General features: G+C 70.4%; 60 protein-coding genes and 2 tRNA genes (1 of these 62 running past the window's edge). 36 read left to right on the plus strand and 26 right to left on the minus strand.

Annotation, left to right across the window (positions count from 1 at the left end):
• From lysS to glsA, 5 genes are all read left to right on the plus strand, one after another.
• Positions 1-607, plus strand: the 3' end of a protein-coding gene (gene lysS, locus ACK4HH_RS05905; protein WP_409649424.1) for a lysine--tRNA ligase. Its footprint begins 905 nt before the window's first position; 607 of the gene's 1,512 nt are visible here — the last part of the coding sequence; its start codon lies off the left edge, out of view; the stop codon is at positions 605-607.
• A gap of 9 nt (positions 608-616) precedes the next feature.
• Complete coding sequence (locus ACK4HH_RS05910; protein ID WP_409649427.1) at positions 617-772, plus strand: hypothetical protein; 156 nt, start codon at positions 617-619, stop codon at positions 770-772.
• A gap of 130 nt (positions 773-902) precedes the next feature.
• Positions 903-1,499, plus strand: a complete 597-nt coding sequence (locus ACK4HH_RS05915) for a hypothetical protein (RefSeq protein ID WP_409649430.1) — start codon at positions 903-905, stop codon at positions 1,497-1,499.
• A gap of 60 nt (positions 1,500-1,559) precedes the next feature.
• The gene (locus tag ACK4HH_RS05920; protein WP_255160427.1) at positions 1,560-1,742 is read left to right on the plus strand and encodes a hypothetical protein; all 183 of its coding nucleotides are present in this window, start codon (positions 1,560-1,562) and stop codon (positions 1,740-1,742) included.
• A 24-nt stretch (positions 1,743-1,766) separates the two neighbouring features.
• Positions 1,767-2,738 (plus strand): glutaminase A, encoded by a 972-nt coding sequence (gene glsA / locus ACK4HH_RS05925; protein ID WP_409649434.1) that lies wholly within the window; start codon positions 1,767-1,769, stop codon positions 2,736-2,738.
• Positions 2,739-2,762: 24 nt separating this feature from the next.
• Here glsA and ACK4HH_RS05930 read toward each other — a convergent pair whose 3' ends face one another.
• The 5 genes from ACK4HH_RS05930 to ACK4HH_RS05950 form a co-directional block, all read right to left on the minus strand.
• A complete protein-coding gene (locus tag ACK4HH_RS05930; RefSeq protein WP_409649436.1) occupies positions 2,763-3,731 on the minus strand; it encodes a pirin family protein in 969 nt (322 codons plus the stop codon).
• A gap of 125 nt (positions 3,732-3,856) precedes the next feature.
• Positions 3,857-4,093 (minus strand): helix-turn-helix domain-containing protein, encoded by a 237-nt coding sequence (locus ACK4HH_RS05935; protein WP_409649439.1) that lies wholly within the window; start codon positions 4,091-4,093, stop codon positions 3,857-3,859.
• Positions 4,093-4,854 (minus strand): hypothetical protein, encoded by a 762-nt coding sequence (locus ACK4HH_RS05940; RefSeq protein WP_409649442.1) that lies wholly within the window; start codon positions 4,852-4,854, stop codon positions 4,093-4,095. The genes ACK4HH_RS05935 and ACK4HH_RS05940 overlap by 1 nt, the downstream gene beginning before the upstream one ends.
• Positions 4,854-5,567 (minus strand): hypothetical protein, encoded by a 714-nt coding sequence (locus tag ACK4HH_RS05945; RefSeq protein ID WP_409649445.1) that lies wholly within the window; start codon positions 5,565-5,567, stop codon positions 4,854-4,856. Before ACK4HH_RS05945 ends, ACK4HH_RS05940 begins: the two co-directional genes overlap by 1 nt.
• Entirely contained in the window at positions 5,567-6,160 is a 594-nt protein-coding gene (locus ACK4HH_RS05950) for a hypothetical protein (RefSeq protein WP_409649448.1), read from the minus strand. Before ACK4HH_RS05950 ends, ACK4HH_RS05945 begins: the two co-directional genes overlap by 1 nt.
• Before the next feature lie 175 nt (positions 6,161-6,335).
• Between ACK4HH_RS05950 and ACK4HH_RS05955 the strand changes: the two genes are divergently transcribed.
• The 5 genes from ACK4HH_RS05955 to ACK4HH_RS05975 all read left to right on the plus strand — a co-directional run bounded on the left by ACK4HH_RS05955 (position 6,336) and on the right by ACK4HH_RS05975 (position 11,520).
• Positions 6,336-8,846, plus strand: coding sequence for an ATP-dependent Clp protease ATP-binding subunit (locus tag ACK4HH_RS05955; protein WP_409649451.1), 2,511 nt, complete (start codon positions 6,336-6,338; stop codon positions 8,844-8,846).
• Positions 8,847-8,950: 104 nt separating this feature from the next.
• Entirely contained in the window at positions 8,951-9,808 is an 858-nt protein-coding gene (locus tag ACK4HH_RS05960) for a hypothetical protein (protein WP_409649454.1), read from the plus strand.
• A 26-nt stretch (positions 9,809-9,834) separates the two neighbouring features.
• A complete protein-coding gene (locus tag ACK4HH_RS05965) occupies positions 9,835-10,350 on the plus strand; it encodes an amino-acid N-acetyltransferase (RefSeq protein ID WP_409649457.1) in 516 nt (171 codons plus the stop codon).
• Between the two features lie 74 nt (positions 10,351-10,424).
• Entirely contained in the window at positions 10,425-11,039 is a 615-nt protein-coding gene (locus ACK4HH_RS05970; RefSeq protein ID WP_409649459.1) for a DUF4232 domain-containing protein, read from the plus strand.
• Between the two features lie 19 nt (positions 11,040-11,058).
• On the plus strand, positions 11,059-11,520 hold the full coding sequence (locus ACK4HH_RS05975) for an SseB family protein (RefSeq protein ID WP_409649462.1): 462 nt from the start codon (positions 11,059-11,061) through the stop codon (positions 11,518-11,520).
• A gap of 67 nt (positions 11,521-11,587) precedes the next feature.
• On the opposite strand, the gene radA is transcribed toward ACK4HH_RS05975, so the two are convergent.
• Complete coding sequence (gene radA, locus ACK4HH_RS05980) at positions 11,588-12,934, minus strand: DNA repair protein RadA (RefSeq protein ID WP_409649465.1); 1,347 nt, start codon at positions 12,932-12,934, stop codon at positions 11,588-11,590.
• Positions 12,935-12,946: 12 nt separating this feature from the next.
• Entirely contained in the window at positions 12,947-13,597 is a 651-nt protein-coding gene (locus ACK4HH_RS05985; RefSeq protein WP_409649468.1) for an SGNH/GDSL hydrolase family protein, read from the minus strand.
• Positions 13,598-13,683: 86 nt separating this feature from the next.
• Between ACK4HH_RS05985 and ACK4HH_RS05990 the strand changes: the two genes are divergently transcribed.
• Positions 13,684-13,774 (plus strand) — tRNA-Ser (locus tag ACK4HH_RS05990).
• 262 nt (positions 13,775-14,036) lie between these two features.
• Positions 14,037-15,026 (plus strand): TerC family protein, encoded by a 990-nt coding sequence (locus ACK4HH_RS05995; RefSeq protein ID WP_409649470.1) that lies wholly within the window; start codon positions 14,037-14,039, stop codon positions 15,024-15,026.
• Here ACK4HH_RS05995 and ACK4HH_RS06000 read toward each other — a convergent pair.
• The gene (locus ACK4HH_RS06000; protein WP_409649473.1) at positions 15,023-15,367 is read right to left on the minus strand and encodes a hypothetical protein; all 345 of its coding nucleotides are present in this window, start codon (positions 15,365-15,367) and stop codon (positions 15,023-15,025) included. The genes ACK4HH_RS05995 and ACK4HH_RS06000 overlap by 4 nt on opposite strands.
• 98 nt (positions 15,368-15,465) lie before the next feature.
• Here ACK4HH_RS06000 and ACK4HH_RS06005 point away from each other — a divergent pair, with 98 nt between their 5' ends.
• Together ACK4HH_RS06005 and ACK4HH_RS06010 are read left to right on the plus strand one after the other, a co-directional pair.
• Positions 15,466-17,547, plus strand: a complete 2,082-nt coding sequence (locus tag ACK4HH_RS06005; protein WP_409649476.1) for a heavy metal translocating P-type ATPase — start codon at positions 15,466-15,468, stop codon at positions 17,545-17,547.
• Between the two features lie 66 nt (positions 17,548-17,613).
• Positions 17,614-18,108 carry a glutathione peroxidase gene (locus tag ACK4HH_RS06010; protein ID WP_409649479.1) on the plus strand — a complete coding sequence of 165 codons (495 nt, stop codon included), beginning with the start codon at positions 17,614-17,616 and terminating at the stop codon, positions 18,106-18,108.
• A gap of 9 nt (positions 18,109-18,117) precedes the next feature.
• On the opposite strand, the gene ACK4HH_RS06015 is transcribed toward ACK4HH_RS06010, so the two are convergent.
• The 3 genes from ACK4HH_RS06015 to ACK4HH_RS06025 are packed head-to-tail and all read right to left on the minus strand — an operon-like array spanning position 18,118 to position 20,465.
• Entirely contained in the window at positions 18,118-18,801 is a 684-nt protein-coding gene (locus ACK4HH_RS06015) for an RraA family protein (protein ID WP_409649482.1), read from the minus strand.
• Positions 18,802-18,855: 54 nt separating this feature from the next.
• Positions 18,856-19,500 carry an alpha/beta hydrolase gene (locus ACK4HH_RS06020; RefSeq protein ID WP_409649485.1) on the minus strand — a complete coding sequence of 215 codons (645 nt, stop codon included), beginning with the start codon at positions 19,498-19,500 and terminating at the stop codon, positions 18,856-18,858.
• Positions 19,497-20,465, minus strand: a complete 969-nt coding sequence (locus ACK4HH_RS06025; RefSeq protein WP_409649487.1) for a ring-cleaving dioxygenase — start codon at positions 20,463-20,465, stop codon at positions 19,497-19,499. Before ACK4HH_RS06025 ends, ACK4HH_RS06020 begins: the two co-directional genes overlap by 4 nt.
• 108 nt (positions 20,466-20,573) lie before the next feature.
• Between ACK4HH_RS06025 and ACK4HH_RS06030 the strand changes: the two genes are divergently transcribed.
• Both ACK4HH_RS06030 and ACK4HH_RS06035 read left to right on the plus strand, forming a co-directional pair.
• Positions 20,574-20,930, plus strand: a complete 357-nt coding sequence (locus tag ACK4HH_RS06030; protein WP_409649490.1) for a hypothetical protein — start codon at positions 20,574-20,576, stop codon at positions 20,928-20,930.
• Positions 20,931-21,052: 122 nt separating this feature from the next.
• The gene (locus ACK4HH_RS06035) at positions 21,053-21,232 is read left to right on the plus strand and encodes a YegP family protein (protein WP_409649493.1); all 180 of its coding nucleotides are present in this window, start codon (positions 21,053-21,055) and stop codon (positions 21,230-21,232) included.
• Positions 21,233-21,239: 7 nt separating this feature from the next.
• On the opposite strand, the gene aspS is transcribed toward ACK4HH_RS06035, so the two are convergent.
• Positions 21,240-22,580, minus strand: a complete 1,341-nt coding sequence (gene aspS, locus ACK4HH_RS06040; RefSeq protein ID WP_409649496.1) for an aspartate--tRNA(Asn) ligase — start codon at positions 22,578-22,580, stop codon at positions 21,240-21,242.
• 82 nt (positions 22,581-22,662) lie between these two features.
• On the opposite strand from aspS, the gene ACK4HH_RS06045 reads away from it, so the two are divergent.
• From ACK4HH_RS06045 to ACK4HH_RS06060, 4 genes are read left to right on the plus strand one after another with little or no spacing between them, the layout of a single operon-like run.
• Entirely contained in the window at positions 22,663-23,295 is a 633-nt protein-coding gene (locus tag ACK4HH_RS06045; protein ID WP_409649498.1) for a histidine phosphatase family protein, read from the plus strand.
• Positions 23,292-23,897 (plus strand): TlpA family protein disulfide reductase, encoded by a 606-nt coding sequence (locus tag ACK4HH_RS06050; RefSeq protein WP_409649501.1) that lies wholly within the window; start codon positions 23,292-23,294, stop codon positions 23,895-23,897. Before ACK4HH_RS06045 ends, ACK4HH_RS06050 begins: the two co-directional genes overlap by 4 nt.
• Positions 23,898-23,899: 2 nt before the next feature.
• Positions 23,900-24,670 (plus strand): cytochrome c biogenesis CcdA family protein, encoded by a 771-nt coding sequence (locus ACK4HH_RS06055; RefSeq protein WP_409649504.1) that lies wholly within the window; start codon positions 23,900-23,902, stop codon positions 24,668-24,670.
• Positions 24,648-26,249, plus strand: coding sequence for a cytochrome c biogenesis protein ResB (locus tag ACK4HH_RS06060; RefSeq protein ID WP_409649506.1), 1,602 nt, complete (start codon positions 24,648-24,650; stop codon positions 26,247-26,249). The genes ACK4HH_RS06055 and ACK4HH_RS06060 overlap by 23 nt, the downstream gene beginning before the upstream one ends.
• A 27-nt stretch (positions 26,250-26,276) precedes the next feature.
• Here the strand turns inward: ACK4HH_RS06060 and ACK4HH_RS06065 are convergent, their stop codons facing one another.
• The gene (locus tag ACK4HH_RS06065) at positions 26,277-27,008 is read right to left on the minus strand and encodes a DsbA family protein (RefSeq protein ID WP_409649509.1); all 732 of its coding nucleotides are present in this window, start codon (positions 27,006-27,008) and stop codon (positions 26,277-26,279) included.
• 118 nt (positions 27,009-27,126) lie between these two features.
• On the opposite strand from ACK4HH_RS06065, the gene ccsB reads away from it, so the two are divergent.
• Positions 27,127-28,080 carry a c-type cytochrome biogenesis protein CcsB gene (gene ccsB, locus ACK4HH_RS06070; RefSeq protein ID WP_409649512.1) on the plus strand — a complete coding sequence of 318 codons (954 nt, stop codon included), beginning with the start codon at positions 27,127-27,129 and terminating at the stop codon, positions 28,078-28,080.
• Positions 28,081-28,171: 91 nt separating this feature from the next.
• Positions 28,172-28,624 carry a peptidoglycan-binding domain-containing protein gene (locus ACK4HH_RS06075; protein WP_409649515.1) on the plus strand — a complete coding sequence of 151 codons (453 nt, stop codon included), beginning with the start codon at positions 28,172-28,174 and terminating at the stop codon, positions 28,622-28,624.
• Positions 28,625-28,663: 39 nt separating this feature from the next.
• Here the strand turns inward: ACK4HH_RS06075 and ACK4HH_RS06080 are convergent, their stop codons facing one another.
• Together ACK4HH_RS06080 and ACK4HH_RS06085 are read right to left on the minus strand one after the other, a co-directional pair.
• Positions 28,664-29,260: a hypothetical protein gene (locus ACK4HH_RS06080; protein WP_409649518.1), complete on the minus strand. Its 597-nt coding sequence runs from the start codon at positions 29,258-29,260 to the stop codon at positions 28,664-28,666.
• 75 nt (positions 29,261-29,335) lie between these two features.
• Complete coding sequence (locus ACK4HH_RS06085) at positions 29,336-30,325, minus strand: o-succinylbenzoate synthase (protein ID WP_409649521.1); 990 nt, start codon at positions 30,323-30,325, stop codon at positions 29,336-29,338.
• A 122-nt stretch (positions 30,326-30,447) separates the two neighbouring features.
• On the opposite strand from ACK4HH_RS06085, the gene ACK4HH_RS06090 reads away from it, so the two are divergent.
• Positions 30,448-31,362 carry a 1,4-dihydroxy-2-naphthoyl-CoA synthase gene (locus tag ACK4HH_RS06090; protein ID WP_409649524.1) on the plus strand — a complete coding sequence of 305 codons (915 nt, stop codon included), beginning with the start codon at positions 30,448-30,450 and terminating at the stop codon, positions 31,360-31,362.
• An 83-nt stretch (positions 31,363-31,445) separates the two neighbouring features.
• On the opposite strand, the gene ACK4HH_RS06095 is transcribed toward ACK4HH_RS06090, so the two are convergent.
• A complete protein-coding gene (locus ACK4HH_RS06095; protein ID WP_409649526.1) occupies positions 31,446-32,030 on the minus strand; it encodes a TetR/AcrR family transcriptional regulator in 585 nt (194 codons plus the stop codon).
• An 80-nt stretch (positions 32,031-32,110) separates the two neighbouring features.
• On the opposite strand from ACK4HH_RS06095, the gene ACK4HH_RS06100 reads away from it, so the two are divergent.
• The 3 genes from ACK4HH_RS06100 to ACK4HH_RS06110 all read left to right on the plus strand — a co-directional run bounded on the left by ACK4HH_RS06100 (position 32,111) and on the right by ACK4HH_RS06110 (position 35,396).
• Positions 32,111-33,154, plus strand: a complete 1,044-nt coding sequence (locus ACK4HH_RS06100; RefSeq protein WP_409649529.1) for a serine hydrolase domain-containing protein — start codon at positions 32,111-32,113, stop codon at positions 33,152-33,154.
• Between the two features lie 117 nt (positions 33,155-33,271).
• On the plus strand, positions 33,272-34,408 hold the full coding sequence (locus tag ACK4HH_RS06105; RefSeq protein ID WP_409649531.1) for an AMP-binding protein: 1,137 nt from the start codon (positions 33,272-33,274) through the stop codon (positions 34,406-34,408).
• A gap of 10 nt (positions 34,409-34,418) precedes the next feature.
• Complete coding sequence (locus ACK4HH_RS06110; protein ID WP_409649534.1) at positions 34,419-35,396, plus strand: 1,4-dihydroxy-2-naphthoate polyprenyltransferase; 978 nt, start codon at positions 34,419-34,421, stop codon at positions 35,394-35,396.
• On the opposite strand, the gene ACK4HH_RS06115 is transcribed toward ACK4HH_RS06110, so the two are convergent.
• The 5 genes from ACK4HH_RS06115 to ACK4HH_RS06135 form a co-directional block, all read right to left on the minus strand.
• Positions 35,393-36,517: a sensor histidine kinase gene (locus tag ACK4HH_RS06115; RefSeq protein WP_409649537.1), complete on the minus strand. Its 1,125-nt coding sequence runs from the start codon at positions 36,515-36,517 to the stop codon at positions 35,393-35,395. The two genes, ACK4HH_RS06110 and ACK4HH_RS06115, sit on opposite strands and share 4 nt — an antisense overlap.
• Positions 36,514-37,254 carry a response regulator transcription factor gene (locus tag ACK4HH_RS06120; protein WP_409649540.1) on the minus strand — a complete coding sequence of 247 codons (741 nt, stop codon included), beginning with the start codon at positions 37,252-37,254 and terminating at the stop codon, positions 36,514-36,516. Before ACK4HH_RS06120 ends, ACK4HH_RS06115 begins: the two co-directional genes overlap by 4 nt.
• Positions 37,247-37,990 (minus strand): cytochrome c biogenesis CcdA family protein, encoded by a 744-nt coding sequence (locus tag ACK4HH_RS06125; protein WP_409649543.1) that lies wholly within the window; start codon positions 37,988-37,990, stop codon positions 37,247-37,249. Before ACK4HH_RS06125 ends, ACK4HH_RS06120 begins: the two co-directional genes overlap by 8 nt.
• A gap of 9 nt (positions 37,991-37,999) precedes the next feature.
• Positions 38,000-38,497: a thioredoxin domain-containing protein gene (locus ACK4HH_RS06130; RefSeq protein WP_409649545.1), complete on the minus strand. Its 498-nt coding sequence runs from the start codon at positions 38,495-38,497 to the stop codon at positions 38,000-38,002.
• A 92-nt stretch (positions 38,498-38,589) separates the two neighbouring features.
• The gene (locus ACK4HH_RS06135) at positions 38,590-38,856 is read right to left on the minus strand and encodes a DUF4229 domain-containing protein (protein WP_409649548.1); all 267 of its coding nucleotides are present in this window, start codon (positions 38,854-38,856) and stop codon (positions 38,590-38,592) included.
• Between the two features lie 62 nt (positions 38,857-38,918).
• Here ACK4HH_RS06135 and ACK4HH_RS06140 point away from each other — a divergent pair, with 62 nt between their 5' ends.
• From ACK4HH_RS06140 to ACK4HH_RS06155, 4 genes are all read left to right on the plus strand, one after another.
• The gene (locus tag ACK4HH_RS06140) at positions 38,919-39,275 is read left to right on the plus strand and encodes a PLD nuclease N-terminal domain-containing protein (RefSeq protein WP_409649550.1); all 357 of its coding nucleotides are present in this window, start codon (positions 38,919-38,921) and stop codon (positions 39,273-39,275) included.
• A complete protein-coding gene (gene menD / locus ACK4HH_RS06145) occupies positions 39,247-40,956 on the plus strand; it encodes a 2-succinyl-5-enolpyruvyl-6-hydroxy-3-cyclohexene-1-carboxylic-acid synthase (protein ID WP_409649553.1) in 1,710 nt (569 codons plus the stop codon). The genes ACK4HH_RS06140 and menD overlap by 29 nt, the downstream gene beginning before the upstream one ends.
• A gap of 32 nt (positions 40,957-40,988) precedes the next feature.
• A complete protein-coding gene (locus ACK4HH_RS06150) occupies positions 40,989-41,813 on the plus strand; it encodes a PPK2 family polyphosphate kinase (protein ID WP_409649558.1) in 825 nt (274 codons plus the stop codon).
• 610 nt (positions 41,814-42,423) lie between these two features.
• On the plus strand, positions 42,424-42,807 hold the full coding sequence (locus tag ACK4HH_RS06155; RefSeq protein WP_409649561.1) for a hypothetical protein: 384 nt from the start codon (positions 42,424-42,426) through the stop codon (positions 42,805-42,807).
• A gap of 11 nt (positions 42,808-42,818) precedes the next feature.
• Here ACK4HH_RS06155 and ACK4HH_RS06160 read toward each other — a convergent pair whose 3' ends face one another.
• A complete protein-coding gene (locus ACK4HH_RS06160; protein WP_409649593.1) occupies positions 42,819-44,063 on the minus strand; it encodes an isochorismate synthase MenF in 1,245 nt (414 codons plus the stop codon).
• Positions 44,064-44,146: 83 nt separating this feature from the next.
• On the opposite strand from ACK4HH_RS06160, the gene ACK4HH_RS06165 reads away from it, so the two are divergent.
• The 3 genes from ACK4HH_RS06165 to ACK4HH_RS06175 are packed head-to-tail and all read left to right on the plus strand — an operon-like array spanning position 44,147 to position 47,391.
• On the plus strand, positions 44,147-44,857 hold the full coding sequence (locus tag ACK4HH_RS06165) for a class I SAM-dependent methyltransferase (protein WP_409649564.1): 711 nt from the start codon (positions 44,147-44,149) through the stop codon (positions 44,855-44,857).
• Positions 44,858-44,891: 34 nt separating this feature from the next.
• On the plus strand, positions 44,892-45,983 hold the full coding sequence (locus ACK4HH_RS06170) for a polyprenyl synthetase family protein (protein ID WP_409649567.1): 1,092 nt from the start codon (positions 44,892-44,894) through the stop codon (positions 45,981-45,983).
• 55 nt (positions 45,984-46,038) lie between these two features.
• Positions 46,039-47,391 (plus strand): FAD-dependent oxidoreductase, encoded by a 1,353-nt coding sequence (locus ACK4HH_RS06175; RefSeq protein WP_409649570.1) that lies wholly within the window; start codon positions 46,039-46,041, stop codon positions 47,389-47,391.
• A 3-nt stretch (positions 47,392-47,394) separates the two neighbouring features.
• On the opposite strand, the gene ACK4HH_RS06180 is transcribed toward ACK4HH_RS06175, so the two are convergent.
• The 4 genes from ACK4HH_RS06180 to ACK4HH_RS06195 all read right to left on the minus strand — a co-directional run bounded on the left by ACK4HH_RS06180 (position 47,395) and on the right by ACK4HH_RS06195 (position 50,528).
• Positions 47,395-47,877 (minus strand): hypothetical protein, encoded by a 483-nt coding sequence (locus ACK4HH_RS06180; RefSeq protein WP_409649572.1) that lies wholly within the window; start codon positions 47,875-47,877, stop codon positions 47,395-47,397.
• 199 nt (positions 47,878-48,076) lie between these two features.
• A complete protein-coding gene (locus tag ACK4HH_RS06185) occupies positions 48,077-48,496 on the minus strand; it encodes a DUF1801 domain-containing protein (protein ID WP_409649575.1) in 420 nt (139 codons plus the stop codon).
• A 45-nt stretch (positions 48,497-48,541) separates the two neighbouring features.
• Positions 48,542-50,032, minus strand: coding sequence for a cardiolipin synthase (cls, locus tag ACK4HH_RS06190; protein WP_409649578.1), 1,491 nt, complete (start codon positions 50,030-50,032; stop codon positions 48,542-48,544).
• 7 nt (positions 50,033-50,039) lie between these two features.
• Entirely contained in the window at positions 50,040-50,528 is a 489-nt protein-coding gene (locus tag ACK4HH_RS06195) for a YajQ family cyclic di-GMP-binding protein (RefSeq protein WP_409649581.1), read from the minus strand.
• Between the two features lie 61 nt (positions 50,529-50,589).
• Here ACK4HH_RS06195 and ACK4HH_RS06200 point away from each other — a divergent pair, with 61 nt between their 5' ends.
• The 3 genes from ACK4HH_RS06200 (at position 50,590) to ACK4HH_RS06210 (ending at position 52,410) form a co-directional block, all read left to right on the plus strand.
• Positions 50,590-51,366 (plus strand): lytic transglycosylase domain-containing protein, encoded by a 777-nt coding sequence (locus ACK4HH_RS06200; RefSeq protein WP_409649584.1) that lies wholly within the window; start codon positions 50,590-50,592, stop codon positions 51,364-51,366.
• Positions 51,367-51,480: 114 nt separating this feature from the next.
• Positions 51,481-51,565, plus strand: a tRNA-Tyr gene (locus tag ACK4HH_RS06205).
• Entirely contained in the window at positions 51,565-52,410 is an 846-nt protein-coding gene (locus tag ACK4HH_RS06210) for an inositol monophosphatase family protein (protein WP_409649587.1), read from the plus strand. Before ACK4HH_RS06205 ends, ACK4HH_RS06210 begins: the two co-directional genes overlap by 1 nt.
• The last annotated feature ends 525 nt before the right edge of the window (positions 52,411-52,935 follow it).

Consider the following 52,935-nt stretch of genomic DNA (forward strand, 5'->3'; position numbering starts at 1 on the left):
GAACGCGGCCACCGCGGTCTCAGGCTCGCACGTCGTCACGTGGGCAGACGGCACCGAGTACGACCTCGGCGGCGAGTGGGACCGCCTGAGCATGTACGAGTCGCTCAGCGCGGCCGCGGGCGTCGAGATCACGCCGCAGACCCCCATGGCAGAACTGAAGAAGCTCGCCGATGCGGTCGACATCGAGATCGATCACCCGCTGCCCGGCAAGTACGTCGAAGAGCTGTGGGAGCACTTCGTCAAGGGCTCGCTCACGCGGCCGACCTTTGTCATGGACTTTCCCGTCGACACCAGCCCGCTTGTGCGCGAGCACCGGTCGATCCCGGGCGTCGTCGAGAAGTGGGATCTGTACGTGCGCGGCTTCGAGCTCGCCACCGCCTATTCAGAACTCGTCGACCCCGTCGTGCAGCGCGAGCGGTTCGTCGCGCAGGCAGCGCTCGCCGCGGGCGGCGACCTCGAGGCCATGCAGCTCGACGAGGCCTTCCTCACCGCGCTCGAGCACGGCATGCCGCCGAGCGGCGGCATGGGCATGGGCATCGACCGCCTGCTCATGGCGCTGACCGGTCTCGGTATCCGCGAGACCATCCTCTTCCCCCTCGTGAAGTAGGGTCGCGTCATGGTGTTCGACCCTAAGGATCCGCTGCAGCTGCCCGGCGACGACAAGAAGAAGCCGGCGGTCAGCATGAACCGGCTGGCCCTCTGGCTCGTCGTCGGCGCGGTCGGCGCCTACCTGCTGATCTCGGGACTCATCGGCATCATCGCCAAGGGCTGAGCCCCCTCGCCCCCCGGACGGGGGACTGCGCCCGCCGTGCGCCCGGCTTAGCCTGAGTGCACCCAATACCCGAATTCGCGTGGATGCTCCCCGGCGCCCGCGCGCATCGCCCGACCCGAACGGCGATCCCATGCTCTCTCACCGTCTCCGCGCTGTCGTCGCCGGCATCCCGATCGCCGTGCTCACGACCGTTCTCATGGCCAGCCCCGGCTTCGCCGCGGAATCGCTACGCATCGACACCCCGCTCGCGGGCACCGCCGTGGGCGGCGAGCTCGCCGTCGAGGGCACGGTCGTCGGCGCCTCGGCCGTCGACCTCGTGCTCGGTCTCGCCCCGCAGTCGCTCGGCGACTGCGGCTCGCCCCTGCTCGAGCAGCGCCTCGAGCTCGCCGAGCCGCAGTTCTCGGCCACCTTCTCGACGACGGCTGTTCCCGACGGCGCCTACTGCCTCACGGCGATTGCCGACGGCGGCCGCCTCTCGACCGTCGTGGGCGACATCACCGTCAACAACGCGGTCACCGCGGGCGAATCGACCGATGGGTTCCAGCTGCCCACCGAGTCGCTCGGCGGCAGCGGTGCTGCCGACGCCACGCTGACCGACGTGCTCGCGTCGACCCCCCTCGGTGCCGACATCGGGTTGCTCGGCCCCGCCGTGCTCGCGGCCACGGCGATCATCGCCCTCGTCGTGCTCGGCTTCGGCCTGTGGGCGCGCCGCCGCCTCGTGCGCTGACCGCTCGCCCCGCTGACCGCGCGGTGCTGCGCCCAGCCGCACCGACGTATCCTTGATGCCATGCCGGAAGACTTCTGGGGCAACGCGATCTTCTCGGTGACCCCGACGATCGTGATCGGGCTCATCTTCTGGTTCGCCATGCGCGCGATCATCCGCGCCGACCGCTCTGAGCGCGAGACCTACTCTGAGATCGAGGCCGAAGAGCGCGCTCGCCTCGCCGCGCGGCCCGACCCCCACGAATAGCGCGAGCCTGGCAGGCTGACGGTCATGACCGAGCTCGACCCCGTCGCAGCCACGCTGCACGATGTGCACCAACAGCTCGCGGCGCTCGACGACGGCGAGCTCGCGAACTACATCCCCCCGCTGCTGCTCGCCGACCCGAGCCGCTTCGGCCTGGCGGTGTGCAGCCCCGACGGCCGGCTGTGGTCGGCGGGCGACCATGCCGAGCCCTTCACGATCCAGTCGATCTCGAAGGTCTTCGCCTTCGCCCTCGCGCTCGCCGATCGCGGGCTCGACGCCGTGCTCGAGCGCGTCGGCTGCGAGCCGAGCGGCGAGAGCTTCAACGCCATCTCGCTCGAGGCCGAGACCGGCCGGCCCGACAACCCCATGATCAACGCCGGCGCGATCGTCACCTGCTCGCTCGTCGCGGGTGACTCGGCCGAGGAGCGCTTCGGGCGCATCCTGAGCCTCATGGGCGCGTGCGCGGGGCGCGAGCTGACCGTCGACGAGGGCGTCTTCGCCGCCGAGCTCGAGACCGCCGACATGAACCGCGCCCTCGGCTACCTCATGCGCAGCGCCGGCTCGCTCACGGCCGATGTCGACGAGACGCTGTGGGTGTACCTGCGCCAGTGCGCCGTGCTCGTCACCGCCGACGACCTGGCCGTCATGGCCGCGACGCTCGCCGGCGGGGGCGTCAACCCCGTCACGGGTGTGCGCACCATGAGCAGCGAGGTGGCGAGGCACGTGCTGACCGTCATGGCGACGTGCGGCATGTACGACTATTCGGGCGAGTGGATGCTGCGCGTCGGCAGCCCGGCCAAGAGCGGTGTGGCGGGCGGGGTCATCACCGCGAGCCCGGCGACGTTCGGGCTCGGCCTCTACAGCCCGCTACTGGATGCGCAGGGCAACAGCCTGCGCTCCGTTCGCGCGTGCGAACTGCTCGCCGAGCGGTTCTCGTGGCACGCGCTCGCCGTGCCGGGCGAGACGCTGCCGCCCGTGCAGCTGCCGCGCGGGCGGTAGCGGGGCTCGGTTTCTCGCGCGCGCTCAGTCGCGCGGCCGCAGCCGCACGTCGGGCATGACCGGCGCGGGCAGCGCGTGATCCCAGCCCGCGACGGTTCCGAACCGGCCCGCCGGGTCGCCGCCGTCGATCACCTCGCCCTGCCACTGCGCGCGCAGCGTCACGATCTCGTCGTGGTCGCGCGCGATGAAGTTCCACCACATGACGATCGGCTCGCCGAGGGGCTCGCCGCCCAGCAGCAGCGCCCGCACGGGGGAGTCGCCGGCCGCGATCCGCACCGACGAGCGACCGGGGGCCGCGTAGCCGAGGTGGGCGGTGGGGATCTGGGTGCCGTCGAGGTGGGCGGTGCCCGCATCCACCAGCAGGCCATGCTCGAAACGGGGGTCGACGGGCAGGTCGACGCTCGCGCCGGCCGGCAGGTCGAGCTGCGCGCCGACGAGGGCGGTGAACGTGCGCACGGGGCTGGTGGTTCCGGCGAGCTCGCCGATGAAGACCCGCAGCGTCGCGGCGCCGACCGTGATGGGCGCGGGCTCGGCGTGCTCGAAGAACGGGGCGGTGTGCCGGTCGCGGTCGGGCAGAGCGACCCACAGCTGCGCACCGTGCAGGCGCGTCGTCGCGGGGGTCGAAACCTCGGAGTGCTGGATGCCGCGTCCCGCCGTCATGAGGTTGACCTCGCCGGGGCGCACCATCGCGTGCGCGTCGGTGGAGTCGCGGTGCTCGACCTCGCCCTCGAACAGCCAGCTCACCGTCTGCAGCCCCGTGTGCGGATGCGGCGGCACCGTCATGCCGCCCGTCTCGGCCACGTCGTCGGGGCCGTAGTGGTCGACGAAGCACCAGGCGCCGATGAGGCTGCGCTCGCGCTGCGGCAGCGTGCGGCGCACGGTCATCGCGCGGGGGCCGCCGAGCGGCACCTCGCGCGGTTCGAGCACCTGGATGCCCGCCGCGGGCCCGTCGTGGCTGACGAGCTCGGCCGGCTCGGTCTCGAGGTTGCTCACCCGCTCACCCTACGTCGGCCTGCCTGGTGGGGGTTGTGATCGTAACTCATGCTGAAGCGGCCGATGTGCAGCGGTACTGCCGCACATTCGGCACCACAGCCTGAGTTACGAACCGGCCCGCCGCGTCAGGAGGGGTCGAGCACGAGCAGCTCGCCGACCTCGCAGTCGAGCGCCTCGCAGATCGCCCGCAACGTCGAGAACCTGATCGCCCGAGCGCGGTCGTTCTTGAGTACCGAGAGGTTGACGATGCTCACGCCGACGAGCTCGCTCAACCGCGTGAGTGTCAAGCCCCGTTGCTCGAGCAGCTCGTCGAGCCGGCAGTGGATGCCCGTCTCCTCCTCATCCGAGACCGCCGGGCTCATCAGACCAGCCCGCGGGTGTCGCGCTCGAGCTGCACGCCGCGACGCAGCAGCACTGCCACGAGCAGCACCCCGACTCCGGCCGCGACATGCGTCAAGTCGATGGGGCCGGGGCCGATCCAGCCGCCGAGGTCGGAGCCGCCGAGCAGTTCGTACCGCGCGAGGCTCGTGCCGTACACCTGCATGGCCTGCGAGAGCGATCCGATCACGATGAGCGAGACCCCGACGACGACGGCGGACTTCGCGAGCTGCGGGGCGAATCCCTCGTTGCGCTCGATGCGTGTGGCGAGCGACGAGATACCGAACGCCACGATCGCGTGCAGTAGCGGAGTGAGGAACAGCGGCGCGAAGTAGAGCAGCGCGGTGCCCGGGCTCAGGGCTGGGCCGGGAATCGAGATCTCGCTGAACGATGCGATCGCGAACGATTGCGCACCGAAATCGACGGGAGGAAGAACCGACGCCGGAATCTCCGTGGCGGGCGACAGCGGAACGGGCAGTCTGACGGGGTTGGGGTTTGCGCTTCCCTGCTGGGCGGTCGTCGAGATAATCGCGACGGCCGACATGAAGGTCGCAAATGCCGCGGCGAGTCCGTACACGAATGCGAGGATCGCGACGACGCGGGCGACATCGCCCATGCGCGAGAGCTTCTCGCCCTCGGGGGCCGCCCGATGGCGGCGGGCGATGACGAACAGCACGACGCCGACGATGCCGATCGCGATGATCGGGAGGGCGGCAAAAAGCACATTCCACAACAGGATGCTCATCAGACGAGGCCTTTCGTGTCGCGCTGCAGCCGCTCGCCACCTCTGATCAGACGCGCCAGCACGATAAGCACGAGGCCGACACCGATGGGCCAAACCTCGATCACCCACGTCGGGGGAGCGTTCACGACGCCATCGATCGCGTCGGTGCGGAGAAAGAAGAGCTGTTCGTGTGCTCGCGCGCCGGCGAGCAAGCCGGCGAACTGGGACGCCATCACGCCGAGGGTGAAGGCGATGCCGCTCACCGCGAGGAACGAGCTCGCTTTCGGGGAGAAGGGTGTCTCTGACAACGACTGCTTCGCGAGTCGGGCGACCATCAGGAGCACGGTGATGATGACGGCCGTCGTCAGCGCCGTCTGCAGCGCTACGAGCGTGAGGGTGAGCGGGTCGAGCCCCGAGAGGCTCAGCGGCACGGATACCTGTTGCGCGCTGCCGCCCACGATGCTCACACCGGGGGTCGCGCGCAGAGCATCCGGAACAGTCTCGATGAAGGGGATGATCGGCACGGCCAGAGTCACGCGATCGCCGATGAACGTCATCACGATGGCGACGACCCCGACGACGCCGGCGAGCAGTGCTCCTACGAGGGCGCCGCCGGCGACGAGGCGCGGCAGCACCGGCGGGGCATCAGTGGGCGCGCCGCGCCGCCCGATGCCGGCGACGAGCAGCACGGCGAAGCCGAGCATGAGCAGCAGCACCATCGTGAACGGGTCCATCACACAAGCCCTTCGGTCGCGCGCTGTAATTCGGTGCCTCGCGCGAACACGACGGCGATGAAGACGATCGTGAGGCCGGCGGCGATGGGGAGCAACGACACGGTGAGGATGCCGAGCGACACATCGAGCGGCCCGTCGGGTGCACTCACTCCGGCGATTTGATCGAGCAGCGTTCGGTCGCGGCGGGCGGCCACCGACGAGAAGACGGCGCTGATCGATCCACCGATCGCGACGGCGAATCCCGCGACGGCGACAGCGCGGGGCGTGCGACGGCCGAACGGACGGTCGCGCACGAGCGCGACCGCGATCGATGAGACGACCCCGATCACGATGAGGATCGTGACGTCGCCGACGAGAGCTGCGATGACGGCTTCGACCGAGACGTCGCCGGGGTTGAGCATGGACGTCACCATCACCCCTCCGTCGACGATCTCGACAGAAGCGGTGCCGACGCGGCCCTGCGCGATGGTCCACACCGTCTGTGCGAGGTGGGCCACGGTGACGAGAGCGGCGAGCCCGCCCGCAATGAGGGCGGTCGTGCCGGCCGCGCGGTTGAGCGCGCGAGTGCGGGGTTGGTCTGCGGCGATGATCACGAGCATCCTATCGATCAACGATAATAACGATAATCGATACGGTAGCGACAGGATGCGCCCGCGGCAACCCCCGTCACGCCTACGGCGAACACGGGCAGTTCTGCAGGGGTGCGCTGGTTACCCTCGATACAGCGGCTCCGCATCCTGCGTCGGAATCGCGTGAGGAGAGTGCGAGATGTTCGAACGGTTCACTGACCGGGCCCGTCGTGTGGTGGTGCTGGCGCAAGAAGAAGCCAAGATGCTCAACCACAACTACATCGGTACCGAGCACATTCTTCTCGGCCTCATCCACGAGGGCGAGGGTGTCGCCGCCAAGGCGCTCGAGTCGCTGAGCATCTCGCTCGACGCCGTGCGCGAGCAGGTGCAAGACATCATCGGCCAGGGGCAGCAGCAGCCGACCGGGCACATCCCGTTCACGCCGCGCGCCAAGAAGGTGCTCGAGCTGAGCCTGCGCGAGGCGCTGCAGCTCGGCCACAACTACATCGGCACCGAGCACATTCTGCTCGGCCTCATCCGCGAGGGCGAGGGCGTGGCCGCGCAGGTGCTCGTCAAGCTCGGCGCCGACCTCAACCGCGTGCGCCAGCAGGTCATCCAGCTGCTCTCGGGCTACCAGGGCAAAGAGGCGGTCGCCGTCGGCGGAGACAGCCCCAGCCCCGACAAGGGATCGCAAGTGCTCGACCAGTTCGGCCGCAACCTCACGGCGGCCGCGCGCGAGGGCAAGCTCGACCCCGTCATCGGGCGCGAGAAGGAGGCCGAGCGGGTCATGCAGATTCTCTCGCGCCGCTCGAAGAACAACCCCGTGCTGATCGGCGAGCCCGGCGTCGGCAAGACCGCCGTCGTCGAGGGCCTCGCCCAGGCGATCGTCAAGGGCGAGGTTCCCGAGACGCTCAAAGACAAGCAGCTGTACTCGCTCGACCTCGGCTCGCTCATCGCCGGCAGCCGCTACCGCGGTGACTTCGAGGAGCGCCTGAAGAAGGTCACGAAGGAGATCCGCACGCGCGGAGACATCATCGTCTTCATCGACGAGATCCACACCCTCGTGGGTGCGGGTGCCGCCGAGGGCGCGATCGATGCGGCGAGCATCCTGAAGCCCTTGCTGGCCCGCGGCGAGCTGCAGACGATCGGTGCGACCACCCTCGACGAGTACCGCAAGCACTTCGAGAAGGATGCCGCGCTCGAGCGCCGCTTCCAGCCCGTGCAGGTCAACGAGCCCTCGCTGCCGCACGCCATCAACATCCTCAAGGGGCTGCGCGACAAGTACGAGGCGTTCCACAAGGTCTCGATCACCGACGGCGCGATCGTCGCCGCGGTGAACCTCGCCGACCGCTACGTGCAAGACCGCTTCCTGCCCGACAAGGCCATCGACCTGATCGACGAGGCCGGCGCGCGCCTGCGCCTGTCGATCCTCTCGGCCCCGCCCGAGCTGCGCGAGTTCGACGAGAAGATCGCGGCCGTGCGCACCGAGAAGGAACTGGCGATCGAGAACCAGGACTTCGAGAAGGCCGCGAGCCTGCGCGACGACGAGAAGAAGCTGCTCGGTGAGCGGCTGCGCCTCGAGAAGCAGTGGCGCGCGGGCGAGGTGGCCGCGAGCGGCACCGTCGATGAGGGCGTCATCGCCGAGGTGCTCGCGCAGGCCACGGGAATCCCCGTCTTCAAGCTCACCGAGGAAGAGAGCTCTCGCCTCATCTTCATGGAGAAGGCCCTGCACCAGCGGGTCATCGGCCAGGAGGAGGCGATCTCGGTGCTCGCCAAGACGATCCGCCGCACGCGCGCGGGTCTGAAAGACCCGAAGCGCCCCTCGGGCTCGTTCATCTTCGCCGGCCCCACGGGCGTCGGAAAGACCGAGCTCGCCAAGGCGCTCGCCGAGTTCCTGTTCGACGACGAGGGCGCGCTCATCGCGCTCGACATGTCGGAGTACGGCGAGAAGCACACCGTCTCGCGCCTGTTCGGAGCCCCTCCCGGCTTCGTCGGCTTCGAGGAGGGCGGCCAGCTCACCGAGAAGGTGCGCCGCAAGCCGTTCAGCGTCGTGCTCTTCGACGAGATCGAGAAGGCGCACCCCGACATCTTCAACTCGCTGTTGCAGGTGCTCGAAGAGGGTCGCCTGACCGACGGTCAGGGCCGGGTGGTCGACTTCAAGAACACGGTCATCATCATGACGACCAACCTCGGCACGAAAGACATCACGGGTGGCCCGGTGGGCTTCACGCTCGAGGGCAACGCCGCGGCGTCGTACTCGGCCATGCGCGCGAAGGTCGTGGAGGAGCTCAAGAAGCACTTCAAGCCCGAGTTCCTCAACCGCGTCGACGAGACGATCGTGTTCCCGCAGCTGAACCAGGACGAGCTACTGCAGATCGTGGATCTCTTCGTGAAGCGCCTGCGCGAGCGCCTGCTCGACCGCGACATGACGATCGAGGTGAGCGACGCCGCCAAGGCGCAGCTCATCAAGGTCGGCTGGGATCCGACGCTCGGCGCCCGCCCGCTACGGCGCGCGGTGCAGCACGAGATCGAAGACGCGCTGAGCGAGCGCATCCTGCACGGCGAGCTGAACGCGGGCGACCACGTCGCAGTCGACTTCGTCGACGGGGCGTTCACCTTCGCGACCACGCGCAAAGAGCTCGCCGCGGTCGAGGCCGGCTCGGGAGCGTCGGCGTCGATCGGAGCGGACGAGCTGCCGCCCGTCGAGTAGCTCGCGCCCCGCATCCGATCACCGGATGCCCGCACCCCGTCAGCGCCCCGTCCGGTCACCCCGGGCGGGGCGCGTCGGCGGCGCCCTGGCCGTAGGCTGACGAAGTGACGCGATCGCCCAGCCATCCTGACCCGATCGTCGTGCAGTATCGACCGCCGGAGGGTCTCTCGGTTGTCGAAGCGGCTGAGTTGCTGCAGCAAAACTCGCGCGCCGTGGTGGCGCAATTGATCGACTTTGCCGCTCGCCGCGTTGTCGTGATGGTGCCGGGTTCGAAACGGCGCAGCTTCCGAGCAGTGCGGACCTCTCGAGCAGTGACGTCGGCGGCTGAAGACGCCATTCTCGCAGCAGTGTTTGGCGAAAACTCGATGACGGGGGCCTCGGTCACCCTGACGCGACATCGGAACGAGGGATTGAGTCGGCGGTTGGCAGAGGCTCATCGCGGCATCGTCGCATCGCTCATCGCGCGAGGTCTCGTCGCTGAGCGCTCGCTCGCTTCTCGGGTTGTGCGGTTCTGGGATCCCCGGCCGGTCGCCCCGACGGTCGAGGCTGCTCCTGTGCTCGCCCACCTCGAAGGGTTGCGCCAGTACATCGCGCTCGCCGAAGCCGATCGCATGCGAGTGCTTCTCGGCCCCGACTCGTCGATCGAGCGGCGTGACGAGAGTGGCGAGTCGACACTCGTCATCCACGAAAAGCTGCTCGGCTATGCCGTGCTCTTCGGGCTCGAGAAGAAGTGGGCGGCCCGCATCGCTGCTGACTACGCCGCCGAGCGAACCGCCAGAGAGCCCATGACCACCGACGACCTCGCCTGGGTTGACGCTGCTCTGTGGACGGTTGTCATGACCAGTGCTGATCTGCCGATTGAGGGTCTCGACCTTTCCGAGCTTCCTGAAGTCGACCTCGATCTCGCCGCCGGAGCGGCCGACGTTCTGGACGGCCTCGGCGCGTTCTTCGGCGGTTTGTGACGGTGCGGCGGCCGTAGGCTGGCACCGTGACGAGTACCGGGTTCAGCGTGCGACGCGCGCGCACGAGCGATGTGCGCGCCATCAAGCAGCTCGTCGAACCGCTCGTGCGGCAGCGGATTCTGCTCGGTAAAGAACTTGTGGTGTTCTTCGAGTCGCTGCAAGAGTTTCGCGTGGCCGTCGACGACGCGACGGGCGAGGTCATCGGGTGCGGCGCCGTGCACGTCATCTGGGAAGACCTGGGCGAGATCCGCACGCTCGCCGCGAGCGACGCGTGGCGTGGCCGCGGCGTCGGCCACGCGCTACTCGAGAGCCTTGAAGACGACGCGCGCGACCTCGGCCTGCAGCGCCTGTTCTGCCTGACCTTCGAGGTCGAGTTCTTCGCGCGGCACGGCTTCGCGCCCATCGACGAGCAGCTGCTCGTCGACCCCGAGGTCTACGCCGAGCTCGTGCGGTCTCCTGACGAGGGCGTCGCCGAATTTCTCGACCTCTCGCGCGTCAAGCCGAACACCCTCGGCAACACGCGCATGCTCAAGGTGCTGTAAGAGACCCCTGAGCGTTCGGGCACACGCCGAGCGAGCATCCCGCCGTCGCCGCGAACCGGGCCTACCCTGGCGGCATGTCGACGATCCGCAACCCTGTCGGGCCGCTGCCGCCGGAGGTCTACTGGCGCCGCCGCATCGTCGTGGGCATTGTCGCGCTCGCGGTCATCCTGATCATCGTGCTCATCATCGTGCGACCCGGCACCGGCGCGCCCGCCGAGCAGCCGACCCCCGAGCCGACGACGAGCGAGACAGCGGCGGCGGGCGACCCGCTCACCGCTGGCGAGGTCACCGCGTGCACGCCCGAGCAGGTGACCGTGACCCCCGTCACCGACGCCGCCTCGTACCCCGCGGGCGAGCAGCCTCTGCTCTCGCTGACGCTGCTCAACACGGGTACCGCCCCCTGCACCATGCAGGCCGGCAGCGACGTGCAGTCGTACGTCATCACCTCGGGCAGCGACCGCATCTGGGCCTCGGCCGACTGCCAGCAGCCGGGCGTGCCCGCCGAGGTGACCCTCGAGCCCGGCGAGCCGCTGTCGAGCTCGCCCTTCGCCTGGAGCCGCACGCGCTCGAGCGCCGACGACTGCGACGCCGAGCGCGACCCGGTCGTCGCCGGCGGCGCCACCTACCGTCTGAGCGTGAGCGTCGGCGAGTTCGAGGGCGACGGCGACCGCCCGTTCATCCTCAACTAGCCCCCGTAGGCTGTTCAGGGTGCCCAAGAAGAAGCCCGCGAAACGCCCCGGCTCATCGCAGCCGCGCCGCACCGCCTCCGGTCACCTGGCCCCGTTGCCGCCCTCGTTGCTGCCGCCCGAGCAGCGACTGGATGCCGCCCTCGAGAAGCAGGATGCCGCGGCCGTGGCGTTCGCCCTGCGCAATGATCGCGTCATCGTGCCGCTGCTCATCACCGAGGGTCCGGCTCAAGTGCGGGTGTTCCGCCGCGGCGAGTCCGACAAGTACATGCTGCTGCTCTTCTCGAGCCCGCAGACCTACATCGCGATGGTGCCCGATGAGCCCGAGCACCGCGTGCTGCCGTACGACGGCGAGACGCTGCGCGAGTTTCTCGAGCAGAACATCGGCGTGCTCGAGGCCGTCTGGTTCGACGTCGCCGGTCCGCACGCGATGCAGGCCGAGCCGCACGACGTGCTCGACGCGCTGCAGCTGCCGCGAGAGTGACGGTTCGTGGCGAGAGTGACGACATTCGCCGCAACTCTCGCCACGGACGGTAACTCTCGTTGAAGGGCTAGAACTCGGGTACGTCGAGCTTCTCGTCGTGCGCGCTCGCGAACGCGAGCCGCACGGCCTCGCGCAGGTGCAGCGCTGAGGCGTCGATCACCGTGGTGTAGCCGAGGCGCGCGCCCTCGGCGGCACGCTGGGTGGCGCCCGACACCGCGCGGATCTCGCCGGCGAGACTGATCTCGCCGATCGCCGCGAGGTGGGCATCCAGCGCCTTCTCGCGTCGGGCGCTCGCGACGGCCAGGGCGATCGCGAGGTCGGCCGCGGGCTCGGTCAGGCGGATTCCTCCGACGGTCGACACGTACACGTCGAACCCGCTGAGGGGCATGCCGCAGCGGCGCTCGAGCACGGCGAGCAGCATGGCGACGCGCGACGAGTCGACGCTGTTGACGACGCGCCTCGGCTGGGGGGCGTTCGAGGCGACGATGAGCGCCTGCACCTCGACGGGCAGGGCGCGGCGGCCCTCCATGGCGATGGCGACGCACGTGCCGCTCACGGGCGTGGTCGACCCAGAGCGAAAGAGGATGGACGGGTCGGCGACCTCGGCGATGCCGTCGCCCGTCATCTCGAAGCAGCCCACCTCGTCGGTGGGCCCGAAGCGGTTCTTGAGCGCGCGCACGAAGCGCAGCGCCGTCTGGCGGTCGCCCTCGAACTGGCACACGACGTCGACGAGGTGCTCGAGCAGTCGGGGGCCCGCGATCGTGCCGTCTTTCGTGACGTGGCCGACGAGCACGACGGGGATGTCGCGGTCCTTCGCGACTCGGATGAGCGTGGCCGCGACCTCGCGCACCTGGCTGACCCCGCCCGCGAGGCCGTCGACGAGCGAGGAGGCGACGGTCTGCACCGAGTCGACGATGACGAGGGCGGGCTGCACCTCGTCGATCTGGCCGAGGATCGTGGCGAGGTCGGTCTCGCTCGCGAGGTAGAGCTCGGGTGTCAGCGCACCCGTGCGCCCCGCGCGCAGCCGCACCTGCGCCACCGACTCTTCGGCGCTGACATAGAGCACGCGCTGGCCGAGCTTCGCGGCGCGAGCGGCGACCTCGAGCAGCAGTGTCGACTTGCCGACGCCCGGCTCGCCCGAGAGCAGGATGGCGGCGCCAGGCACGATGCCGCCGCCGAGCACGCGATCGAACTCGGCGATGCCCGTCGGCGTGTGGCTGCGCTCGCGCGGCTCGATCTCGGTGATGGGGCGGGCGGCCCGGCCCTCGGCAACCCGGGCAGGCGTGGTGTGCCGCGTCGGCGCATCTTTCTCGATGACGGTGCCCCACTGCTGGCACTCGCCGCAGCGCCCGGCCCACTTCAGGGTCGTCCAGCCGCACTCGGTGCAGACGAAGTTCGCGGTGGGCTTGGCCATGGTGGCTTCAGACTACGACGCACCACCGACCGCGTGGGCTCGCCGGTCCACGGCGCCCGCGAAGGCCGACTCCCACACGCGGTACCCGATCGCCGAGGGGTGAAACTGGTCCCACGCGAACTCCGGCCACGAGCCCCAGCCGCGACGCTTCTCGGTCACGCGGTGCAGCGGCGCGAAGGCGAGGCCGCGGGCGCGCACGAGGTCGGCGATCACGCGCGAGGCGCGCACAGCATCCCATTCGCGGTCGCCGAAGTGAAAGCACGGCAGGTCGGCGACGATCGCATGCGGCGGCAGTGCCGAGAGCAGTCGGCCGAACTCGTCAGAGAATCGCTCGGTGTCGAACGCGACCATGTCGTTGGCGCCGATCGCGACCGTCACGAGGTCGGGCTGCAGCTCGGCCAGCGCGGGCAGCTGCCGTGCGAGGGCGTCGTCGAGGCGGGCACCGTAGCGCGAGAGGTTGACGACGCGCACGGTGCGACCCGTGAGCCGCTGCAGCCGCGCGGCGAGCAGGCCGACGTAGCTCGCGTCGAGGTCGCGCGCCCCCACGCCCTGCGCCGCCGAGTCGCCGATCGCCACGTAGAGCAGCTCGCCGGGCTCGAGCGCTCGGCGCTGCCAGGCCCGCTGCCGGGCCGCGGTGAACGGCGTAGGCAGCGACCAGGTCATGCCCGAATCGTAGCGATCACCGTGGATGCTCACCGCCCGCCGCCCCCGGTTCGACCCGCCCGCCCGCCTGTACTAAACTCTTCCCCGGTGACGTGTCCGAGCGGCCGAAGGTGCAACTCTCGAAAAGTTGTGTGGGTGTTGAGCCCACCGTGGGTTCAAATCCCACCGTCACCGCCACTGCCCTTCTGAAGGGCCGAGCGCCGAGCGCTCAGCGACAACCCCCGACCCACTCGGTTCGGGGGTTTCGTGCATTCTGCGGTCGCGTCGCCCGTGTCAGGTTCTGCGCCCCTGCAGCAGGTACACTCGGCGGGTCAAGGGGAGTACTCCCTCGAAGTCGACTCGTCACTACGGGCACGCGATCGTGCTCCGGGCGGCTTGTCCCGGTCAGCCGGGGCGGAAGAGACCTTGGTCACTCATCGACTGACCAAGGAGCACCCCTATGGGCGTCACGCCCCTCATCTGGATCATCACCATCGCGGTCACGATCGCCTTCTTCATCTGGGAGTTCTACGCACATGTGCGTACCCCACACGAGCCCACGATCGCCGAAGCGGCCAAGTGGTCGGTGTTCTACATCACGCTGGCCCTGATCTTCGGTGTGGGCATCGGAATGGTCTCGGGGTGGCAGTTCGGCGGTGAGTACTTCGCCGGGTACCTGACCGAGAAGGCGCTGTCGGTCGACAACGTCTTCGTCTTTTTGCTCATCATGACCGCATTCGCGGTGCCCAAGATGTATCAGCAGAAGGTGCTCCTGATCGGCATCGCGATCGCCCTCATCATGCGGGGAATCTTCATTGCCGTCGGCGCGACGCTCATCTCCAACTTCTCGTGGATCTTCTACATCTTCGGCGCCCTGCTGCTCGTGCTCGCGTATCGCCAGGCATTCGCCTCACACGAGACTGACCCGCAGAACATCGGCATCGTCAAGTTCGCCCGTCGGCACTTGCCGTTCGTCGATCAGTATCACGGGGACAAGCTCTCGGTGAAGATCGACGGCAAGCGGTTCTTCACCCCCATGCTGCTCGTGATCGTGGCGATCGGCTTCGTCGACCTGATCTTCGCGGTCGACTCGATCCCGGCGATCTACGGTCTGACCGAAGAGGCCTACATCGTCTTCACCGCGAACGCCTTCGCGCTGATGGGTCTGCGCCAGCTCTACTTCTTGATCGGCGGACTGCTCGAACGACTCATCTACCTCGCTCAGGGGCTCGCCGTCATTCTCGCGTTCATCGGCCTCAAGCTCATCTCGCACGCCCTCAAGATCAATGAGCTGCCCTTCATCAACGGCGGCGAGCCGGTGAAGTGGATCCCCGAGATCCCCATCTGGTTCTCGCTCGGGTTCATCGCGACGACGATCCTGGTCGCGACCGTGCTGAGCCTGCTCAAGACGCGCACGACGAACAAGGCGACCCAGGAGGTCTCGCCCTAGCTGTTTCGCCGGCACGCCTCCTCGGGGCAGCCGTTCCAACGGTTGCAAAAGTCCTTGACGATCGCCAGCCCGACCGGCAGGGGGTAGTCGTCGGCGCACACACCGTTGACCCGCTCGGCCGCATCTTCGACCTGCATGGTGAAGAACCGGCAGACCCAGGTGTAGTGGAAGAACGTGCGCGCGATAGCGACGACCTGGGGATGCGTGAGGCGGTCAGGCTCGCGCTGCCCGATCACTCGAAAGACGGCGTCGAGGGCCTGATCGAGCGACGGCCGGCGAGGATCGGCCCACACGTCGGGGGCGATCGACGGGGCGAGCGGGGACTCGACAGACGTTGACACAACGTCAGTATGCGGCATCGGACGCTGGCGCGCACGGGGGAACGGCGGCGGGCTCCACCCCTTGACTTAATACCCAGGGGGGGTATACCGTGGCGCCCATGAACGAGACGCACGCACACCACGATCACGACCACGCCACCGCCACGGCGTCTGCGGCGCCCGATGCGCACGCCGGCCACGATGCGCACGCCGGCCATGGCGGCCACGCCGGCCACGGCGATCACGTCGCGCAGTTCCGCCGCCTCTTCTGGTGGAACCTGCTCCTCGCCGTCCCCGTCGTCGGGTTCAGCGCGATGTTCGCGATGATCCTGGGCTACGAGCTGCCGGGCATCCCGGGCATCGAATGGGTTTCGCCCGCCCTCGGCACCGTCATCTTCGTGTGGGGTGGCCGCCCGTTCCTCACGGGCGCCGTCGACGAGCTGCGCGCGCGCCGCCCTGGCATGATGCTGCTCATCGGCCTCGCCATCACGACCGCCTTCTTTTCGAGCATGGGGGCGAGCCTCGGCCTGCTGTCGCACGAGCTCGACTTCTGGTGGGAGCTCGCCCTGCTCGTCGTCATCATGCTGCTCGGCCACTGGATCGAGATGCGCTCGCTCGCCCAGACCACGAGCGCGCTCGACTCGCTCGCCGCGCTGCTGCCCGATGAGACCGAGCGCGTGACGGCCGACGGCGTCGAGACGGTGAACCCCGCCGAACTGGGCGTGGGCGACCTCGTCATCGTGCGACCCGGTGCGCGTGTGCCGGCGGACGGCACGATCGCCGAGGGCTCGGCCGCCTTCGACGAGTCGATGATCACGGGCGAATCGCGCACCGTGCGCCGCGAGCCCGGCGACACCGTCGTGGCCGGCACGGTCGCGACCGACTCGGGTGTGCGCGTGAGCGTCACAGCGGTGGGCGACGATACGGCCCTCGCGGGCATCCGCCGCCTCGTCGCCGAGGCGCAGGCCTCGTCGTCGCGCGCGCAGCGCCTCGCCGACATCGCCGCCGCGTGGCTGTTCTGGTTCGCGCTCGGAGCGGCCGCGATCACCGCGATCGTCTGGTTCTCGCTCGGGATGCCCGGCGACGCGATCATCCGCACGATCACCGTGCTCGTCATCGCGTGCCCCCACGCGCTCGGCCTCGCGATCCCGCTCGTGGTGTCGATCGCCACCGAGCGCGCGGCCCGCGGCGGCGTGCTCGTGAAAGACCGCCTCGCCCTCGAGCGCATGCGCACCGTGAGCGCCGTGCTCTTCGACAAGACCGGCACGCTCACGAAGGGCGCTCCGACGGTGACCGCGGTCGAGACCGCGGGCACCCACACCGACGACGAGCTGCTCGCGCTCGCCGCCGCCGCCGAGACCGACAGCGAGCACCCGCTCGCGAAGGCCATCGTGCGGGCGGCGGGCGAGCGCGGGGTGAGCATCCCCGTCGCCACCGAGTTCACCTCGAGCCCCGCGCTCGGCGTCACCGCCCAGGTCGACGGCCGCACCGTGAGCGTCGGGGGCCCCGGCATGCTCGAGCGGCACGGCGCCGGCGAGCTCGCGGTCGCCGACACCTGGCGCGAGCAGGGCGCGATCATCCTGCACGTGCTCGTCGATGACGAGGTCGTCGGCGCGCTCGCGCTCGCCGACGAGATCCGCGCCGAATCGCGGCTGGCGGTGAATGCCCTGCAGACCAAAGGCATCACCGTCGTCATGATCACCGGCGACGCGCAGGCTGTGGCCCAGTCGGTGGCCGCCGAGCTCGGTATCGACCGTGTCTTCGCCGGGGTGCGCCCGCACGACAAGGCGGCGAAGGTCGCCGAGCTGCAGGCCGAGGGCCTGAGCGTGGCGATGGTCGGCGACGGCGTCAACGACGCCCCGGCGCTCGCCGCCGCCGATGTCGGCATCGCGATCGGCGCGGGCACCGACGTGGCGATCGGCACGGCCGGGGTGATCCTCGCGAGCGACGACCCGCGCTCGGTGCTCTCGGTCATCGAGCTCTCTCGCGCGAGCTACCGCAAGATGCAACAGAACCTGTGGTGGGCGGCGGGCTACAACCTCATCTCGGTGCCGCTCGCGGCGGGCATCCTGGCCCCGATCGGGTTCATCCTGCCGATGTCGGTCGGAGCCCTGCTCATGTCGGCCTCGACGGTGGTGGTGGCGCTCAACGCGCAGCTGCTGCGCCGGCTCGACCTGCGGCCCGAGCGCCTCGGTGAGTAGACCGCGTTCAGCCGGCACAGCGCAGACACCCAGGCGGCGTGGGGGGCGAGCGGATACCGTCGTGGAATGACCACGATCACGTCGCTCACCTCTACGCCGCTCACGATGCTCGATGGTCGTGCGACGACCTTCGGCGAGTTCGCCGACCACGTGGTGCTCGTCGTCAACGTCGCATCTCGCTGCGGGCTCGCTCCGCAGTACGCCGACCTCGAGCAGCTGCAGAAGACCTACGGCGACCGCGGCTTCACCGTGCTCGGCCTGCCCTCGAACCAGTTCTTGCAAGAGCTGTCGAGCGAGGAGAAGATCGCCGAGTACTGCAGCACGACGTGGGGCGTCACCTTCCCCATGACCGAGAAGGTCAAGGTCAACGGCAAGAAGCGCCACCCGCTGTACGAGCAGCTGGTCGAGGCGAAAGACGCGCTCGGCATGGCCGGCCCCGTCACCTGGAACTTCGAGAAGTTCCTCGTGCTGCCGACCGGCGCCGTGCACCGTTTCCGCCCGAACGTAAAGCCCGATGCGCCCGAGATCGTGGCGCTCATCGAGGCGAACCTGCCCCGCTGATCGGGCTCGTCACACCTCGATCGCACCGCCGCGCTCGGCGAGGTAGCGGCGCAGGCTGAGGTCGGGCTCGACCGCCTGGCGTGCGCGATAGGTCGTGAAGTCGAGTTGCGCGCGCAGGCTCTCGCCGCCGCGCATGCGCTCAGCCTGCGCGAGCTCGACGGCCTGGATCTGCCGGGCAGCCTCGGCGACCCGATCCCACTGCGATGCGGCGATCACGAGCACGCCGTCGTCGTCGGCCGCGATCACGTCGTCGGCCGTCACCTCGACCCCGTCGAGCCAGGCGGTGCGCATCGGCCGGCCGGCCGGGGGCACGCGGCGCGGCCCCGGTGGCAGCGCTCCGCGACTGTGCAGCGGGATGCCCAGCTCGACGATCTGCGCCGTGTCGCGGTGCCGGCCCCACACGATGAGCCCGGCCAGACCGGCCTCGCGCGCCTCGAGCGCGACCAGGTCGCCCACACAGGCCTCGTCGTCGCGACCGCCGTTGTCGACCACGAGCACCGCGCCCGGCGGGGCGTCGTCGATCGCTTCGAGAAACACGTCGACACTGCCCGCATGCGTCACGGGCATCGCCGGCCCGGCGATGGGTGCGTGCGGTGCGATCGGCCGCAGCGCGGCCGGCCCGAGTCGCAGCGGCAGCGCGAGGCGAACGCAGGCGTCAGCGAGTGCTGCCGTGGGAACGGGGTCGAGCGTCATGGGGCTCCTTTGACGGGGCGGGCGGTGTCAGACTCGCACACCGCCCGCTCGGTGTCAGCGGGCCACCCACTCCTTCGCGGCCTGCAGCTCGCCGCCGTCGATGCCGTGGCCGCCCGGGCGGCCGATGCGCGTCACCACAGCCCCATGCTCGGTCGCCGTGCGCTCGAGCACGTCGACACTGCCGGCGGGGGCCATCGGGTCACCGGTGCCGTTCAGCAACAGCACCTCGACCCCGGCCAGGTCGCCGATCGGGTCGCGGTCGCCGAAGGGGTACATACCCGAGAACGCCACGACCCGGTCGAGCGCGCCCGGGTGCAGCAGGGCCGTGGCCAGGGCGATGTTGGCGCCGTTGCTGAATCCGAGGGCGGTGAGCGGAGCATCCACTAGCCCGTACTGCTCGCGCGCCGCCCCGATGAACGCGGCGAGCTCGCCCGCCCGCTCGATGACGTCGTCGACGTCGAACACGCCCTCGCCCATGCGGCGGAACCAGCGGGATGCCCCGCCCTCGCGCACGCGACCGAGCGGCGAGAGCACCGATGCGCGGGGGTCGATCGCCGTGGCGAGCGCGGCGATCTCGGTCTCGGTGCCGCCCGTGCCGTGCAGCGTCAGCAGCACGGGTGCGCCCGCCTCACCGGGGGTGAACACGTGCGGCCAGGCGGCGAGGCCGCCCTCGGGGAGGCCGACAGTGCCGCCGGTCATGCGGCGACCTCCGGGTTGTTCTCGGCGGGGAGCGTGATGGGGATCACGGCGTGCTCGATCTGCTCGCGCGAGGGCTCGAGCCACGGCGGCAGCTTGAGCGAGCGGCCCAGTTCGAGCAGCGGCTCGTCGATGTCGAAGCCGGGGGTGTCGGTCGCGATCTCGAAGAGCACGCCGCCCGGCTCGCGAAAGTAGATGCTCGTGAAGTACTGCCGGTCGAGGATCTCGGTGACGCGGTGCCCCTTCTCGGCGAGCTCGTCGCGCCACTGCTGCTGCGTGGCCTGGTCGGGCACGCGGAAGGCGATGTGGTGCACGGTGCCGCCGGCCGTGAGGCCCGGCTGCACGAGGTTCGACGAGTGCACGTCGACGAGGGCGCCGGGCATGCCCTCACCCGCGGCGAGGCGGGTGCGGTTGCCCTGCTGCTCGACCACGCGCATGCCCAGGTCGTTCACCATGAGGGCGATCGTCTGCTCGGCGTCGCGCACGGTGAGCACGCTCGAGTGCTGACCGCGGATGGCGTGCTCGGCCGGAACGCTCGCCGAGTCCCACGGGTCGCGCGGGTCGTGCTCGTGCGTCGCGACGAGCTCGATCTGCAGGCCGTCGGGGTCCTGCACGAGCAGGCGCTCCTCGCTCGAACTCGTCGAGGCGATGCGCGCCTCGGCGCCGACCGAGGCGAAGTGGTCGACCCACCAGCCGAGCGAGCCCGCGGGCACCGAGAAGGCCGTCGAGGTCGACTGGCCCGCACCGATGCGCCCCTGCTGAATGCCGCGCCACGGAAAGAAGGTCATGAGGCTGCCGGGCCGGCCCGCCTCGTCGCCGTAGTAGAGGTGGTACGTGCCGGGGTCGTCGAAGTTAACAGTCTTCTTCACGAGCCGCAGCCCGAGCCCGGTGATGTAGAAGTCGATGTTCTTCTGGGGGTCGCCCGCGATCGCGGTGACGTGGTGCAGGCCCTCGGTGGTTGCGGTCATGACCGATGCTCCTTCGTGTGGTCGCTCGATGATATCCATGCAAACGCATAGAGCGCGAGGGGTATTCCCCATCGGCGGCCGTTCAGGCTCGCCGCCTAGCGTGATCGCATGCTCGAACCGCTGCGGCAGCTGCTGCGCCGCCCCGCCCCTCCGGCGGAGTACTGCGCGACCATCGTGGTCATGAGCGCCGTGACGAAGCTGGATGCTCTCGCCATCGTCGCCCTCGCCGTCGACCGCCCCGTCGAGCGGCAGCGCACCATGAGCCCCTACGTGCTGCTCGACGGCGCTCACCGCGACGGCGCGTGGGTCGAGATCGAGATCCCCAAGTTCGGCGAGCCGCCACCCCTCGCGATCGACGTCTACTCGACGATCAGCGACGACCACGCGCGACTGCATGCCCTGACGCTGCTCGCGCAGCTGGAGCAGTACACCGGCTGGCGTATTCGGCCCGACTTCGGCGCCTGATCGCGGTCGGTGCGGCTGACGGCACCGAGCTCGTTCGCGGCCGGGTCTGGCGGGTCGCGCGGCGGGCGCATAGCATCCCGAACAGAGACGGCATCGTGGCCGTCCACAGACGGGAGAGACCGATGAAGTTCGAGATCGTCAAGGGCAAGAGCACGACGCAGCCGTACTTCTGGCGCATCGTGTCGGGCAACGGCCAGACCCTCGCGGTGAGCGAGAACTACGTGGCCAAGGCCTCGGCCAAGAGCGCCGTCGAGTCGGTCATGAAGAACGCGGCGGGCGCCACGGTCGTCGACCTGACGTAGCCGACGGCTAGGGCAGCAGTCGGGTCGGGCCGCGGAACAGGTACGTCGTCTCGCGGATCGAGCCCAGCCCGAGCATGAGCATGAGCACGCGCGCGAGGCCCATGCCGAACCCGCCGTGCGGCGGCACGCCGTAGCGGAAGAAGTCGAGGTAGAACTCGAGCTCTTCCGGCTCGAGGCCCTTCTCCTTCGCCTGCGCGATGAGCACGTCGACGCGGTGCTCGCGCTGGGCGCCGGTCGAGATCTCGGTGCCGTTGTAGAGCAGGTCGTAGCTGTTCGTGATGCTCGGGTCGCCCTCGCGACGCATGTGGTAGAACGGCCGGATGCCCTTGGCGTAGTCGGTCACGAACACGAAGTCGCTGCCGTGGTTCGCCTTCACCCAGGCGCTCAGGCGGCGCTCGCCCTCGGGGTCGAGGTCGCCGTCGGTGCGGGGAATCTCGTAGCCGCCGTCGGCGACGATCTGTCGCGCCTCGGCGAGCGGGATGCGGGGGAACGGCATGGTGGGCACGGTCACCTCGACACCGAAGGCGGCCTCGATCGCGGCACCGTGCTTCTCGACGACCGCGGTGAACCCGGCCACCAAGAGCTGCTCGTGCATCGCCATGACGTCGTCGTGCGAGTCGATCCAGCTGACCTCGGCGTCGATCGACGTGAACTCGGTCGCGTGGCGCGAGGTGAACGAGGGGTCGGCGCGGAAGGCCGGGGCGATCTCGAAGACCTTGCCGAAGCCGGCGGGCTGCGCCATCTGCTTGAAGAACTGCGGGCTCTGCGCCAGGTAGGCCTTCGTCTCGAAGTACTCCATCTCGAAGAGCTCGGCACGGCTCTCGGAGGCGCTCGCCATGAGCTTGGGGGTGTGGATCTCGATGAAGTCGCGCTCGACCCACCAGCTGCGCAGCGCGTGCTCGAACGTCGTCTGAATCTTGAAGATCAGGCTCGCCTCGGGGCGGCGCAGGTCGAGAAAACGCCAGTCGAGGCGCTTGTCGAGGCTCGAGTCGTCGGCGATGGGCGTCTCGGGCAGGGCCTCGCTCACGACCTCGAGGCCGGCGATCTTCACCTCGATGCCGCCGAGCTTCACGCGCTCGTCGTGCTTGAGCTCGCCCGTGACGCGCACCATCGTGCCGTGCGCGAGCCCGCCGATGGTCTCGGTGAGGGCGGCGGCGGCGAGCTCGTCGGCCGAAGCGCCCTCCTCCAGGTCGCGCGTCGCCGGGTTGACGAGCTGCACGGCGCCCGACTCGTCGCGCAGGATGACGAACTGCACCTTCTTCTGATCGCGCACGGTCTCGACCCATCCGGCGACGGTCACGGGGCCGTCGGGCAGGGGGGCGAGGTGCGCGATCACGGTGCGGGTCATAGCGCCCAAGCCTACCGGCGAGGCGGGGCGCGACCCTGCCGCTCTCGGCCGCGCCAAAGGCGCTGAACTCTAGACTGGCCGCATGCCCGCCGACCTCGTCCACCTCGTGCGCCACGGCGAGGTGCACAACCCCGGGCACGTGCTCTACGGGCGGCTCGAGGGTTTCGGGCTCAGCGACCTCGGGCACCGCATGGCCGCCGCGGCCGTCACGGGTCTCGCCGGGCATCCGGTGACCGCCCTCTACGCCAGCCCGCTGCAGCGCGCGCAGGAATCGGCGGCGCCGTGGGCCGAGGCCTTCGGCCTCGACATCCGCACCGACGAGCGCCTCATCGAGCCGACCAACCGCTTCGAGGGCAAGCGCATGAACGGCCGCACGATCGCCGACCCGCGCAACTGGCACCTGCTGCGCAACCCCCGAGTGCCGAGTTGGGGCGAGCCGTTCGTCGATATCGCGGCCCGGATGCTCGCCGCGATGCACGAGGCGCGCGAGACCGTCGACGCGGGCGAGGTCGTCATGGTCAGCCACCAGTTGCCGATCTGGATGGCGCATCGCGCGCTCGCTGGCGAGCCCCTGCACCACGACCCGCGCAAGCGCCGCTGCTCGCTCTCGAGCGTCACGAGCTTCACCTGGGTCGACGGCCGCTTCGCTGAGACCGGCTATCAGGAGCGCGGCGCAGAATTGCTTGCGAACGCCACCGATCTAGGAGCAGTGTGAGCACCCGCGTCCGTCGCAGCACCGTCATCGCGCTCGCCCTCGTGAGCGCCGCCGTGCTCTCGGGCTGCACCGCCAACGACGACCTCGCCGCGCAGTACCGCTCGGGCAACGGCCAGGGCTACATCTCGGGCGACGGGGCCTACACGGTCGTCGCCGAAGCCGACCGCGGCGAGCCCATCGAGTTCGCCGGGGTCGTCGAGAGCGGTGACACGGTCTCGAGCGACGACTACCGCGGCGACGTGCTCGTCGTGAACTTCTGGTACGCCGGATGCCCGCCCTGTCGTCTCGAGGCCCCGGACCTCGAGGCGCTCGCGCAGCGGTTCGCCCCCGACGGTGTGCGCTTTCTCGGTGTCAACATCTACGACCAGGCGCCGACCGCGCTGTCATTCGCCGAAGAGTTCGGGGTGACCTACCCCTCGATCCTCGACGTCAACGACGGTGCCGTGCGCCTGGCCTTCGCCGGCCAGGTCGCGCCCACCGCCGTGCCGACGACCCTCGTGCTCGACCAGCAGGGTCGCGTGGCCGCGCGCATCGCGGGCCTCGTGAGCGAGCCGAGCGTGCTGCGCTCGATGATCACCGACGTGCTCGCCGAAGCATCGTGAGCGTGCTCGCGACAACGATCGCCACCGCGGTGAACCCGATCGGCGAGATCGTGCTGAGCGGCAACCTGCTGCTCGCTCTTCCGATCGCCCTCGCGGCCGGGTTCCTCGCCTTCGCCTCGCCCTGCGTGCTGCCGCTCGTGCCCGGCTACCTCGCCTACATCGGCGGCGTCACGAGCAGCGCCGAGCTGGAGCAGAAGCGCGGGCGGCTGCTGCTCGGCGTCGCGCTCTTCGTGCTGGGTTTCAGCGTCGTGTTCGTGGGCTTCTCGATCGTCTTCGCGACCGCGGGCCTGCTGCTGCTGCCGTGGATCGACCTCATCACGCGCATCGCGGGCGTCATCGTCATGCTCATGGGGCTCGTCTTCATCGGGCAGGTGTCGTTTCTGCAGCGCTCGCTCGCGCCGCGCATCCAGGTCGCGACGGGACTCGCGGGCGCGCCGCTGCTGGGCATCGTGTTCGGGCTGGGCTGGGCGCCCTGCATCGGTCCCACCCTTATCGCCGTCAATGCGCTCGTGCTCAACGAGGGCGATGTCGCGCGCGCGGCCGCCATCGGCCTCGCGTACTGCCTCGGGCTCGGCATCCCGTTCCTGCTCGTCGCCCTCGGGTTCCGCTGGGTCGCGGGTGCGACCGACTGGCTCAAGCGCAATATCCGCGTCATCAACATCATTGGCGGCGCGCTGCTCATCGTCATCGGACTCGCGATGGTGACGGGCCTGTGGCAGCAGTTCGTCTCGAGCCTGCAGGCGGTGATCGGTGGAACCGTTACGCCCCTCTGACCATCACGACAGCGAGCCGCAGGCCGCACCGATCGCGCAGCCCAAGCTCGACGCGGTCGGCTGGCTGCGCTTCGGCTGGCGCCAGCTCACGAGCATGCGCACGGCCCTCGTGCTGCTGCTGCTGCTCGCGGTCGCCGCCATCCCTGGCTCGCTCGTGCCGCAGCGCTCGGCCGACCCCAACGGCGTCGTGCAGTTCGAAGAGAACAACCCCGACCTGTTCCCCATTCTCGACGCTCTGCAGGTCTTCGACACCTACAGCTCGGTGTGGTTCTCGGCCATCTACCTGCTGCTCTTTGTCTCGCTCATCGGCTGCGTCATCCCGCGCACCCAGCACCACTGGCGGGCTCTGCGCGCGGCGCCGCCCGTGACCCCGGCTCGCCTGAACCGGCTCGTCGGGCACACCGAGCGACAGATCGCCGTGGATGCTGCGGCCGCCCTCGAGGTCGGCGAACGCGTGCTGCGCCGTCAGGGCTACCGGGTGGCGCGCTACGGCGACTCCCTGAGCGCGGAGCGCGGGTACCTGCGCGAGACCGGCAACCTCGTCTTTCACTTCGCGCTGGTCGGCGTGCTGCTGACCGTCGGCATGGCGGGAGGCTTCGGCTACAACGGCCAGCGGGTCATCATCGAGGGCCAGACCTTCACCAACCAGCTCACGAGCTTCGACTCGTTCAACCCCGGGCGCTTCTTCGACGAGACGCGGCTCGACCCCTTCTCGGTGCGGCTCGACGAGTTCGAGCCCGTCTACGACATCGACACCACGTCAGGCGTGCCCGTGGCGATCCCCCTCGACTACACCGCCTCGGTGACGGTCGTCGAGAACGGGGTCGAGCGCGCCGGTCAGATCAAGGTCAACGAGCCGATCGGCATCGGCGGCACCACGAGCTACCTGCTCGGCAACGGCTTCGCCCCGTGGATCACGGTCTACGACCCCGAGGGCACCGCGGTCTTCAGCCAGCCCGTGCCCTTCTTGCCGCAAGACGCGAACCTCACGAGCCTCGGCGTCGTCAAGGTGCCCGACGGCCTCGACGAGCAGGTCGGGCTGCTCGGCTTCTTCTACCCTTCGGCGGTGACGCTCGAGTCGGGCGCGCTCGCGTCGATCTTTCCCGAACCCGACCAGCCGGTGCTGACCCTCAACGCGTTCACGGGCGACCTGGGCATCAACGAGGGAGTGCCGCGCAACGTCTACTCGCTCGATGTCGACGACCTCACGCAGATCACCGGCGGCGAGACCGGTACCGAGTCGCTCGTGCTGCCGCTCGGTGAGCGCGTCGACCTGCCCGACGGCCTCGGCTCGGTCGAGTTCACGAGTCTGCCGCGCTTCATCAGCATCGACGTGCATCACGACCCCACGCAGGCGGGCGTGCTGATCTCGTCGGTGCTCGCCTTCCTCGGCCTGCTGACGAGCCTCTTCGTGCCGCGTCGCCGACTGTGGATCGCCGCCGAGCAGAACGGTGACGGCGTGCGGCTGCAGTACGCCGGCCTCGCGCGCGGCGACGACCCGGGCCTCGAGCGCGCGGTGGCCGAGCTCGCCGATGCGCACCAGGCGGCCCTCGAGGCGACGGCGGTCGACCCCGCCTAGAGCCGGGCGAGCACCGGTCGATCGCGGCTACTGATCGAGGCCGGCCTCGACGAGGGCGCGCAGCTCGTCGAACGAAGCGATCGCCGCCGGCTCACCGTCGACGAAGAAGCTCGGCGTGCCCTGCAGCCCGAGGCCGACCGCGTCATCGCGGTCGCGCGCGATGCGCTCGAGCGTGGCCGGGTCGGCGACCACGCGGTCGTACTCGGCGAGGTCGAGCCCGAGGTCGTCGGCCAGCTGGCGGAAGGTCGCGGCTTGCGAGCCCGTGGCCGGGCTCCACTGCTGCTGCGTGGCGAAGAGCGCCTCGTACATCTCGACTGTGGCGCCCTGGGCCGCGGCGGCCTCGAACGCGAGCGCCGCATCCACCGCATGGGGGTGGATGCTCGTGAGCGGGAAGTTGCGAACGACGATCGCGACGCGGTCGCCGTACTCGGCCTTCAGCTCGGCCACGGCGCTCGCCGCCACCGCGCAGGCCGGGCACTGGAAGTCGAGGAACTCGACCACTGTCACCTCGGGGTCGGCGGGGCTCGTGAGCGCGTGAGAGTCGGCACGCAGCACCTCGGCCGACGCGCTCGGGTCGGGCTCGGGCAGTGCGTCGTCGGCGGCGGGGGTGTTGAGCGTCGTCACGAGCACGGCGACGATCGCGGCGATGAAGGCGAGCACGACACCGACCGCGATGAGTTGCGCGGTGCCCGGCGACATCGCCTTCTTCGGGCTCTTCTTCTTCACGGGGGCGGCAGGGGCGGCAGGCGTTCGAGACATGCCTCGAGCCTGCCAGGGCCGCCTTGGCGGCGGCAGAGTCGAAGGGCCCGATCGCGGCGCGGGCGATGCCCGGCTCAGCATGCCGTTCTCAGCAACCGGCGCTTAAGCTGGAACCCTCATGGAGAACCTCGTCGCCCTCTCGCTCGTCGCCGTCTACTCGGCCATGGGCGTGTACACCATCGCGTTCATCCTCTTCACGTTCGACCTCGCCAAGCGCAGCGCGGGCCGGCCCGCGACGGCGGCCGTGATCGGCGAGTCGACGGCCCAGCAGGCGGGCTCGGTCGCGACGGCCGTGCGCGTGACGACGGATGCGGCGCCCACGGGCGCCACCCGCTACCAGCGCGTCGCCTTCGCGCTCGCGGTGCTCGGCTGGGTGCTGCACTTCGGGGCGGTCGCGCTGCGCGGCATCGCCGCCGAGCGCGTGCCCTGGGCCAACATGTTCGAGTTCGGCCTGACCGCCACCGCGATGGGCATGGGCGTGTTCCTGTTCGCCCAGTTCTGGAAAGACCTGCGGTTCCTCGGCGCGTACATCACGGGGTTCACGCTGCTCTCGCTCGGCATCGTCACGGTCAACTTCTACGTCGACGTCGTGCCGACGCCGCCCCCGCTGCAGTCGGCCTGGCTCGTCATCCACGTGCTCGTGGCCACGCTCGCCACCGCGTTCTTCGCGATCGGCGCTGGGCTCTCGGTCATGCAGCTGCTGCGCACGCAGCGCGAGATGCGCAAGGCCGAGGGGCTGCGCTTTCTCGACACCCTGCCCGGGGCGTCGACGCTCGAGTCGCTCGCCTACCGCGTCAACGTCGTCGGCTTCGTGTTCTGGACCTTCACCCTCATCGCCGGCGCCATCTGGGCCGAGCGCGCGTGGGGCCGCTACTGGGGCTGGGACACCAAAGAGGTGTGGACCTTCATCATCTGGACGCTCTTTGCCGGCTACATCCACGCTCGCGCGACGCGCGGCTGGCGCGGCGACCGGTCGGCCTGGCTCGCGATCATCGGCTTCTCGGCGGTCATCTTCAACTACACGATCGTCAACCTCTTCTTCAAGGGCCTGCACAGCTACAGCGGCCTGTAAGCCCGTCGACCCGCTGTGCTACGGTGACGCCACCGTGCCCAGAGTGAGCGCGCCATCCGGTGCGCAGCGGGCCGCAACCCGAGGAGCACCGATGGCGAAGATCGACGACGACGACGCGGCCAAGCAGGCCCGCAGCGACGCTGCCCGCAAGGCCGGCATCCAGGCCCGCAACGAGAAGGCCTTCGAAGAGGCCAAGGCCGCTCGTGCCGAGAAGGCTGAGGCCGAGGAGAAGGTCGAGGTCGCTGCCGAGAAGAAAGACGACGCGGATTCGGTGAAGCCGCGCACGCCGCTCGAGATCGATGGCGAGTGGGGTCACCGCACGACGAACGCGCTGCAGAAGGCCCTCGGTGTCGAGATCGACGGCGTCTTCGGCCCGGCGACCACCAAGGCCCTGCAGAAGAAGCTCGGCGTGACGGTCGACGGCGTCTTCGGCCCGCAGAGCAAGAAGGCGCTGCAGAAGCACCTGGGTGTCGAGGCCGACGGCGAGGTCGGACCGAAGACCGTGACGGCCCTGCAGAAGCGCCTCAACGCGGGAACGCTGTAGTCGGTGCGGGGCGGGAGCGTGTGATCCCGCCCCGCCCGCTCAGCCCGCGGGGGTCAGCGCGACGGGAGTGCGCGCCCCCGTGCCGGTGTCGAACTGCAGCACCGGGGCATCCGGATCGCTGCAGTCGAAGGGCGCGGCGTTGATGGGGTCGCTCGCGATGATCGCCCCGAGCTCGCTCGACGCGTCTTGCGTGACGCCCGCGATCGTGACGATTGTCTCGAGGTCGTTGTCGACCACGGTCGTCGTGATGACGCCCTCTGAGGCCGAGTACGAGCCGCCGATGCTGCCCGTCGTGACCCCCTGGCCCTGCACGTCGGCGATGTCGAGCAGCAGCGTGAACGAGGGCGTGTAGACGTAGCTGTCGGCCGTGAAGCTCAGCCCCGTGTCGCCCTCGATCGTCAGCTCGAGGCCCTCGGTCGAGCCCGAGACGGCGTCGTAGAAGCTCTGCATCTGGTCTTGCGTGATGCGCCAGTCGCCGACGAGGCAGGCCGGGTCGGTCGGATCGGTGGGGGCCTCGGGCTCGGTCGACTCACCCGCGACGGGCGGGTCGACCTCGGTCTCGGCGGGTGTCGAGCATCCGGCGAGCAGCAGCAGTGCCGCGGACGTGGCGGTGAGGGCGAGCGGTGCGCGGCGCATGAGGGCTCCTTGTGGTCGTCGGGTGATGAGTCGAGCGTAACTCTGCGCTGGCTCCGTGGCGTGAGCAATTGGTGGCTAGGGGGCGAGCAGGGCGTGGCAGCGCGTGAGGCGCTCGCGCCACCAGGCGGTGCGCTCGGGGTCGGCGGCGAGCCGGCGCAGGGCATCCGGATCGGCCGTGACGCGGCCCGCCGCGATCGTGCCGCCGACGGGCCGCAGCGGTGCCGCGACGACGTCGTCGGAGAGCAGCGCGGCCGTGCCGAGCCCGCAGTCGTAGTCGAGCGCGGGCAGCCGCGCGGCGAGCTCGGCCCCCATCGCGAGCCCGATGCTCGTGTCGAGGGCGCTCGAGACCACGGCGGGCAGCCCGGCCTCGGCGACGATCGCCAGGGCGCGGTCGATGCCGCCGAGCGGCGCAGCCTTGATGACGAGCAGGTCGGCGGCGCCGGCGCGGGCCACCGCGAGCGGGTCGGCGGCCTTGCGCACGCTCTCGTCGGCCGCGACGAGCACGTCGATGCGATGGATGCGCCGCCGCAGCTCGGCGAGCTCGGGCACCGTCTCGCACGGCTGCTCGACGTACTCGAGGTCGAACTGCTCGAGCGCCCGCACGGCGTGCTCGGCCTCGTCGACCGTCCAGGCGCCGTTCGCGTCGAGGCGGATGCGCCCCGCCGGCCCCAGCAGCCGTCGCGTCTCGCGCACTCGCGCGACATCGTCGGCGAGCGTCTCACCGCGTTCGGCCACCTTGATCTTCACTGTGCGGCACTCGCCGAACAGGCTCAGCACGGCTGCGATCTCGCCGAGCGGCACGGCCGGCAGCGTCGCATTGACCGGGATGCTCGCTCTGAGCGCGGGCGCCGTCGAGTCGCGCCAGCCGAAGTCGAGGGCCGCGGCGAGCCACGTGCTGGCCTCGTCATCGGCGTACTCGACAAAGGGGCTGAACTCGCCCCATCCGGCCGGGCCGTCGAGCAGCACGGCCTCGCGGCGGTCCACGCCGCGGAACCGCGTCACGAGCGGAACGCTCACCACGTGGAGGCGGGCGAGCACGTCGTCGAGCTCGGGCAGAGCATCCATGCCCCACAGTCTGTCGGTTCTTGTTCGCAACTCATGCAGAACCGACCGATGTGCGGTGTTTCGCGCGCACAACCGCAGTTTCAGCCTGAGTTGCGAACGGGCCGCGCGCGTAGGCTGGCGGCATGGCCGAGCCGTTCGTCTCTGAGACCTTCGACCCCGCGCGCTGGCAGGTCGCGCCGGGCTTCGACGACCTGACCGACCTTACGTACCATCTCGACACGAGCGGCCGCATCGCGCGCATCGCGTTCGACCGGCCGGAGGTGCGCAACGCGTTCCGCCCGCACACGGTCGACGAGCTGTACCGAGCCCTCGACGATGCGCGGCAGAACCCGCGCGTGGGAGTCGTGCTGCTGACGGGCAACGGCCCGAGTGCGAAAGACGGCGGCTGGGCGTTCTGTTCGGGCGGCGACCAGCGCATCCGCGGGCGCGGCGGGTACCAGTATGCCGAGGGGGAGACGGCCGAGACGGTCGACCCGGCGCGCTCAAGCAGGCTGCACATTCTCGAGGTGCAGCGGCTCATCCGCTTCATGCCGAAGGTCGTCATCGCGGTCGTGCCCGGGTGGGCGGCCGGCGGCGGGCACTCGCTGCACGTCGTGTGCGACCTGACGATCGCGAGCCGCGAGCACGCGCGCTTCAAGCAGACCGACGCCGACGTCGGATCGTTCGACGCCGGCTACGGCAGCGCCTACCTCGCCAAGCAGGTGGGGCAGAAGGTCGCGCGCGAGATCTTCTTCCTCGCCCGCGAGTACGACGCCGAGCGCGCCTACGAGATGGGCACGGTCAACGCCGTCGTGCCGCACGATTCGCTAGAGCAGACGGCGATCGACTGGGCCGAGACGATCCTCACGAAGAGCCCCACGGCCATCCGCATGCTCAAGTACGCGATGAACCTCACCGACGACGGAATGGTCGGCCAGCAGCTCTTCGCGGGCGAAGCCACGCGGCTCGCCTACGGCACCGACGAGGCGCTCGAGGGCCGCGACAGCTTCCTCGAGAAGCGCGCGCCCGACTGGTCGCCGTTCCCCTGGCAGTACTAGTCGGGGGTTCAGATTCGCCGCAAAACGGTGGATGGCCGCGGCTCAAGCGCCCTGTGGCCCCAGATCTGGGACGAGGGGGCGCGCTAGGCCTCGAGCCCCACGCCCACGCGGTCGAGAACGCCGGCGATGAGCATCGCGCGCGCCTGAGGGTCGGGCACGAAGTCGCGCAGGATGACGGCGAGGCCGTGGGCGCTCGATTGCGCGAGCATCATGCGGGCCGCGACGCGCGCCTCGTCGATCTCGCCCGGCGGCTCGAGTTCGAGCACGATGTCGCGCACGAGGTCGGCGGCGTTGGGGTCGTCGAGCCGGTCGGGCGGAGTCGTCATGGGCATCGACACCAGGGAGAAGAGCTGCGGCTCGGCGAGGGCGAAGGCGATGTACGACTCGCCCACCTCGCGCAGCCGGTCGATCGGGGGCTTGCCGGCAGCAGAGGAGAGCCGGGTGAACATGTCGCGCGCCATGATCTCTCGCGCCCGCTGCGCGACGGCCGCGATGAGGTGGTCGCCGCTCGGAAAGTGCCGGTAGACGGCCGCGGCGCTCACGCCGCACGCGGCGGCGATGCGCCGCACGGTCACGCCCTCGAGGCCCTCGGCGCGCGCGAGCGCCTCGCCCGCGTCGACGAGCGCGTCGCGCAGGGCGCCGTGGTGGTAGCGCGAGCGGTCCGGCATGTTGACAGTGTACACATCGGTGCGCTAGACATGACCGCCGATGTTAACGGCGATAACACCCCAGCAGAGAGGCCGCCCCGATGGCGACACGAGAGCAGCGCATCCACCGCCTGATCGAGAAGACGGCAGCCGACCGCCGCACGGGCGAGGTGCTGTGGCGCGTCGTCGGCCCTGCCAAGAACGGCGAGCCCGGCCTTGACGTCGTGCACGGCGACCTCGACCGCCCGTTCTTCGTCGCGAGCGTCAGCAAGCTCTTCACGGTCGTCTGCCTCGCGCAGCTGCGCGTCGAGGGCCGCCTCGACTGGGATTCCCCGATCGACGAGTACCTGCCCAGCCTCGATCTCACCGGGCTCGCCGTCGACGACGGCCGTGACGTCAGCGGCGAGATCACGGTGCGCGAGGTCATGAGCCACACGGCCGGCCTCGCCGACTACTTCGAGGGCCCGCGCCCGGACGGCCCGACCACCCTCGAGCGCGCGATCGCCGCCGACTTCTCATGGACCGCCGAGGAGGTCGTCGAGTGGACGCGCGTCATGAGGCCCGGCCGACGCGGCCGCGGCCTCTACAGCGACACGGGCTTTCAGCTGCTCGACGCCGTCGTCGAGCACCTCGACGCCCGCCCTTTCGCCGAGTCGGTGCGGGTGCGCATCACCGAGCCGCTCGGCCTCGCCGGCACCTTCGTCTACACGCACGCCGACCACGGGCGCTTCGGCCACATGGCCGTCATCCGCAACGGCGCCGACGACCTGCACCTGCCCCTCCTGCTCGCCTCGGTCGACGGCCAGGGCGGCGTGGTGTCGACCCTGCGCGACGCCGTGACCTTCCTGCAGGCCTTCTTCGACGGGCGGCTGTTCGAGAAGGCCCTGCTCGACGAGATGCTCACCGATTGGCACCGCATCTTCTCCCCGCTCGAGTACGGCACCGGCGTCATGCGGTTCCGGCTGCCGGCCGTGCTCACGGGCTTCCGCTCGTTCAGCTTCGAGGGGCATTCCGGCGCCTCCGGCGTCGTGCTCTACCGGGATGCGCGCTCGGGCGTCATCGTCGCCGGAACGGTCAACCAGCTGCAGCAGCGGCAGCTGCCCTACCAACTGATGATCCGCACGGCGGCGATCGCGGCATCCTGACCCCTTCCGCTCCTCCGGGCCCAGATCTGGGCCTCACGGGCGTATCGCGCTCGGGCAGGTGCCCTTTTGCCCCAGATCTGGGCCGGGGGGTGCAGGGTCGCGGGGTAGCGTGGGCGCGTGACCCGCCCGCTCGCCGTCGTCGACACCGCTGACCCGCTCGCCTGCCTCGCCGCGCTGCGCGACGCGTTGAGCGGCGAGGGGCCCGCCGTGCTGTTCCGCGGCGGCGGGGTCAACCCCGTGCACACGGCGCCGCTCTCGGTCGAGCAGCGCATCGCCCTCGTCGTCGAGACGAGCGGCACGACGGGGCGCCCCAAGCGCGTGGCCCTGAGCGCCGATGCGGTGCTCGCGAGCGCGGCCGCGAGCGAGAGCGCCCTCGGCGGCCCCGGCCAGTGGTTGCTCGCCCTGCCGGTGCAGTACATCGCGGGCAGCAACGTGCTCGCCCGCTCGCTCGCCGCGGGCACGACCCCCATGCCCGTGCCGCCCGGGCGGCTGAGCGCCGAGCGCGTGCTCGAGGCCGTCGCGGCGATGGACGATCCGGTTCGCTACACCGCCCTCGTGCCCGCCCAGCTCAGCCGGCTCGTCGACGAGGCCGAGGCCGATGACGCCCTGCGGCGCGCGCTCGCGGGCTTCTCGCGCATCCTGGTCGGCGGTCAGGCCACGCCTGCGCCGCTCATCGAGCGCGCGACCGCGCTCGGCTGGCACCTCACGCGCACCTACGGCGCGAGCGAGACGTGCGGCGGCGTCGTCTACGACGGCCGCGCGATCGGGCAGACCGACGTGCGCATCATCGACGGCCGCGTCGAGCTCGGCGGACCGACCCTCGCCGAGTACTACCTCGACGACCCCGAGCGCACGGCCGCGACCTTCGTCGAGCACGACGCGGCGCGCTGGTACCGCACCGACGATGCCGGCGAGCTCGAGAACGGTGTGCTGCGCGTGACCGGCCGCATCGACGACACGATCGTGACGGGCGGCCTCAAGGTGCGGCTCGGCGAGGTCGAGCGCATCGTGCGCGAGCAGTCCGGGCTCGCCGACGCCGTCGTCGTCGCGGGCCATCACCCCGAGTGGGGCGAGGTGCCCGTCGTCGTCACGACGGCGCGCCCCGAGCTCGATGCTCTGCGCCGCGCGGTCGGCGCCGTTCTGCCCCCCGAGGCGCGCCCCGACCGTGTCGTGACCGTGGATGCTCTGCCGCTGCTGCCCAGCGGCAAACCCGACCGGCTCGCCGCGGCGCGCCGCGCGAACCCGGGTCACTAAACTCGCGGTCGTGGCCACGACGAAGAAGGCGCGCGCGAAGAAGCCCGCCAGCAAGCAGACCAAGCGCACCAACCCCGCGAAGGCGAGCGCCGCATCCGGCAACCCCGCCAAGGTGCGGCGGGCGACCGCGCGCGACTGGATCGCCGGCGCGCGCCTGCGCACCCTGAGCCTCGCGATCGCGCCCGTCGCGCTCGGAACCGCCGTGGCGTACTACACGCTCGGCTACAACCTGGCGCTCGCGCTGCTGTGCCTCGCTGTCGCGGTCTTCTTGCAGATCGGCGTCAACTACGCCAACGACTACTCCGACGGCGTGCGCGGCACCGATGCGCACCGCGTCGGGCCCAGCCGCCTGACCGGCTCGGGGGCGGCGCGCCCGCGCACCGTGCTGACGGTCGCGCTCGTGTTCTTCGCGCTCGGCGCGGCGGCGGGCCTCGCCATCGTCGTGTTCACTGGCATCTGGTGGCTGCTCGCCGTCGGCGCCGTGGCGCTCGTCGCCGCCTGGTTCTACACCGGCGGAAAGCTGCCCTACGGCTACCTCGGCCTCGGCGAGCTCGTCGCCTTCGTCTTCTTCGGGCTCGTCGCGACGGTCGGCACGACCTACGTGCAGATTCAGCAGGTGCCGCTCGACGCCGTGCTCGCCGGCTGCATCGCGGGTCTCTTCGCGGCCGCCATCATGCTCGTGAACAACATTCGCGATCGTGAACAGGATGCCCGGGTCGGCAAGAAGACGCTGGCCGTGCGCATCGGCGACCTCCCGGCCCGCATCCTCTTCGTAGTGCTGCTCGCCGGCGCCTACGGGGTGCTCGTGCCCTTCGCCCTGCTCTTCACCTGGGCCCCGGCGGTGTACTTCACGCTGCTCATCACGGCTCCTGTCGCGCTCATCGTGCTGCTCGCGAAGACCCCGGGCGAGCTCGTTCTGGCGCTCAAGCTCACCTCGCTTGCGGCGCTGCTGACCGGTCTCGGCCTCGCTGCCGCGATCGCCTTCTAGCTCAGCGGTACGCGCAGCCGCACTTCGGCGCCGGGGTCGGCGTTGCGCGCGCTCGCGGTTCCGCCGTGCGCCTCGATGATCGCGCGCGTGATCGCGAGTCCCAGCCCGGCGCCTCCGGCGAGCCCCACGCGCGGTGCCGTGCGCGCGCTCGTGCCGCGCCAGCCCGCCTCGAACACCTGGGCGACGTCGTCGGGCTCGAAGCCCGCACCCGTGTCGCGCACCGTCACGGTCGCCGCGCTGTCGTCGACGGTCACGGCGACCGTGACGGTGCCGCCGGCCGGCGAGTGCTCGATCGCGTTGATGAGAACGTTGACGAGAGCGCGACTGAACTGACGCGCGTCGAGCGGCGCGACGGCGGCGGTCTGGGCTGAGAACTCGAGCACGACGTCGTGGGCCCGGGCGAGCTCGCTGTACTCGGCGACGACGTCGCTCGCGAGGTCGGTGAGCGAGACCGTGTCGGCCGCGAGCGCGAGCGCCCCCGCGTCGATACGCGAGAGCTCGAACAGGTCGCCGACGAGCGACTGCAGGCGGGCGGTGTGCGCGCTGAGCTGGTGCGCGTGCCGCTCGGGCTCGGCCGAGAGGCCGTCTTCGAGCAGTTCGGCGATGGCCTGGATGCTCGCGACGGGGGCCAGCAGATCGTGCGCAATGCGCGTGACGAGTTCTCGACGGGCCTGCTCGGCCTTGAGAGCGTCGTCGCGGGCGGCGAGCAGGCGCTCGCTCGAGGTGACGAGCTCGCCCTGCACATCGTGAAGCTCGGCCGTGTTGCGGTCGACGGGCTCGACGGCCTCGCCCGCGCCGAGGCGGCGGGCGTCGCGGCCGAGAGCCCGGGCATCCCGCGAGAGAGCGCTCACGAGCACGACCGAGACGCCGACCGCGACGATGCCGCTCGCGGCCGTGACGGTCAGCGCGACGGCCGTGTCGGACTCGCTGATGTACATGCCGTCGGCCGTCAGCACGATGCCCCCTGCTACGGCGAGCACCGCGGCCACGACGATCACCACGACGTGCACGATGAGCGGCGCGCGGCGCGCGAGCCGCAGGGTCAGAGCGGCGGCGAGACCCGTGACGGCCGCCGCGCCCGCGGCCGTTCCGATGATCTGCAGGTACTCGGTCGGGGTCACGGCAGCTCCTGCGCAGCGAGCAGCGCATCGGTGTCGAGACGGTAGCCCGCTCCCCACACCGTCACGATGATCTCGGGGGCACCCGGATCGGCCTCGATCTTCTCGCGCAGCCGCCGCACGTGCACCGTGATCGTCGAGACGTCGCCGATGGTCCATCCCCAGACGTCGGCGAGCAGCTGCTCGCGCGAGACCGTGCGCCCCGGGCGGCGGGCGAGGTAGGCGAGCAGGTCGTGCTCGCGCGCGGTGAGCGAGAGCACGGCGCCGTCGAGCGTGATCTCGCGCCGCTCGGCGTCGATGCGCAAGCGCCCGAGCGCGACATCGCCGGCAGGCGCGTCTCCCGGGTGCGCGCGACGCAGCAGCGCCTCGACGCGCAGCACGAGCTCGCGCGGCGAGAAGGGCTTGCCGAGGTAGTCGTCGGCGCCCGCCTCGAGCCCCTCGATGCGGTGCTCGGGCTCACCGAGCGCCGTGAGCATGATGATGGGCACGGCCGAGGTCGCCCGCAGTCGTCGCGCGACCGTGAGACCGTCGACGCCGGGGATCATGCGGTCGAGCACGATGAGGTCGGGCAGGCGCTCGGCCGCCAGCTCGAGGGCCGCCACCGAGTCGGCGGCGGTGTCGACCGTGCCCCCCGCGGCCGTCAGATAGGTGGCCGCGATCTCGAGCAGCGTCGGGTCGTCGTCGACGACGAGCACCCGCCGCCCATCGAGCGGACGATCGCCGCGCGCCGGATCAGCCACCCTGCAGCACGCCTTCGAGGTCGGCGATGGGGTCGTACCAGCCCAGGTCGAGGATGAGCGTCTGCAGGGCCTTGTCGGCCCCGACGATGACGACGATGCCGACGATGATGAAGAGCACGCCCATCGAGCGGCGGAACCAGCCGCGCGGGTCGGCGAGCCACCCGAGCCGCCGGGCCGCGGTGCGGCCCGCGAGCGCGATGAGCAGCAGCGGCACCGCGAGCCCGATCGCATAGAGCGTCACATAGAGCAGGCCCTCGGCGAACGAGACCGGCAGCACCGTGGCGACGATGAGCGCGTAGGTGGGGCTGCAGCTGCTGAAGACCGGCCCGAGCGCCGCGCCGGTGAGGATGTCGCCGCCCACCGACTGGCGCTGCACCGAGGCGTCGAGCGCCCGGTTGCTGCGGTCGCCGAGTCCGAGCCGGGTCGACACGCGCTCCCACAGGCTGGGGAACAGCAGGTTGACGCCCAGCAGGATCACGATGGCGCCCGAGATGATCTGCCACACCTGGGTCGGCACGCCCAGCAACGCGGTCGTCGCCTTGAGCAGCAAGGTGAAGACGATGACGCTCACGGCGAGCGATGCCGCGATCACGAAGGGGCGCCAGCGCGCGCGCCGCGAATCCGCGTCATCGGCGACGATCGCGCCGCCCACGATCACGGGCAGCAGCGGCAGCACGCACGGCGCGGCGACCGTCAGTACCCCCGCGAGCAGGCTGACGACGATCAGTCCTTCCATGGCCCGACCCTACGGTGCCGCGGCGATGAGGGCGTCGAGCGTCGTGTCGTCGTACAGCACGCCCTTGGTCAGCAGCTCGCCCTCGTCGTCGACATACACGATCGTCGTCTGCAGGGTCACGCCGTAGCGCTGACGCAGATCGGTGGCCGTGTCGAAGTCGACCTTGAAGATCGTCATGCCGTCAGGAATCGCATTGGCCTCGATGTCCTCATCGAGCGCGCGGCACTTGGGGCACCACGAGGCGTGGAAGAACAGCACCTTGAGCCCCGGTGTATCGGCGATCGCGCCGTCGTAGTAGTCGAGGTACTCGCCCGGTGCGACGGCCGGTTCGGCCTCGGTCTCGGTGCCCTCGTCGTCCTCCGGCGCCGGTGTCGGCTCGGCCGGCTCGGCGGCGGGCACGGTCGCGACGGGTGCGGCGACGTCGAGCGGTGCGCTGGTCGAGCATCCCCCGAGCCCGATCATCAGCGCGAGCGCCGCCCCCGCGGCGATCGTGGTTCTCGTCGTCATCTCTGCACTCCTCTCGCGACCGCGCCCGCGGCCGTGATCCGACTGTAGGCCGCGGGGGAGGGGCCGCGCAGGTGCAGGGCCTTACGAGGTGATTACGACTGGCTCGAGTTCTCGGGCGCGTTGTCGACCGCGTCTTCGGCCGCGGCATCCGGATCAGCGGCAGGCCGCTCGCGGCGGGCGGCGAGATCGAGCGCCACGGCATCCCGCAGCGACGTGAAGAAGATGTACGAGACGGTCATGGCGATGACCGAGGCAATGAGGGCCGACCACCACCAATCGATCGCGGCCGCCATGAGCAGCCCGAAGCTCACCCCGAAGAGGCCGAGGCGAACGAGGGAGTACTGGATCCAGGGGCTCACGACCCCCAGTCTACGAGCGCCCTCTCGGTGCCCGCTCAGAGGGCGCGGCGTAGACTCGGGCCATGACTCGCGTGATCATCGTCCTCATCGTGGTGGCGGTCGCGTTCACGATCTACACCCTCGTCGACGTGCTGCTCACCGAGCGCGCGCGCGTGCGGGCGTTCCCCAAGCCGCTCTGGGCGGTCGGCGTCGTGCTGCTGCCCGTGATCGGCGGTCTGCTCTGGCTCGTGGTCGGCAAGGCGCGCCGTGCACCGGGAGGCGCGCGCCGCCCGGTCGCCCCCGACGACGACCCGGCCTTCCTGCGCACCCTCTCGAGCGACGAGATCGCCAAGCGCGCCGAGCAGGACGAGCGCCTGCGGCAGCTCGAGCAAGAGCTCGCCGACCTCGACGATGACACCCCCGCCGACCCCGAGCGCTGAGCCCGCGGCCTCACCCGCTGGCGCGGCGGCCGCGGCGCTGCTCGCCGGGCTCGTGGCCGCGGGGGTCGCCGACGTCGTGCTCAGCCCCGGATCGCGCTCGCAGGGCCTGGCGCTCGCCGCCGCCGCGTTCGCGCGCGCCGGCAAGGTCGCCCTGCACGTGCGCATCGACGAGCGCGTCGCGGGCTTCACCGCGCTCGGTCTGGCCGTCGAGAGCGGCCGACCCGTCGTGATCGTGTGCACTTCTGGCACCGCCGTGGCCAATCTGCACCCCGCCGTGCTCGAAGCGCACCACGCGGGTGTGCCTCTCATCGTGCTGACCGCCGACCGCCCCGCCGAGCTGCGGGGCATCGGCGCCAACCAGACCACCGTGCAGCCGGGCATCTTCGGCGAGATCGTGCGCGCCGACTGGGATGTCGCGGCGCCCGTCGGCGCGCCCGGCGAGCTCGACGACGCGCGGGAGCTCGGGGCGCTCGCGGTGCGCGCGAGCGCCGAGGGCCCCGTGCACCTCAACCTCGCCTACCGCGAACCGCTCAGCGGCGGGGTCGACGTGCCGAGCGATCTCGAGTCGGGGGCCGTGCCCGAGCGCCCCGCGGTCGCGGCGCCCGAGATCGTCGACCTGCATCCCGACGACGCGACCGTCGTCATCGCCGGCCACGGCGCCGGCGCGCGCGCCGAGCAGCTCGCCGTCGCCCTCGGCGCTCCGCTCATCGCCGAGGTGTCGAGCGGTGCCCGGTTCGGGCGCCACGCCGTCGTCGCCTACCGCGACGTGCTGCGCGGCCCGCACGGCGACGCGGTCGGGCGCGCGATCGTGCTCGGCCACCCGACGCTCAGCCGTGAGGTGCCGCAGCTGCTCGAGCGCGCCGACGTCGAGGTCGTCGTCGTGCGCACCCCGGGCGTCGAAGACTACAATCCCGGTCGTCGTGCGCGCATCGTCGACGAGGTGCGGGTGCTCGGAGCGCCCGACCCCGCCATCGTGCGGCGCTGGGTCGGCGGCTGGGTCGCCATGTCGCGCGCCGTGCTCGAGTCGCAAGCACCCGACGACCCGGCCCCCGATCTCTCGCTCGCGGTCTCCACCGACCAGGGTGTGCGGGCGGCGTTCGCGAAGGCCGAGCTCGCGGTGCTGCGCGCGCCCGTCGATCGTCGGATGCTCGCGCGGGCTCTGTGGGCATCCACCTGGCCCCACGATCGTCTGGTGCTCGCGGCCTCGCGCCTCATCAGGGTGGCGGACGCCCTGGTGCCCGGCAAGGCGATCCGCGTGCACGCCAACCGCGGGCTCGCCGGCATCGACGGCACCGTGTCGACGGCCACAGGCATCGCCCTGGCCGCCGCGCGCGACGAGCGCTCGGGCACGACGCGCGTGCTCGCGGGAGACCTCGCGCTGCTGCACGACGCGGGAGCCCTGCTCGTGCCCCTGCACGAACAGCTCGAGGCGGGCCTGCGCCTGCACGTCTTCGTCGGCAACGACGGCGGCGGCACGATCTTCGACGACCTCGAGGTCGCGGCCACCGCGCACCCCGACGACTTCGCCACCGTCATGCGCACGCCGCACCGCGCCGACCTCGCGGCGCTCGCCGCCGCCGGAGGCTGGGCCTACCGTCGGGTCACGACGCGCGCCGACCTCGACGATGCGCTCACCGCCCCTGAGCCGCTGCTGCTCGTCGAGGTGCCGCTCGAGACGTAGTCGTTCGCGCGGCGCACGGGTAGCATCCGGCCATGGACGAACTGCTGCGCGCCCGGGCCGGATTAAGCCTCGACACCATCGACTGCTCGGCTACCCCGGGCATCGCCGCCGACAAGAAGCGCGCGGCGCGGCTGCTCGCCGAAGGGGCCGAGCACCTCTCGAACCTGCAAGAGCGACTGTTCGCTGCGAGCCGTGCCGGCGACACCCGTCGCGTGCTGCTCGTGCTGCAGGCCATGGATACCGCCGGCAAGGGCGGCATCGTGCGCCATGTCGTCGGCGCGGTCGACCCTCAGGGCGTGCAGTTCGCCGCCTTCAAGAAGCCGACGCCTGACGAGCTCGCGCACCACTTCCTCTGGCGCATCGAGCAGCGGCTTCCGGCCGCCGGCATGATCGGCGTCTTCGACCGCTCGCACTACGAAGACGTGCTCATCGGGCGCGTGCGCTCCCTCGCCCCCGCCGACGAGATCGAGCGGCGCTACGGCGAGATCGTCGACTTCGAGCGGCGACTGGTCGACGACGGTGTCTCGATCGTCAAGGTCATGCTGCACATCAGCCGCGACGAGCAGAAGGCGCGCCTGCACGAGCGGCTCGAGCGCCCCGACAAGCACTGGAAGTACAACCCCGGTGACGTCGAAGAGCGGATGCTGTGGGACGACTACCAGCAGGCGTACCAGCTGGCGATCGAGCGCACCGACGCCGATCACGCCCCATGGTTCGTGGTGCCCGCGAACCACAAGTGGTACGCGCGCCTCGCCGTGCAGTCGCTGCTCATCACGGCGCTCGAGCGCATCGACCCGCAGTGGCCCGCCGCCGGCTTCGACGTCGAGCACGAGAAGGGGCGCCTCGCTGCGACGTGAATGCTCGCGCTCACAGACTGCGAAACACGCAGGTTCCCTTCCCTGCGCGCCGCTCTGCGGTTCGCGATGGAAGGCGACAGGTGTTTGGAGTGGAGGTATCCGAGGGCGGATGGCACGACAGCTTCGGTCAATTCTGCGCGAACCGGTCTCGAGAACCATCGTTTGCACAACTGGAGGTGTCGAAGAACTGCGCCAGCGTGGCTTGACCTTATGGGTCGTCGAAACCGTCAGTGGGTCCCGATGAAGTGCTTTCCTTCTGTGCGCTCCTACTCGGGGGGTGGACGGTTTTTCCTGGATAAGGGCGGAAGCGCCAGGAAAAGGGGAGTGTCGGAACGGGTCTGATTACGTCACAGCGCCTCCCCCCTCAACAGCACGGGCAGATGCTTGTGGTCGCGGTCGCGTGGCGGAAGGGGTAGACAGGTCGTCCTTGATCATTTGTCGCGTCGATGGGACCCTTGGGGCGCATCACGTTCCGTGAAGGAGGGGGTGAAATGTTCGCGAAGGTCAATCGGGTAGTCGTTGTGACGAACATCTTCGGTGTGCGGCTCGACGATGCAGCTACGCGCGTGGGGGCACTAAACCTGTTGGGACTGGTGGTGAAAACGAGTCCATGATTCATCGAACATTCTTGGCGGCAATTGGGTTAGTGATGGCCAGCGCTCTCAGCGCATGTTCGGTGGCGGAGTCGTCGAGCCACGTCCTGCTTCTGCAACAGCGCACGAGCGACGCCACCTTGACCTCGGCGATTGTCGGATCTCTCACGCTGATCACCGACCTATGCTTTGGTATTGAGACCGATGATGGTACCTATTCGGTAGTTTTCCCGCCTGGAACTCAAGCGCAGGACGACTACGTGTCAATACCCGGATTGGGGTCTTTTGCGATCGGCGACGGACTGTCGACATCCGGGGGGTTCGTGCCTCCCGAGTTGGCCGGGGTAGAGATGCCCGACGAGTGTCGCACCGAAGAGGTGGTGTTGCTCACTCCAGGTTGATCCGCCTCTCGTCAGCGCAAGGCGTCGGCGATCGGGCGAAACTTCATGCGGGTCTCGGCGAGCTCGCTGTCGGGGTCGCTGTCGGCGACGATGCCCGCGCCCGCGTAGGCGGTCAGCAGTCCGTCGTCGTCGATGCGCGCGCAGCGCAGCGCGATGACCCACTCGCCGTCGCCGTCCTGGTCGATCCACCCCACCGGCCCGGCGTAGCGGCCCCGGTCGAACGGCTCGAGTTCGGCGATGAGCGCGAGCGCCGCATCCGTCGGCGAACCCGCGACCGCCGCGGTCGGGTGCAGCGCCGCCACGAGATCGAGGGCGCTCGACGACTCGCCGAGCTGCATCTCGACGTCGGTCGCGAGATGCCACAGGTTGGGCAGCTTGAGCGTGAACGGCAGCTCGCTCGCGGTGACGGCGCGCACGTGCGGGCGCAGGGCGTCGAGCACGCTGTGCACGGCGAAGGCGTGCTCGTCGAGGTCTTTCGCGCTCGTGGCGAGCTGGGCCGCCGCGGCGGCGTCGTCGGCAGTGCTCGCTCCCCGAGCCGTGCTGCCCGCGAGCACGCGGGCGCTCGCCTCGCCGCCGTGCACGCTCACGAGCGTCTCGGGGCTGGCGCCGATGTGCCCGTCGACGGCGAAGGTGAGGCAGTCGGGGTATCGGTCGGAGAGCTCATGCAGCAGCGCGCGGCGGTCGGCATCGGCGGGGATGCTCGCCGTCGCATCGCGCGCGATCACGACCTTCTCGACCCGCCCCGCGCGAATGGCCTCGACGGCGCGACCGACGACCGCCGTGAACGCTTCGCGGCTCAGCGAGGCCGCGGCGAGGGTCGCGCGCGGGCGCTCGCCGATCGACAGCGGATCGGGCAGCTCGGCGTCGCCCCCAGCGCCCTGCTCGGCGATGCGGGTGACCCAGCTCACGCCATCGTGGCGCCCGACGATCATCGAGGGCACGACGAGCACGCTCGGCGCGCTCGAGCCGTCGGCGAACGCGAAGGCACCCATCGCGACGAGGCCGGTTCCGGGCCGGTGCACGGGGTCGACTACGTCGGCGGCGCTCGCGATCGTGCGCCACGCGACCGCGGCATCCCGCACCCGATCGGGGCCGCTGAACGTCAGCCGCACGACTTCGCCGATGCCGACGATGCCGTCGCCCCGGCGCAGTGCGACGAGGGGGTGACGGGCGTCGGCGTGTGCGAGCAGCTCGTCGTGGTCGGCGACCCGCTCGGTCACCGCGCGCAGGGCCAGCCCGGTCGCGGCAGAGGGGATCACCTGCTCAGGCTACTCCGCACCCGACGCTCCCCCAGGCGCCTCACGGCGAACACCGGGTGGCCGCTCACTAGACTTGGGGGGTGACGAGAGCAGATCTGTCGAAGACACCGCGCGAGGTCGCGGCGATGTTCGACGGCGTCGCGCGGGGCTATGACCGCACGAACGCCGTGCTCTCGGTCGGCAACGCCGCGCTGTGGCGCATTGCGACCGTGCGCGCGGTCGACCCGCAGCCCGGCGAGCGCATTCTCGACATCGCAGCGGGCACGGGCACGAGCTCGGTCGCTCTCGCGAAGTCGGGTGCCGAGGTCATCGCCCTCGACTTCTCGCAGGGCATGGTCGACGAGGGCCGACGACGCAACCCGGGGTTGCAGTTCGTGCAGGGTGACGCCGAGAAGCTGCCGTTCGGCGACGCCGAGTTCGATGCCGTCACGATCAGCTTCGGCCTGCGCAACGTGCAGCACCCCCAGGTGGCGCTCGCCGAGATGCACCGCGTGCTCAAGCCCGGCGGCCGCGTCGTCATCTGCGAGTTCTCGCGACCGCCGCTCGGACTGCTGCGCGCGGGCTACCACGCCTACCTGCGGCACGTCATGCCCGTGATCGCGGGTGCGGCGAGCTCGAATCCCGAGGCCTACCGCTACCTGTTCGAGTCGATCCGCGACTGGCCCGATCAGACCGTGCTCAGCCAGTGGTTGCGCGCGGCGCGATTCACGCGCGTGGGCTACCGCAACCTCTCGTGGGGCGTCGTCGCCCTGCACCGCGGGCGCAAGCCTGCTGGTGCCTCCGCGAACTAAGCCGCCCCGACCGCCTCGACAGATCGGCAGACCGTTGACCCGCCTCCCTCCGCTGGCTCGTCGCAGCAAGACACTGAGCGCGTCGCTCGGGCTCGGCGAGAAGCTGTTCGCCTCGAGCGAGGAGCGCCGGTTCGCCGACGCGATCGAGACAGGACTCGTCGAGGTCGAGGAGGGCCTGCTGCGCGAGGTCGCCTTCGCCGACGACATGGCCGACGTCACCTCGCGATACCTGCTCGAGGCCGGCGGCAAGCGCATCCGCCCCGTGCTCACGCTGCTCACCGCCCAGCTCGGCGACGGCAACAACGCTTCGGTGATCACGGCTGCGCAGGCGGTCGAGATCACCCATCTCGCCTCGCTGTACCACGACGACGTCATGGACGAGGCCGAGATGCGCCGCGGGGTGCCCTCCGCGCAGAACGTCTGGGGCAACTCGGTGGCGATCCTCACGGGCGATCTGCTCTTCGCGCGTGCGAGCAAGCTCGTGGCGGGCCTCGGCGAGGGCGCCATCAAGTTGCAGGCCGACACCTTCGAGCGCCTGTGCCTCGGCCAGCTGCACGAGACCATCGGTCCGCGCCCGGGCGACGACCCGATCGACCACTACTTGCAGGTGCTCGCTGACAAGACGGGCTCGCTCATCGCGGCGGCCGCGCAAATGGGCGTCATCTTCTCGAACGCGCCCGAGCAGTACGCGGCACCCGTTGTCGCCTTCGGCGAGAAGATCGGCGTCGCGTTCCAGCTGATCGACGACGTCATTGACCTCGCCGAGCCCGAGGAGGAGACCGGCAAGGCGCAGGGCACCGATCTGCGCAGCGGCGTTGCCACGCTGCCGCTGCTCTTCCTGCGCCGCGCCGCGCACACCGACCCCGAGGCCGCAGCGCTGCTCGCCCGCATCGAGCGCACGGTCGAGGCCGAGGTGGTACCGGGCTCTGCTGCCGCCGATGCGATCGACGAGCAGCTCGCTGCCGCGATTGCCGAGCTGCGCGCCCACTCGGTGACCGCCGAGACGCTCGACGAAGCGCGGCGCTGGGCCGACGAGGCCGTCGCCGCGCTCGCCCCGCTGCCCGAGGGCCCGGTCAAGCTCGCCCTCACCAAGTTCGCCGAGGCTGTCGTCGAGCGCAGCACCTGAGGCCGCATCCGGCCCCGCCTCACCACCACCCCGCACAGAAAGAACCCGCACGCGCATGACCAAGCTCAGGCTCGCCATCGTCGGAGCCGGCCCCGCCGGCATCTACGCCGCTGACATCCTGCTCAAGCACGAGCGGGCGTTCGACGTCTCGATCGACCTCTTCGAGCAGCTTCCCGCGCCCTACGGCCTGGTGCGCTACGGCGTCGCGCCCGACCACCCGCGCATCAAGGGCATCATCAACGCCCTGCGCGAGGTGCTCGACTCGGGCGATATCCGCATCTTCGGCAACGTGCACTACGGCACCGACATCACGCTCGACGACTTGCGCCGGCACTACCACGCGGTCATCTTCTCGACGGGGGCGATTCGGGATGCTGCTCTCGACATCCCCGGAATCGACGCGCTCGGCAGCTACGGCGCGGCCGACTTCGTCAGCTGGTACGACGGGCACCCCGACGTGCCCCGCGAGTGGCCGCTCGAGGCCTCGTCGGTCGCCGTCATCGGCAACGGCAATGTCGCCCTCGACGTCGCCCGCGTGCTCGCGAAGCACCCCGAAGACCTGCTGCCCACCGAGATCCCCGACAACGTCTACCAGGGCCTGCTCGCCTCGCCCGTGACCGATGTGCACGTCTTCGGCCGCCGCGGCCCCATGCAGGTGAAGTTCACGCCGCTCGAGCTGCGCGAGCTCGGTGAGCTGCGCGATGTCGACATGATCGTGCACGAAGAGGACTTCGACTACGACGAGGCCTCGCGCCGCGCGATCGAGACGAACAAGCAGATCACGGTCATCGACCGCATCTTCACGCAGTGGCGCGCGCGCGAGACCGGCTCGGCCTCGCGCCGGTTGCACCTGCACTTCTATGCCAAGCCCCTCGAGGTGCTGACGGATGCCGAGGGCCGCGTCGCGGGCTTCCGCTACGAGCGCACGCGCCCCGACGGCCACGGCGGCGTCGAGGGCACGGGCGAGATCCGCGAGGTCGCCGTGCAGTCGGTCTACCGCGCAGTCGGATACTTCGGCTCGCCGCTCGACGGTATCCCCTTCGACGAGCGCCACGGCGTGATCCCGAACCACGAGGGCCAGGTGCTCGGCGACGACAACCAGAAGGTGCCGGGCGTCTACGCAACGGGCTGGATCAAGCGCGGGCCGGTCGGCCTCATCGGCCACACCAAGAGCGACGCCATGGAGACCATCCAGCACCTCGTGACCGACCAGGCTTCGTGGTGGGCGCCGAGCGACCCCGACGAGCAGTCGGTCGTCGACCTGCTCGACGGGCGCGGCGTGCTCTACACGAACCTCGACGGGTGGCACCGCCTCGATGCGCACGAGCAGGCGCTCGGTGCGCCGCACGGCCGCGAGCGCGTCAAGGTCGTGCCGCGCGACGAGATGATCCGCATCTCGCGCGACTGAGCCTCACTCGAGACCGTCGAGCCAGCGCGAGCGTGGTCGGCGCGATTGCTCGCTGTCGGGCAGTGCATCGGGCGCGCATCGCGCCGCTTGTTGCAGTGCGGTCTCTGGGGCGACGCTCCAGCGGGTGCCTGAGCGGTACGCCTCGTCTGACCAGTGGATGGTGGCCATCGTTGCGTATCGGAGCCGGTGGGCTCGTGCCGGACGGCACACGTGCGGCTGCTCGAGGGCGGCGGCATTGGCGTCGATGATGTCGAGAAAGTGCAGCGCACTCACGCACGCGAGCGGCCCGCCGTGCGCCCACGCGCTCGTCACGGCCGCGGGTAGATCACGTGCGCCATACCACCCGCGGCACAACCGGTGAAGCGTGCCGTAGCGCACGCCGAGCCGTACCTCGTCGGCGCTCCATCCGGCGTCGAGCAGCTCGCTCCGTGACATCACTCCGCCCTGATGGGAGATGTACTCGTCGAACGAATGAAAGCCGCGCATGGTGGTGAGTGTGGTGTTCTGTCGCCGACGGTTGCCGCCATGGCTGCGCGAACGTGAACCCCGGTGCTCCCGTCCTGCGCGGTGGAGGACGGGCCCTGCACTTCCAATTACCGCCCGACTTCCACAACTTCGGAGTGGGAGCAGCGAACCCCCGTCGCCGACTTCCACTCCGAAGTTGTGGAAGGAACCCGGGGTGGGGCTAGTGGGGGTCGACGGCGGTGTCGGCCGTCACGGCCCAGCCGAGGGCGATGAGCTCGCGCAACGCATCGAGGTCGATCGCCGAGAGCCGGGTGACGTAGACGCAGTCGACTCCGGTCGTGTGCGAGCCCAGTCGCTCGAGAACGGCAGCGGCGTCGGGGTGGGTCTGCAGTCCGTAGAACGACAGCTTGGCCTTGCGGGGCGAGAAGGCGGCGCGCGGCCAGATGCCCTCGTGGCCGCTCGCGTAGTGGTACGCGTAGGTGCCGAAGCCGATCATCGACGGCCCCCACATGACGGGCTCGGCCCCGGTCACGGCGCGGAAGATCTCGACGAGCTCGGCGCCCTCGGCACTGCGCCGGGCATCCAGCGTCGCCAAGAACTCGTCGACAGGTACGTCGGTGGGCAGCGTCTTCTGCGTCATGCGAGCACGCTACCCGCCCCGCACGTCGGGTGCGAGTGGGCAGCGCTACTGCACCGTCGCGGTGACGCGGGCCAGGTCGTCGAAGACGCGCATGTGGGCGGGGCGCCGCAGCCACTGCTCGAGGGTCAGCTCGTGCGAGTTCTCGCGGTACGACTGCTCGATGGCGCGCAGCTCGCGAATGATCGACTCGCCGCGCACCATGACCGAGACCTCGAGGTTGAGGCTGAACGACCGCATGTCCATGTTGCTCGAGCCGATGATCGCCACCTGGTCGTCGATCGTGAAGTGCTTGGCGTGCAGCACCGTCGGCGAGCGGTAGAGCCAAATGCGCACGCCCGCGCGCAGCAGCTCCTCGTAGTACGAGCGCTGCGCGTGAAAGACGAGGGTCTGGTCGCCGACCTCCGAGACGAAGAGCTGCACATCGAGCCCGCTCTGCGCGGCCGTCGTGATCGCGTAGAGCATCGACTCGTCGGGAACGAAGTAGGGCGAGCAGATCTGGATCTGCTCTTGCGCGGCGTAGACGAGCGAATTGAACAGGCGCAGGTTGTTCTCGCCCTCGAACGCCGGGCCGCTCGGCACCACCTGGGCGTCGAGCCCCTGCCCCGGGTCGATCTCGGGCGGGATCACGGTCTCGCGCAGCAGCAGCTCGTCGGTCTCGCTGTACCAGTCGGTCGCGAACAGGGCCTCGATGCCGGCCACGATCGGCCCCTCGAAGCGCACCATGACCTCCTTCCACGCCAGCCGCGAACCATCGCGTCGGGCCCGGCGCTTGTAGCCGCGCTCGATGAGGTTCTGCGAGCCCGTGAAGCCCACGGCGCCGTCGACGATGAGGAACTTGCGGTGGTTGCGCAGATCCGGCCGCTGCCACTGGCCGCTGAAGGGCTTGACCGGCAGCATCGGGTGGTGCTGGGCGCCGACGGCGTCGAGCCGGCGGCGCATCCGCCGGTAGCCGCTCACCCGCAGCGAGGCCACGTGGTCGTACAGCACGCGCACCGTCACTCCGCGCTGCACCGCCTCGCCGAGCGCGACGAAGAACGGCTCGGTCTCGTCGTCGACCGACATGATGTAGAACTCGACGTGCACGGTGCGCACCGCCGACCGCACCGCCTCGGTCATCGCGGCGATCGACGCCGAGTAGTCGGTGACGAGCCGTGCGGTGTTGCCGCCGACGAGGGGCATGGCGCCGAGGTTGCGGTTGAGCTCGACGATGGGTTCGAGCCACGGCGGCCACGGTGCGTCTTTGCTGACGCGATCCATGCCCTCGGTGGTCTCGATGATGTAGCGGTTGATCTCGTCCTGCTGCTCCCGCCGCCGCTTCGGCAACCGCCGCGAGCCGAGCATGAGAAAGAGCAGGAAGCCGATGAGCGGCAAGATGTAGATGAGCAGCAACCAGGCGAGCGCCGACTGCGGGCGCCGGTTGCGCGGCACCACCACGAGCGACACCAGCGCGATGCCGACGATGAGGGCGAGCAGCAGCCCCGAGACGATCACCACGATCCAGGCGCCCGCGCCGCTGATCGTGATGTCGTCGGTCATCGCATGCTCAACGGAAGTTGACGAACTGCAGCGCCACGTCGAGGTCTTTGCCCTTGAGCAGCGCCATCGTCGCCTGCAGGTCGTCGCGGCTCTTCGACTGCACGCGCAGCTCGTCGCCCTGGATCTGGCTCTTGACGCTCTTCGGCCCCTCGTCGCGGATGATCTTCGCGATCTTCTTCGCGTCGTCGCTCGAAATGCCGTTCTTGAGGCCCACCTCGATGCGGAACTCCTTGCCGCTCGCATAGGGCTCGCCCGAGTCGAGGCTGCGGATTCCGATGCCGCGCTTGATCATCTTGGCCTCGAGCACCTCGAGCACGGCCTTGACGCGCTCCTCGGCGCTCGCCTTCAGCAGCAGCTTCTCGCCGCTCCACTCGATCGAGGCCCCGACGCCCTTGAAGTCGTAGCGCTGCGCGACTTCTTTCTGCGCCTGGTTGATGGCGTTCTCCGCCTCCATCTTGTCGACCTTGCTCACGATGTCGAATGAGGAATCAGCCATGCCGCCATGCTAGCGATGCCGGGCTCAGCGGGGGCCGAGCGGTCTCTGATTCACTGGCCGCATGGCCGCTCGCTCGCTCGTCATCGCCCTCGTTCTGGGCGCGGCCGTCATCGCCGGGCTCGTCGCCGTGCTGCTCGCCCCGCGCCCGATCGCTCCTGCAGTGGATGCCGCACCCGGTTCCGACGCCGCCCCGGCCCCGCGCTGGGTCGCGCCCGCCGCGCTGCCACCGTCGTCGGCCCCCGCGACCCGCGCGGGGGTCGCGGGCCGGGTCGACCCCGACTGGGTCGCCGCCGTCTCCGAGCGATCGGGCATCCCGCCCCGCGTGCTCGCCGCCTATGCCGGCACGGCGATCGCGAAGCACGGCGACGACCCCGCGTGCGGGCTCGGGTGGAACACGCTCGCCGGCATCGGCTGGGTCGAGTCGCGCCACGGCACCTACCGCGAAGCATCCACCGCCGATGACGGAACCGTGAGCCCGCCCATCATCGGCATCGCGCTCGACGGCGGTTCGACCGCGCGCATCGACGACACCGACGGCGGCGCGCTCGACGGTGACGCGCAGTTCGACCGCGCGGTCGGCCCGCTGCAGTTCATCCCCGGCAGCTGGGCGAACTGGGCGGTCGATGGCAGCGGAGACGGTGTCGCCGACCCGCACAACGTCGACGACGCGTCGCTCGCCGCGGCCAACTACCTGTGCCGCGCGGTGCCGACGCTCGCCGACGAGGCATCGTGGCGCGCGGGCATCGCGGCGTACAACTCCGACCCCGCCTACCTCGATGCCGTCGCGATCGCCGCGCAGCGTTACGCCGAGGCGGCGGTCGCGGCGCCGGCGCCATAGGGGCCGCCACGGGCCGGGTCGGCGCCGGATTCTGAGTGGTCGCCGTCGCGGCGCAGCTCTTGTATTCTTGACGAGCGCCTTCGGTCGGTGACCACACGGGTCGAGTGCGCACACGGCGAGTTACCCAAGCGGCCAAAGGGATCTGACTGTAAATCAGACTGCTCAGCATTCGGGGGTTCGAATCCCTCACTCGCCACCATGACCTCCTCATCCCCCTCTCCTGCCGAGCTGCTTTCGGTGGCGCGCGCGGTCGCGCTCGAGGCGGGCGCTCTCGTTCTCGAGGCGCGGCGTGGCGCCGTCGAGGTGGCGGCCTCGAAGTCGTCGTCGGTGGATGTCGTGACGCAGGTCGACCGCGACGCCGAGTCGTTCATCCGCGGTCGCCTCGCCGAGCTGCGCCCCGGTGACGCCTTCTTCGGCGAAGAGTCGGGGGGCGGATCCGGCACGAGCGGCCTCACCTGGGTCGTCGACCCCATCGACGGCACCGTCAACTTTCTCTACGGCATCCCGCACTACGCCGTGAGCATCGCCGTGGTCGAGGGCGATGCCGACCCGCAGTCGTGGCGGGCGCTCGCGGGCGCCGTCGTCAACCCGGCCACGGGCGAGCTGTTCACCGCATCGGCGGGCGGGGGCGCGCACCTCGGCGACCGGTCGATCCGGGTGGCCGATCCTGTACCGCTCGAGCAGGCGCTCGTGGCCACGGGCTTCGCGTACCTCGCCGAGACGCGCGCCGAGCAGGGCGCGGCGGTCGCCCGACTGCTGCCGCGCGTGCGCGACGTGCGCCGCATGGGCACGGCCTCGCTCGACCTGTGCGCGGTGGCCTGCGGGCGCGTCAACGCCTACTTCGAGCGCACCCTCAACCCCTGGGACCACGCCGCCGGCGCCCTCATCGCGAGCGAGGCGGGCTCCCTCGTGACGGGACTGCCGGGTGTGCGGGCCGACCACCGGTTTCTGCTCGCGGCCCACCCCGAGCTCGCGGAGCAGCTCGCCCCGGTGCTCGCCGAGGTCGGCGCGCACCCCTCGCCCCCGCGGGCGTCGGGCGCCTGATCGCGGCCTTGGCGCCAGCACCGAATCGGGTTCACGGACTTTCGCTCTCGCGGGCCACGGGTTACGCTTTACCAATCCGTGATAATCCGCCGGTGTCGGTGGTGCACGGATGCCCGGCGCAGCGCTCGATCCGACCGTGAGCCGAGCGGGCCCCCACCGGGCGCCCTGACCGCACTGAACCCGACTTCTGAGGCTGACTGACACTGTGACTGATGAGTTCCCGTGGCGCGCGGGAGGTTCCGAACCGGAACCAACAGCCGCCGACCGAGACCCTTTCCGGTCTCTGGGGCTCGGATTCACTGAGGAATCCCCGACGATCGAGGCCGCGGCGCCTGCCGCCCCCTCCTCCGCGCTGCTCCCGGTCATCCCCGCGGCCACTGAGATCGTCTCGATCAGCCCGGCATCGACCGAGATCGTGCCCAGTCGGCGCGCCCTGCGCGAGGCCGAGCGCGGCGAGGCCCCCGTGCGGCGCACCCGACGTAGCGCGCCGGCACGCGAGTCCGCCCCGCGCGCCGCCGGGCGTCC

This window comes from Microcella sp., assembly GCF_046296455.1.
Lineage (GTDB): Bacteria > Actinomycetota > Actinomycetes > Actinomycetales > Microbacteriaceae > Microcella.

Coding starts and splice junctions, on each gene's coding strand:
- radA (WP_409649465.1), bottom strand. CDS start 12,934: ATGGCCAAGCCCACCGCGAACTTCGTCTGCACCGAGTGCGGCTGGACG.
- ACK4HH_RS06045 (WP_409649498.1), top strand. CDS start 22,663: ATGCCCGCCGACCTCGTCCACCTCGTGCGCCACGGCGAGGTGCACAAC.
- ACK4HH_RS05985 (WP_409649468.1), bottom strand. CDS start 13,597: ATGACCTGGTCGCTGCCTACGCCGTTCACCGCGGCCCGGCAGCGGGCC.
- ACK4HH_RS06005 (WP_409649476.1), top strand. CDS start 15,466: ATGAACGAGACGCACGCACACCACGATCACGACCACGCCACCGCCACG.
- ACK4HH_RS06125 (WP_409649543.1), bottom strand. CDS start 37,990: ATGGAAGGACTGATCGTCGTCAGCCTGCTCGCGGGGGTACTGACGGTC.
- ACK4HH_RS06095 (WP_409649526.1), bottom strand. CDS start 32,030: ATGCCGGACCGCTCGCGCTACCACCACGGCGCCCTGCGCGACGCGCTC.
- cls (WP_409649578.1), bottom strand. CDS start 50,032: ATGACCGACGACATCACGATCAGCGGCGCGGGCGCCTGGATCGTGGTG.
- ACK4HH_RS06025 (WP_409649487.1), bottom strand. CDS start 20,465: ATGACCGCAACCACCGAGGGCCTGCACCACGTCACCGCGATCGCGGGC.
- ccsB (WP_409649512.1), top strand. CDS start 27,127: ATGGAGAACCTCGTCGCCCTCTCGCTCGTCGCCGTCTACTCGGCCATG.
- ACK4HH_RS05945 (WP_409649445.1), bottom strand. CDS start 5,567: ATGGACCCGTTCACGATGGTGCTGCTGCTCATGCTCGGCTTCGCCGTG.
- ACK4HH_RS06030 (WP_409649490.1), top strand. CDS start 20,574: ATGCTCGAACCGCTGCGGCAGCTGCTGCGCCGCCCCGCCCCTCCGGCG.
- ACK4HH_RS06090 (WP_409649524.1), top strand. CDS start 30,448: ATGGCCGAGCCGTTCGTCTCTGAGACCTTCGACCCCGCGCGCTGGCAG.
- ACK4HH_RS05955 (WP_409649451.1), top strand. CDS start 6,336: ATGTTCGAACGGTTCACTGACCGGGCCCGTCGTGTGGTGGTGCTGGCG.
- ACK4HH_RS06185 (WP_409649575.1), bottom strand. CDS start 48,496: ATGACGCAGAAGACGCTGCCCACCGACGTACCTGTCGACGAGTTCTTG.
- ACK4HH_RS06200 (WP_409649584.1), top strand. CDS start 50,590: ATGGCCGCTCGCTCGCTCGTCATCGCCCTCGTTCTGGGCGCGGCCGTC.
- ACK4HH_RS05915 (WP_409649430.1), top strand. CDS start 903: ATGCTCTCTCACCGTCTCCGCGCTGTCGTCGCCGGCATCCCGATCGCC.
- ACK4HH_RS05920 (WP_255160427.1), top strand. CDS start 1,560: ATGCCGGAAGACTTCTGGGGCAACGCGATCTTCTCGGTGACCCCGACG.
- ACK4HH_RS06075 (WP_409649515.1), top strand. CDS start 28,172: ATGGCGAAGATCGACGACGACGACGCGGCCAAGCAGGCCCGCAGCGAC.
- ACK4HH_RS06210 (WP_409649587.1), top strand. CDS start 51,565: ATGACCTCCTCATCCCCCTCTCCTGCCGAGCTGCTTTCGGTGGCGCGC.
- ACK4HH_RS05935 (WP_409649439.1), bottom strand. CDS start 4,093: ATGAGCCCGGCGGTCTCGGATGAGGAGGAGACGGGCATCCACTGCCGG.
- ACK4HH_RS06085 (WP_409649521.1), bottom strand. CDS start 30,325: ATGGATGCTCTGCCCGAGCTCGACGACGTGCTCGCCCGCCTCCACGTG.
- ACK4HH_RS06155 (WP_409649561.1), top strand. CDS start 42,424: ATGATTCATCGAACATTCTTGGCGGCAATTGGGTTAGTGATGGCCAGC.
- ACK4HH_RS06035 (WP_409649493.1), top strand. CDS start 21,053: ATGAAGTTCGAGATCGTCAAGGGCAAGAGCACGACGCAGCCGTACTTC.
- ACK4HH_RS06130 (WP_409649545.1), bottom strand. CDS start 38,497: ATGACGACGAGAACCACGATCGCCGCGGGGGCGGCGCTCGCGCTGATG.
- ACK4HH_RS06010 (WP_409649479.1), top strand. CDS start 17,614: ATGACCACGATCACGTCGCTCACCTCTACGCCGCTCACGATGCTCGAT.
- ACK4HH_RS06015 (WP_409649482.1), bottom strand. CDS start 18,801: ATGACGCTCGACCCCGTTCCCACGGCAGCACTCGCTGACGCCTGCGTT.
- ACK4HH_RS06195 (WP_409649581.1), bottom strand. CDS start 50,528: ATGGCTGATTCCTCATTCGACATCGTGAGCAAGGTCGACAAGATGGAG.
- ACK4HH_RS06080 (WP_409649518.1), bottom strand. CDS start 29,260: ATGCGCCGCGCACCGCTCGCCCTCACCGCCACGTCCGCGGCACTGCTG.
- ACK4HH_RS05970 (WP_409649459.1), top strand. CDS start 10,425: ATGTCGACGATCCGCAACCCTGTCGGGCCGCTGCCGCCGGAGGTCTAC.
- ACK4HH_RS06100 (WP_409649529.1), top strand. CDS start 32,111: ATGGCGACACGAGAGCAGCGCATCCACCGCCTGATCGAGAAGACGGCA.
- ACK4HH_RS06175 (WP_409649570.1), top strand. CDS start 46,039: ATGACCAAGCTCAGGCTCGCCATCGTCGGAGCCGGCCCCGCCGGCATC.
- ACK4HH_RS05995 (WP_409649470.1), top strand. CDS start 14,037: ATGGGCGTCACGCCCCTCATCTGGATCATCACCATCGCGGTCACGATC.
- ACK4HH_RS06020 (WP_409649485.1), bottom strand. CDS start 19,500: ATGACCGGCGGCACTGTCGGCCTCCCCGAGGGCGGCCTCGCCGCCTGG.
- menD (WP_409649553.1), top strand. CDS start 39,247: ATGACACCCCCGCCGACCCCGAGCGCTGAGCCCGCGGCCTCACCCGCT.
- ACK4HH_RS06065 (WP_409649509.1), bottom strand. CDS start 27,008: ATGTCTCGAACGCCTGCCGCCCCTGCCGCCCCCGTGAAGAAGAAGAGC.
- ACK4HH_RS06180 (WP_409649572.1), bottom strand. CDS start 47,877: ATGCGCGGCTTTCATTCGTTCGACGAGTACATCTCCCATCAGGGCGGA.
- aspS (WP_409649496.1), bottom strand. CDS start 22,580: ATGACCCGCACCGTGATCGCGCACCTCGCCCCCCTGCCCGACGGCCCC.
- ACK4HH_RS06150 (WP_409649558.1), top strand. CDS start 40,989: ATGGACGAACTGCTGCGCGCCCGGGCCGGATTAAGCCTCGACACCATC.
- ACK4HH_RS05910 (WP_409649427.1), top strand. CDS start 617: ATGGTGTTCGACCCTAAGGATCCGCTGCAGCTGCCCGGCGACGACAAG.
- ACK4HH_RS06140 (WP_409649550.1), top strand. CDS start 38,919: ATGACTCGCGTGATCATCGTCCTCATCGTGGTGGCGGTCGCGTTCACG.
- glsA (WP_409649434.1), top strand. CDS start 1,767: ATGACCGAGCTCGACCCCGTCGCAGCCACGCTGCACGATGTGCACCAA.
- ACK4HH_RS05940 (WP_409649442.1), bottom strand. CDS start 4,854: ATGAGCATCCTGTTGTGGAATGTGCTTTTTGCCGCCCTCCCGATCATC.